Source organism: Streptomyces sp. NPDC002838 (assembly GCF_040295365.1).
Classification (GTDB): Bacteria; Actinomycetota; Actinomycetes; order Streptomycetales; family Streptomycetaceae; genus Streptomyces.
The window spans coordinates 42,226-98,798 of the sequence record NZ_JBEOVF010000001.1; the positions used below are offsets into that span (position 1 = coordinate 42,226).

Here is a 56,573-nt window from a genome sequence, read left to right on the forward strand (position 1 = left end):
CCATCAGCCACCACGCACCGCCACAGCGCCATCGACGCCCGCCAGCGCCAGACAAGCGCACCACCACACAACCCAACCCCCACCCACAACAGACAGCCTCACCACAACACAACCAGCCACCCCCCATCAGCCACCACGCACCGCCACAGCGCCATCGACGCCCGCCAGCGCCAGACAAGCGCACCACCACACAACCCAACCCCCACCCACAACAGACACGCCTCACCACACCACAACCAGCCACCCCCCATCAGCCACCACGCACCGCCACAGCGCCGTCGGCGCTCGCCCTCCGCGGCGGCCGGTTTCCGTCGTCGCTCGCGGCGCTCGGGAAAAGTGCTTGCTCGCCACTGCCCCTCCCTCGAACCATGGCCCCTCGTGACCGACGCCGCCGCCCCCTCCGGCCTTCGCGCCCTTCTGCCCGACCTCGCCCCTTGGCGGGCCTCCGTCGACTTCCGCAGGCTCTGGCTGTCGGGGCTGATCACGAACTTCGGGAGTTTTCTGACCTTCGTCGCGCTGCCGGTGCAGATCAAGGAGCTCACCGGGTCCGCGGCGGCGGTGGGGGCGATCGGGGCGGTGGAGCTGGTGCCGATGATCGTGTTCGGGCTGTACGGCGGTGCGCTCGCCGACGCCTGGGACAAGCGGAAGCTGATCGTGTGGACGGAGGCCGGGCAGGGGCTGCTGTGCGTGGTGCTGCTGGTCAACGCGGTGATGCCGAGCCCCGCCGTCTGGCCGCTGTACCTCGTCGCCGCCTTCTCCTCAGCGCTCGGCTCGGTGCAGCGCCCCGCGCTCGACTCGCTGATGCCGCGGATCGTGGCTCATGAGCACCTGCCGGCCGCGGCCTCGCTCAACTCGTTGCGCTGGCAGGTCGGCGGCGTCGCCGGCCCCGCGCTGGCGGGCGTGGTCGTCGCGTTCGCGGGGCTCGGCTGGGCGTACGCCGTGGACCTGGCCACCTTCGCCGTCTCGGTGGTGTTCTGCGTACGGCTGGCCCCCTCCCCCGCCTCCCACGAGGCCAGGAAGCCGTCCCTGAAGTCCATCCTCGAGGGCGCCCGGTACGCCTGGAGCCGCAGGGAACTCCTCGGCACGTACGTCATCGACATCGCGGCGATGCTCTTCGCGATGCCACTCGCCGTACTGCCCTTCCTCGCGGACGAGCTGGACGCCGAGTGGTCGCTCGGCCTGATGTACGCCGCCGTCCCGGCCGGGGCGCTGCTGGTGAGCCTGACCAGCGGCTGGACCTCGCGGGTGCACAAGCACGGGCGGATCGTGGTGCTCTCGGCGGCGCTGTGGGGCGTGGCGATCGCCGCTGCCGGTGTCTCCGGGAACGTCTGGCTGGTGCTGCTGTTCCTCACCGTCGGCGGCGCCTGCGACATGGTCAGCGGCGTCTTCCGGGCGGCCATGTGGAATCAGACGATCCCGGACGAGCTGCGCGGCCGGCTCGCCGGGATCGAGTTGCTGTCGTACTCGGTGGGGCCGCAGCTGGGCCAGGTCTGGGTGGGCGGCATGGCCGCCTGGCGGGGCGTGCGGACGTCCATCTGGTCGGGCGGTCTGCTGTGCGTGGGCGCGGTGGGGCTGCTGGCCCTGTGCCTGCCGAAGCTGATGACGTACGACGTGCGGACGAACGAGCACGCGGTGCGGCTGCGCGAGCAACGCGCGGCCGCCACGGCTGCCGTGGACGGCTGATCAGTCGTCGTCCGTGGCGCCACCCGCCGGCGCGTCGTGCCATTTCGGGTCGTTCTCCCACTCGAGGTTGCGCTCGCGGGCGGTCGCCATCGCGTGCTCGGCCTCCTTGCGGGTGGCGTACGGCCCGAAGCGGTCCTTGGCCGGGCACTCCGGCCCTTCCTCGACCTTCCTGTGCTGGAGGCAGTAGTACCACTCGCCCGGTTTTCCGACCGTGCGCTTCTTGAACAGGGCCATGACGGCTCCTTTCACCACGGACATGTTCCCCCACGCCGCCTCGTTAGACTCACTGACATGTCTGGCCAGTCGCTGCTCGTACCAGGGGAGCTGTCTCCCACCCGTTCCGTGCCCGGAAACATCCGCCGTCCCGAGTACGTCGGCAAGCCCGGGCCCACTCCGTACACCGGGCCGGAGGTGCAGACGCCCGAGACGATCGAGGCGATGCGCGTCGCCGGCCGGATCGCCGCGCGGGCGATGGCTCAGGCGGCGAAGCTGATCGCGCCGGGTGTCACGACCGACGAGCTGGACAAGGTCGCGCACGAGTACATGTGCGACCACGGCGCCTACCCCTCGACGCTGGGCTACCGCGGCTTCCCCAAGTCCCTGTGCAGCTCGATCAACGAGGTCATCTGCCACGGCATCCCGGACTCCACGGTTCTGCGCGACGGCGACATCGTCAACCTGGACGTGACGGCGTACATCGGCGGGGTGCACGGCGACAACAACGCGACGTACCTGGTGGGTGAGGTCGACGAGGAGTCGCGGCTGCTGGTGGAGCGGACCCGGGAGTCCCTCAACCGCGCGATCAAGGCGGTCAGGCCGGGCCGGCAGATCAATGTCATCGGCCGGGTCATCGAGTCGTACGCGAAGAGGTTCGGGTACGGGGTGGTCCGGGACTTCACCGGCCACGGGATCAACTCCTCGTTCCACTCGGGGCTGATCATCCCGCACTACGACAGCCCGCACGCGACGACCGTCATCCAGCCCGGGATGACGTTCACGATCGAGCCGATGCTGACGCTCGGGACACACGAGTACGACATGTGGGACGACGGCTGGACGGTCGTGACGAAGGACCGGAAGCGGACGGCGCAGTTCGAGCAGACGCTGGTGGTGACGGAGACGGGGGCGGAGATTCTGACCCTGCCGTAGCGCCGCGCTCGCTGTGGCCCGCTCTCTTCGGAGGGCGGGCCTTTCGCGTGTGGGATCAGTGGAGATTCCGGGTATCAGTTTACCGACAGTGAGTCGGCAAAAACGTTGACTTAGGTAAGCCTAACCATAGAAAATCTGGGCTCATGGACTCCTTCTCGACAGTCATCCGCACCGCTTCCCAGCAGCAGCATGTGGAGGCGAACACCTCGACGTTCATGAGCGACATGCTCGGCGGCAGGCTCGGCGTCGACGCGTACGCGCGCTACACCGAGCAGCTGTGGTTCGTGTACGAGGCACTGGAGGCCGGTGCGCAGCGGCTGGCGTCCGACCCGGTGGCGGGGCCCTTCATCCGGCCCGAGCTGTTCCGGCTGAGCGCGCTGGAGAGCGACCTTGCCCATCTGCGAGGGCCGGGCTGGTGTGCGGGGCTGTCCGCGCTGCCGGCGACGCGGGAGTACGCGGAGCGGGTGCGCGAGTGCGCGGAGCGGTGGCCGGCCGGTTACATCGCCCACCACTACACGCGTTACCTGGGCGACCTCTCCGGCGGCCAGATCGTCCGCGACAGGGCGGAGAAGACGTGGGGCTTCGCCAGGAAGGGCGACGGGGTCCGCTTCTACGTCTTCGAGGAGATCCCCAACCCCGCCGCGTTCAAGCGGGGTTATCGGGAGCTGCTGGACGCCGTCCGGGCGGACGACCTGGAGAAGCAGCGGATCGTCGCGGAGTGCAAGCGGGCGTTCGACTTGAACTTGGGGATGTTCCGGGCGCTGAGCGAGGAGTTTCCGGTGAGCGCCTGAGACTCGGCGCTCTCAGTGACCTCGGTGACCTCAGTACCCGCGCGCTCAGCGTTCCAGGAACACGCGTCCGCCGACCTCCACCCAGCCTCCGGGCTGCGGTGCGGTGAGGATCTGCGATCCCGCGCCCTGCGTGATGTTCAGGGCGCGGCCCAGGCGGTCCGTCAGGAGCAGTGCCGCCGCGCCCGTCGCCTCGTCCTCCTCGATGCCGTCGCCGCGGCCGGGGAAGGCGCGGGCGCGGATCCGGCCGGCGGACTCGTCCTCCCAGGCCCAGGCATAGATCCTCCCCCACTGCCCGAAAGGCGTGGGAGGTGCCCCCATCCCCGGCGGCGGAACGGGCAGGTCGTCGACCTCGGCGGCCGTGGGGTACTGGCGCAGGGTGCGCGGCGGGGCCCACTCCGCTCGCGCCTCGATCCAGCTGAACTCACCGTCCAGACGGGCGCCCACCACCCCGGCCGGCGTGACCAGTTCGGGCACGTCGAGGAGCCAGGCCGTGCCGACGCAGGGGTGGCCGGCGAAGGGCAGGCGCAGGGTGGGCGTGTAGATGTCGATGACGCCGCGCTCGGGGTCGTCCACGAACACCGTCTCGCTGAAACCGAGTTTGCCCGCGAACGTCTGTCGGTCCGCCGGGTCCGGCAGCACGGAGCCGTCCCGGACGACGCCGAGCTCCTTGCCGTATCCGCCGTTCGCTCCGCAGAAGACGCGGAGTACGTCGTAGTCAGTCACGCGGGCATTGTGCCTTGAGAGTTGCCCGGTGTTGGTGCCGACCTGGGACTACATCCGAGCAAGGCGAGGCAAGGCTAACCTAAGCTCACACCGCCGAGAGGGATGCCCGCATGACCGTACTGGAGAAGGCCGCGCAGGACGCGCCGGCCGAAGTACCGCCGCACAGACGGCACTCCGCCGCCTGGCTGCTGACCGCCGGGATGGCCGTCGGCCTTCTCGTGCTCGTGCCGGTCGCCGCCGGGACCGGCGCCTACGCGGTGCCGGTCGGGGACGTGCTCGACTCCGTGCAGCACAAACTGGGCCTGGGCGGTGCGGAGTTGGACCGGGTCGCCGAGTCCGTGCTGTGGAATGTGCGTTTCCCGCGTATCGTCCTCGCGCTGCTCATCGGGGCCTCGCTGGGCTGCGCGGGCGCGCTGATGCAGGGCGTGTTCGGCAACCCGCTGGCCGAGCCGAGCACCATCGGCGTCTCCCTGGGCGCGGCGGTCGGCGCGGTCGCCTCGATCTCGCTCGGCCTGACCTTCCTCGGCACCTGGACCCTCCCGGCGATGGCCTTCGTCGCCGGTCTCGGCACCGTGCTGCTGGTGTACGCGATGTCCCGCGCGGCCGGCCGTACGGAGGTCGTGACGCTGATCCTCATGGGCATCGCGGTGAACGCCTTCGCCGGCGCGCTCATCGGCCTGTTCATCTTCCTCGCGGACACCGCCGCGGTGAACCAGATCACCTTCTGGCAGCTCGGCTCCCTCGCCCAGTCCACCTGGCCCAAGGTGCTCGCGGTGCTGCCGTGCGCGGCCCTGGGCCTGGTGCTGGCGCCGCTGTACGCGCGCCGCCTCGACCTGCTCGCGCTCGGCGACCGGCCCGCCCGGCATCTGGGCGTGGACGTGGAGCGGCTGCGGATCCTGCTGATGTTCGTCGTCGCCCTGCTGACGGCCGCCGCGGTGAGCGTCTCCGGCGTCATCGGCTTCATCGGCCTCGTCGTCCCGCATCTGCTGCGCATGGCGGCCGGGCCCGGGCACCGTTTCCTCATCCCGGGCAGCGCGCTCGGCGGTGCGGTCGTGCTGCTCGCCGCCGACCTCGCGGCCCGGACGATCGCCGCTCCCGCCGAGTTGCCGCTCGGTGTGCTGACCGCCCTGCTGGGCAGTCCGTTCTTCTTCTGGCTGCTGCGCCGCACCCGGCGCAGGCAAGGGGGTTGGGCATGAAGCTCCTGCGGGACATGAAGCTCCTGCGGAACCGTCCGGCACCGCCGCCTCCGGCGGAGCCCGGCGACGTCCTCGCCACGACCGAGGACCTGTACGTCCGTCTCGGCACCCGCGAGGTGCTCCGCGGCGTGGACATCACCGTCCGCGCGGGCGAGGTGCTCGCCCTGGTCGGCCCCAACGGGGCGGGCAAGTCGACGCTGCTCGGCGCCCTGGCCGCCGATCTGCCGGCCGCCGCAGGTGTCGTACGGATTCACGGGCGCCCGGCGACGGAATGGTCCGCACCCGAACTCGCCCTGCGGCGCGCGGTGTTGCCCCAGTCCGCCACGCTCTCCTTTCCCTTCGCGGTCGAGGAGGTCGTCCGGATGGGCCGCGCGCCGTGGGCGGCCGTCGCCCCCGACGAGGACGACCCGGCCGTGGCCCGGGCGATGGCCGCCACCGAGGTCACCGCCTTCGCTTCCCGCTCCTTCTCCGCCCTCAGCGGCGGCGAGCGGGCCCGGGTCGCGCTCGCCCGGGTGCTCGCCCAGCGCGCTCCCCTGCTGCTGCTGGACGAGCCGACCGCGGCCCTCGACCTCAAGCACCAGGAACTGGTGCTGCGGGTGTGCCGGGAGCGGGCGCGGGCCGGGGACGCGGTGGTGGTCGTGCTGCACGACCTGGGACTCGCGGCGGCCCACGCGCACCGGGTCGCGATCCTGCGCGCCGGCCGGATCGCCGCCGCCGGGCCGCCGGCCGAGGTCTTCTCCGACCGGCTGCTGACGGAGGTCTACGACCAGCCCGTCGAGGTGCTCCCCCATCCGCGCACGGGCGAGGTCCTGGTGACTCCTCGACGCTGAAGCCGTCGCGGCTGACGCTGACAATCGGGTTCGGGCCCATCCGCGCGGACGACCCGCAGGCCGCCGGGCCGCCGGCCGCAACATCGCGGGGGCGGAGACGACCGGCTGAAGAAGTTCGTGTGGGTGGACCACAAGGCCGGGCCAGAGTGGCGACCCAGGGGGGTGTACCCGACAGTTCGGCAAGGTCAAGGAGTGTGACAAGCCGTTCGTCAACTACCCGGCGCTAAAGCATCGGGCTTGCGCAACGGGCATCACTGGCTGTGATGCTGCGTTCGCGTCCAGCCCCACCCCGCTGACGCGTGGTCTGCTTGATCAACGAATCCGCAGGACCGGCACGCGAACCAGGCCTGGGAGACCCGGTTCGCCCGGTACCACCGCCCGGCGGCCGGCAATCTCCGTCGCCCTGCGGTAGCGCTTCGATCCCGGCCTGCCCAGGCCGCCGGGCGTCTTCAGCTTCCAGCCCGATCCGACCGTCCTCCAGGTCACGGTGTGGCTGCTGTACTTGATCCCGGCGCTCGCGCTCTTCCTCGCCCCGGTAGGGTTCGCCTCCGGGAAGGGGAAGGTGAAGGAACCTGATGAGCAGGGATCGCGGCCCTCGAAGGCTCCGCAGGCTTGACCGGAGCGCACTGATAGCGGCTTCAGTGACCGCTTTGTCGTTGACGGCGAGCGGTTGCGTGGTGGTGCACGGGGAACGGGAAGTGCTCCCCGCGACCACCCGGGCGGAGGCCGCCGAGGCACTCGAGCAGTTCACATCCGCGTACAACAAGGCCGACAAGGCGTACGACAGTTCCCTGGACGCGGACCACGTCACCGGCGCCCTCGGCGCCATCGACGCGGCGCGGCTGAAGGCCGGCCGCGCCACGAATCCCGACGGCAATCCGGCGCACACGCCGCTGAAGCTGACGGACGCGACGTACACGATCCCGAAGAAGGCGGGCTGGCCGCGCTGGTTCGTCGCCGACGCGCGCGGCAACAAGGGCGGCGACGTGCGCTGGCTGCTGGTGTTCACCCGCAGCGCCCTGGACGATCCGTGGCAGGTGGCGTATCTGACGCTGGTCTCCCCCGAGGACGTACCGAAGTTCAAGAAGGACGCCGACGGCTGGGCCGAGGCGGTGCCCGTGAACTCCACGGACCTCGCCGCCGAGCCCGGGACGTTGAGCCAGAACTACGTGGCGTACCTAAAGAGCGGCGGGAAGGGCTTCGCACCCGGCACGCACACCAACGGGTGGCGCCAGCAGCGGCAGAAGGAGTCCCGCAAGCCGGGTCTGGCCACCCAGTACCTCGACGAGCCGCTGGCCGACGGCGACTACGCCCCGCTGGCGCTGCGCACCACGGACGGCGGGGCGCTGGTGTTCTTCGCCATCCGCCGCTTCCAGAAGCAGACCGCCGCGCCGGGCGCGTCGATCCCCACCCCGGCCGAGGGCGTGCTGGCCCTGACGGACGGCGAGATCAAGCAGTCGCTCACGACGGAGTACGTCTCCAACCAGGTGGCCCTGGACCCGAAGAAGAGCGCGGGCGACGGTCAGGTGTCGATCCTGGGCCGGATCGAGGGGCTGACGGCGGCTCAGGGCAGCTGAGACTTACCGGTGCAGGGGTCTGAGGCCCAGGATCCATCAGAAGGGCCCTAGCGGCGCAGGGGCCAGGCCGCGTGCGCGTGGTCCGGCTCCTCGCCGACGTAGCGGGCGCAGGCGTCGGTGAGGACTTCCAGCAGGGTCAGCGGGTCGGGCAGCGGGTGCTCGGGGCCGCGGACCCAGTGCACTGACTGGTCGTCACCGGGGAGCCGGGCGGGCGGGACGAGGACGTAGGAGCCGCGGCAGTGCCAGCGCAGGCCCGGGTGCTCGTCCATCGTCTCGGGGTGGCAGTCCAGTTCGCAGGGCCACCACTCGTCCTCCTCCTCGGGGGTGCCGCGGGTGAGGGTGAAGAAGAGCAGCCGGCCGTCGTCGCTCTCGGCGACCGGTCCGACGTCGATACCGGAGTCGAGCAGCCGCTCGAGCGCCTCGCGGCCGGCTTCCAGGGGAACGTCGAGGACGTCGTGCACCATGCCGGTCGCGGTGATGAAGTTGGCCTGCGGCTGGTGCCGGGCCCACCGCTCGATCTGCGCGCGGTCGGTGGTGGACTGGGTCTGCCAGGCGAACGACACCGGGTGCCGGGCGGGGGTGGGACAGCCGACGCGGTCGCAGGAACAGCGGTAGTCGGGGGTGGGATACGCGGCGGGCGCGAGGGGCAGTCCCGCTTCGGCGGCGGCGAGCAGCAGGGCCTCACGGCCGCCGCCGTCCGTGGCGGCCTCCTTCGGGCGACGTCCGCGCAGCCATTGGGAGATTTTGCCCTGCCGGCCGGTGCGGCCGCCGAACTCCGCGCTCATCTATCCCCTCGCCTCGCTGTCGTGCGGAACAGCATGCCCTATGGTCCCACCATCCCGCGCTCCGGGGGGCCGTAGCCGACATCCGGTGCAGGTCGGGCGAGGTGTCTGCCAGTTGGATGGAGTGTCATTGTCGACTTTGACGGGATTTGACTGCCTACCGTGGTCGGCATGGTCACATGGATCGCGCTGACGGGACTGGCCTCCGCGGCTTCCGTGGTCTCGCTGACCCTCGTGGGAGGGGCGACCCCCCTTGAGTGGGGCGCGGGGCCGCTGACGGTGGACTCGCTGCCCCACGTCACGTACGTCGCCCATCGCGGCGGCGCCCGAGAGGTCCCCGAGAACAGCATGTCGGGCCTGATGGCCGCTTACGAGCGCGGTACGGCGCAGGTGCTGGACTTCGACACACGGATGCTGCGCGACGGCACGCCCGTCGTGATGCACGACCCGACCCTGAACCGGACGACGTTCCTCGGCGGTGAGGTGCGCGGGCTCGACGGCCGCGAATGGCAGGGGGTACGGCTGCGGCCGAGGGACTCGCTGCCCGGGAGCTGGCGGTCGGAGCGGCCGCCGACGGTGGCCGAGGTGCTGGACCGTTTCGGCGGGCGGATCGTGCTGATGCTGGAGGCGAAGGACCCGCGCAGCCTGGGGCGGCTGGCCGCGCTGATCCGGGCCCGGGGGCTCACCCGCTCGGTCTTCGTCAACTCCAACGACCCCGAAGTGGCCCGCCGTACCCACCGGCTGGGCCTGCTCTCCCAGCTGTGGCGCTCGGCCGAGCAGCTGCGCCGGGACCGGCCCGAGCGCTGGCGGTCCTACGTCGACCTGCTGGACGTCGATCACCGGGCGCGGGACGCGGACCTCGTCCGGGCGGTGCGCTCGGGCATCCCGCGGGTGTGGGCACACACCGTGCTGACTCCGGCCCAGCGGGACCGGGCGCTGGCGCTGGGCTGCGACGGGATCATCACGGACGCGCCGGGGCGGCTGGCGCGGCATCCCGTCCGGGGGGCTCAGCGGGGGGCGAGGCCGTAGAGGGCGTAGTCGACGAGGGTGTCGGTGTACTCGTAGGAGATCGGGCCGGTGTACTGGAGCCAGCGCTGGGCCAGCGGGGAGATGAAGAACTCCAGGGCGATGCGCGGGTCGAGGTCGGGGCGCACCTCGCCGGCCTCCTGCGCGGCGCGCAGCCGGTCGACGTAGAGCTGGATGGACGGTTCCATGAGCGTGGCCGCGCACCTCCGGCCGAGTTCTTCGTCGACCAGCCCCTCGGCCGCCAGGGCCCGTGACGGCGCCGCGTACCGGGGGTCCTTCAGCTGGTCGACGGTGGCCCGCAGTACGGCCTTGATGTCGGCGGCGAGGTCACCGGTGTCCGGGATGACGTACGGTTCCGCACCCGCCTCCCGCGACGCCTGCACGAAGAGGTCGAGGTACGCCTCCAGCAGTACGTCCGCCTTCGACGACCACCACCGGTAGATCGTCTGCTTGCCGACGCCGGCACGGGCGGCGATGCCCTCGATCGTGGTCTTGCGGTAGCCGAGCTCGACGACGAGCTCGATGGCGGCGTCGTAGATCGCGCGACGGGACTTCTCGCTGCGGCGGGTGGTGTCAGGTGCGGGCTTCTGCAGGGTCATGGAACGAATTTAACAGGTTGACAAGACGGAGCGTCTCGCTGGACAGTAGGTCAGACCGAGCGAGACGATACGTCTCGTCGATTTGACGAACATCAGGAGGAGACCGTTATGGCCCGAGGCGGAGAAAACACGTTGGGCGTCGGTGGCACGCGGAAGAACCTCGGCCGCAGGGCCCTGCGGGGCGGCGCCCAGGACGGCCGGTTCGGCGGCGGAGTCGACCGCCAGGCCCAGAAGCGGGAGCTGCTGCGCAAGCTCCAGGAGGAGCGCACGAGTAAGGCGAGTAAGGCGAGTACGGGGAACAAGGAGGGTCGTACGAGCGACGAGTCGTCGTGACTAGGGCCGGTCCGCCGGTGGCCAGGGGTCGCCCCAGGTCGCGTCGCGGGCCGCCTTGTACAGGTCGCCGTGGCGTTTGGTGACCGTGCGGCGGTCGAGGTGCTCGTCGGTCTCGCACAGGTCGAGGAGCACCTGGCCCTTGCGGATCTGCGGGCGCCGGACCACCCGGGAGGGGGCCGGCGCCACGGGGATGCGGGCGGCGGCGACGTAGGCGAACTTCTCGTCCTCGTAGGCGAGAGAGCCGCCCTTGACCTGGCGGTGCAGGGAGGAGCGGCTGACCCGGGCCGAGAAGTGGCACCAGTCCTCGCCGGGGACGATGGGGCAGGCGGCGCTGTGCGGGCAGGGGGCGGCGATGTGGAAGCCGGCGGCGATCAGGCGGTCGCGGGCCTCGATGACACGGGCGTAGCCGTCGGGGGTGCCGGCCTCGACGATCACCACGGCCTGCGCGGCGGCCGCGGCGGCGGCCACGAGGGCGGCTCGGTCGGGGGCGGTCAGTTCGTTGAGGACGTAGGAGACCGTGACGAGATCGGTGCTCTCCAGTGTGAGTGCCGCTCCGATGCGGGAGCGCTGCCAACGGGTGTCCCGCAGGGCCGGGTTGGCGGTGGCGATCTCCTGGCCGAGGGTGAGCGCGGGCTCGGACCAGTCGAGGACGGTGACGGGGCGGGTGCCGTTCCAGGTCGCGGTCACGGCCCAGGTCGCGGCGCCGGTGCCGCCGCCGAGGTCGACGTGGCTGCGGGGGGTCCAGTCGGGTACGGCCTCTGCGAACGCCTCCAGCGCCGAGCGCACCGCCTCGTAGGTCGCGGGCATCCGGTAGGCGGCGTACGCGGCGACGTCGGCGCGGTGCCGGAGGATCGGGGCGTCGGTCGGGGTGGTGCCCCGGTAGTTGGCGATCAGCCGGTCCACGGCTTGCGCGGCCTCACGGGGCGGGAGGCCGTCGAGGAGGGTGGCGAGGCGGTGGCGCAGGGCGTCTGCCGGGGATACGGGGTCGTTCACCCGCCGATTCTATGTGCCCCGGCATTCGTGTCGGCCTCGCTGGGGGCTCCGCCCACACCTCGCCCCTACGTTCCCCGAACCGCCCGCGCCACCCGCGTCCCCGCCGCCGCCCGCGGTCTGCTGTCCGGCTCCCGTCTTCGTGGGTGCACCGTGTTCGCCAGCAGCACCAGGAACGTGTCCGTCGCCGGGTCCAGGACCAGCGACGTGCCCGTGAACCCCGTGTGCCCGGCCGCTCCCCGCCCCGCCAGCTCGCCCATGAACCACGGCTGGTCCAGGGCGAAACCCAGTCCCGGCTCGGTCAGCATCAGCTCCACGAAGTCCGGGCCCAGGATGCGCGCCGGGCCGTACGCGCCGCCCGCCAGCAGCGCGCGGCAGAGGATCGCCAGGTCCCGGCCCGTCGAGAACAGGCCCGCGTGACCGGCCACCCCGCCGAGCGCCCAGGCGTTCTCGTCGTGGACCACGCCCCGCAGCATCCCCCGGTCCGCCTTGGCCCACGGCCGCCGCTGGTCCTCCGTCGCCGCCGCGCCGGGGCAGGGGCCGAAGCGGGTCGCCGTCATGCCCAGCGGGCGGGTGATGCCGTCGTGGACGAGGACGTCGAGGGTGCGGCCGGTGCTGCGTTCCAGGGCGTGCTGGAGGAGGAGCGGGTTGAGGTCGGAGTAGCAGTACGTGCCGGGTACGCCGAGCGGGGATTCCGCGCGCAGCATCGCCAGGCGTTCGCTGTCGTCGGCACAGTCGTGGAGGGGGAGTTCGGGCCGCAGGCCGGAGGTGTGGGTGAGCAGCTCCCGTACGGTGACGCCGTGCTCGGCGGCCCCGCGGAAGTCCGGCAGATACGCGCCCACCCGCGCGTCGATGCCGAGCGTGCCCCGCTCGATCTGCTGCACGGCGGCGATCGACGTGAACAGTTTGGTGAGAGAGGCCAGATCGAAGGGAGTGTCGACGGTCATCGGGACGCGGGCGTCGGGCGGCAGTTCCACGCCGGCGTCCGTCCGGGGGTCGTAGGACGCGTACCGGACGGCCCAGCCGGCCGCCTCCTCGACGGCGATCACGGGACCGCGCCCGACGACCACGACGGTGCCCGCCGCCCAGGGGCGCTCGCCGCGGGTCAGGTTCTGGACCTCCTGGACGAGATGCCGGATTTGCCCGGGGTCGAGTCCGGCCCTTTCCGGTGTGTCGCTGCGCAGTCTCGGCGCGCTCAGCTCTCTGCCCCCTCTGTACTCGCACGTTTGTTCCAGGGACGGCACATTCCCACGAAGCAGGCCAGCGCCACCAGTGCGGCGGCCAGTTGGACGACGGCCATCGGGACGGCGGTGTGCTCGCCGGCGACACCGACGAGCGGGGTGGCGATCGCTCCGACGAGGAAGGACGACGTACCGAGCAGGGCGGACGCGGAGCCGGCGGCCTGCTTGGTGCGCATCAGGGCGAGCGCCTGGGTGTTGGGGAGGGTGATGCCCATGGCCGACATCAGGACGAAGAGGGCGGCGGCCACGGCCGGCAGGCCGACCTCGCCGAAGGCGCCCAGCGACATCAGCAGCAGCGCGGTCGCCGCCAGGATCACGATCGTGAGGCCCACCGCCAGCACCCGGTCCAGGCTCACCCGCCCGACCAGGACCTTGCCGTTGATCTGGCCGACGAGCACCAGGCCCACCGAGTTGAGCCCGAACAGCAGGCTGAACGTCTGCGGCGAGGCGCCGTAGATCTCCTGGATCACGAACGGCGAGGCGGAGATGTAGGCGAACAGCGCGGCGAAGGCGAAGCCGCCCGTGAGCATGTAGCCGGAGAAGGCGCTGTCGGCGAGCAGGCCGCGCATCGCGCGCAGGGCCTCGCCGACGCCCCCGGAGTGGCGTTCGGCGGGCGCGAGGGTCTCGGGGAGCTTCGCCCACACCACCCCGGCCAGCAGCACCCCGACGACCGTGAGGACGACGAAGACGCCCCGCCAGTCCGTGATCCGCAGGATCTGTCCGCCGATGAGCGGCGCGACGATCGGGGCGACCCCGGAGATCAGCATGAGGGTGGAGAAGAAGCGGGCCATGGCCATGCCGTCGTAGAGGTCGCGTACGACGGCTCGCGCGATCACTATTCCGGCCGCGCCCGCGAGGCCCTGCGCCAGCCGGAAGGCGACCAGCAGCTGGACGGTGGGGGCCACGGCGCACAGGGCGGTGGCGACGACGTAGACCGCGAGGCCGATGAGCAGCGGGCGTCTGCGGCCCCACCGGTCGCTCATCGGGCCGACCACCAGCTGCCCGAACGCCATGCCGGCCAGGCAGGCCGTCAGGGTGAGCTGGACGGTGGCCGCGGGGGCGCTGAGGGACTGGGTGACCTCCGGGAGGGCGGGGAGGTACATGTCCATCGCCAGCGGGGGCGTGGCGGTGAGGCCGCCGAGGATCAGGGTGACGAGCAGGCCGGTGCGGCGCAAGGAACGGGCGGCCGGTTCCGGTTTCGGTACGGCCGCCTGCGAGGGGCGCGATATGTCAGATGTATCCGAGATGGACGGCGCCTCCTGTGACGCCTCGGCCGGCGCGTCGCGCTCGGGCATGTGCCCCTCCCTTTCCGAGTGATCCGCCACCTATGCTCTCAGCTCGTACGAAGTACCGAGGGCGCCGAGGGTGCCGAAGGTGCCGCGAGGGTCACGTGAGTGAGGGTGGGGCCGGGATGACGGAGCAGAGCGTGCGCTGGGGGATTCTGGCGACGGGTGGGATCGCGGCGGCGTTCACCGCGGAGCTGGTTGATCTGCCGGACGCGGAGGTCGTGGCGGTGGCCTCGCGGACACAGGCGTCGGCGAAGGCGTTCGCGGAGCGGTTCGGGATACCGCGGGCGTACGGCGACTGGGACGCGCTGGCGCGGGACGAGGACATCGATGTCGTGTACGTCGCCACCCCGCACTCGGCGCACCGGGCGGCCGCCGGTCTGTGTCTGGAGGCCGGGCGGAACGTGCTGTGCGAGAAGGCGTTCACGCTGAACGCGCGGGAGGCCGAGGAGCTGGTCGCGCTGTCCCGGACCCGCGGGAGCTTCCTGATGGAGGCCATGTGGATGTACTGCAACCCGGTGATCCGGCGGCTCGCCCAGCTGGTGCGGGACGGGGCGATCGGCGAAGTGCGCAATGTGCAGGCCGATTTCGGGCTGGCCGGCCCCTTCCCGCCCTCGCACCGGCTGCGTGACCCGGAGCAGGGCGGGGGCGCGCTGCTGGATCTGGGCGTGTACCCGGTGTCGTTCGCGCAGCTGCTGCTCGGCGAGCCGGCGGACATCGCCGCGAGGTCCGTGCTCTCCGGCGAGGGTGTCGATCTCCAGACGGGCGCGCTGCTCTCCTGGGAGAGCGGCGCTCTGGCTTCGGTGCACTGCTCCATCATCGGCGGTACGGCCACCACCGCCTCCGTCACCGGCTCGCAGGGCCGCATCGACATCCCGTACGGCTTCTTCCACACCGACCGGTTCGTGCTGCACCGGGACGGCCGCGACCCGGAGGAGTTCGCGGCCGTCCCGGCGGACGGTCCCCGGGGCAGCCTCAAGCACGAGGCGCGCGAGGTGATGCGGGCGCTGCGGGCCGGCGAGACGGAGTCCCCGCTGGTCCCGCTCGACGGCACGCTCGCCGTGATGCGGACGCTCGACGCGATACGGGACCGCATCGGCGTCCGCTATCCCGGCGAATCCCCCCGCGAAACGGGCGAGCCGGAACTCACGCCGGCTTGAGCCCCTGCTCCCCCACCTCCGTCACGAAGGACGCGGCCGTCGTGATCGGCGCCCCGGGGGTGAGCACGTACGGCACGGTCTTGAAGTCGGCCCGCGCCCGCTCCCGGCCCAGCGCGACGGTCACATAGCCGCGCCGCCCGTTGTAGAACTTCAGGTGCGGGTTGGCGGTCATGTAGGTGTCCCAGTTCGCGGGCTTGTCGGCGCCGTCCCGGCCGCTGGAGATGGAGGTCGCCACGATCTCCGTGCCGAGGGTCGGCGAGGCCTGGTCGTCGAAGTCGTCCTTGATGTCGAAGGCGTACGCCGAGTGGACGTCCCCGCTGAGCACCATCAGGTTCTCGACGCCGGCCGCCTCCGCTCCGTCGAGGACACGCCGGCGTGAGGCCCGGTAGCCGTCCCAGGCGTCCATCGACACCCGCGACGGCGTGGTCAGGTCGATGTGCCGCTGGGAGAACATGACCTGCTGCGGTACGACGTGCCACAGCGCCCGTGAGGCGCGCCATCCGTCGAGCAGCCACCGCTCCTGCGTCTCGCCGGTCATGGTGCGCGCCGGGTCGTCGGACTCGGGGCCGGGGGCGTGCGCGACATCGCCGTACGCCTGGTTGGAGCGGTACTGGCGGGTGTCGAGGACGTCGAACTGGGCGAGCCGGCCCCACTGGAGGCGCCGGTAGAGCCGCATGTCGGGGCCGGCGGGCCGCTGGGGGCGGCGCAGCGGCTGGTTCTCCCAGTAGGCGCGGTAGGCGGCGGCGCGGCGCAGCAGGAACTCCTCCGGCGGGACGGGGTTCGCTGGGTTGTCCTCAGGGATGTGGTCGGCGTAGTTGTTCTCGGTCTCGTGGTCGTCCCAGGTGACGACGAAGGGGTGCGCGGCGTGGGCGGCGCGCAGGTCGGGGTCGGACTTGAAGAGGGCGTACCGCAGGCGGTAGTCCTCCAGCGTGATCGTCTCCCGGTTGAAGAGGGCGGGGAGCGTGCGGTCGGTGTAGTTCCGCTGTCCGCCGACCGCGTTGACCGCGTACTCGTACAGGTAGTCGCCGAGGTGGAAGACGATGTCGACGTCGTCCTGGGCGAGATGGGCGTACGGGGTGTAGTAGCCGTCGTGGTACGCCTGGCAGGAGACGGCGGCGAGGGTGAGCGCGGAGGCCTGGTCACCGGACGCGGGCGCGGTGCGGGTGCGCCCGGTCTCGCTGACCCAGTTGCCCACCCGGAAGCGGTAGTGGAAGACCCGGCCGGGGTCGAGGTGGCTCACCTCGACGTGCACGGCGTGGTGGAACTCGGGGTGCGCGGTGACGGTGCCCCTTCTGACGATCCGGCGGAAACGGTCGTCGTGGGCCAACTCCCAGCGGACGGTGACCCGTTCGGCGGGCAAGCCGCTGTCGGGCTGGTACGGCGCGGGGGCCAGCCGGGTCCACAGGAGCACGGACGTCGGCAGCGGGTCGCCGGAGGCGACGCCGAGGGTGAACGGGTTCTCGGTGATCTTCGCGGCGTCGAGTTCGGCGGCGGCCGCGATGCCGGCCGACGGCAGACCCGTCGCGAAGGCGAGCGCGGCGGCCGCCGAGGTGACGGTCAGGAAGCGGCGGCGGTTCAGGTGGCGTGCGGCGGCGCGGAGTTCGGGGGCGTGCTGGGACGGGCGTGCTGCGGGTGTCATCCGGTCCTCCCCTGACGAATGGGTGCAGGGGGCATTGGAGTGGCCGGGGACGACCTGCGATGGGCAGGTACACAACAGCCGGATGGCGGATGGATGAGTTCCGCATGGCGGGCCCTCCCCTACGCTGCGGGCCCATGAATGCCATGCAAACTGCGAAGGTTTCGAGGATCGCGGTGGTGACCGGCGCGGGTTCCGGCATCGGTCGCGCGGTCGCCGTGGAACTGCTGCGCGCGGGCTGGTCGGTGGCGCTGGCGGGCCGCCGGGTCGAGACGCTGGAGGAGACGGCGGCGCTCGTGCCCGACGGGGCCTCCATCGCCGTACGGACGGACGTGTCGCGGCCTCAGGACGTGGCCGCGCTGTTCGCCGCCACCGTCGACCGCTTCGGGCGGGTCGACCTGCTGTTCAACAACGCGGGGACGTTCGGACCGGGCGGCGTGCCGGTCGAGGAGCTGCCCTACGACGCCTGGCGGCACGTGGTGGACACCAACCTCAACGGGGCGTTCCTGTGCGCGCAGGCGGCGTACCGGCAGATGAAGGAGCAGGACCCGCGGGGCGGCCGGATCATCAACAACGGGTCCATCTCCGCCCATGCGCCCCGGCCGCACTCGGTCGCCTACACCGCGACCAAGCACGCGTTGACGGGGTTGACCAAGTCACTGTCCCTCGACGGGCGGCCGTACGGCATCGCGGTCGGGCAGATCGACATCGGCAACGCGGCCACCGACATGACCGCGCGGATGCAGACCGGGGCCCTTCAGGCCAATGGCGAGATCGCGCCCGAGCCCGTGATGGATGTGGCCGATGTGGCGCGCACGGTGCGGCACATGGCGGAGCTGCCGTTGGAGGCGAACGTGCAGTTCGCGACGGTGCTGGCGACGACGATGCCGTACGTGGGCCGGGGCTGAATCACAACCTGCACAAGCGGAATATAACCGTCCGGCGCATTGTGGCCGGTGGCAGGCTTATGCTCTACATCTCCTGCACCAGAGCTTCACACTTGGGGCACTGGACTTCCGCAGGCCAACCCGAGGGGGGTGGCGGCAGCCGTTCCACGGGACCGGGTGGGGGTGGACCCCGCGTGGGACCGCGGGGTACGCACCGGTGCGTGGAACGGCTGCCGCGTAAGACAGGGAATCAGGCCCTGAGGTTCATCGTCCGAGGATGCGGTCGACCTCGGTCAGCTGCTGGGCGGTGAGCGGTCCCTTCTCCAGGGCGCCCGCGTTCTGTTCGGCCTGGGCGACGGAGCGGAAGCCGGGGATCGGGATCGTGCGCGGGCTGCGGGCCCACAGCCAGGCGAGGGCGCCCTGGGCGAGCGTACGGCCGCCGCTGGTGAGGACGTCCTTCAAGGCATCGATCCGTGCGAGCCACTGCGGATCCGCCCCCGAACCGTCGCCGAACCCCTGCAGCCACGCCGGGGGCCGGCTGCGGATGTCCCCGGCCTGCAAGGGCTCTTGGCGCTTTCCGGCCAGCAGCCCCATGGCGAGCGGACTGCGGTTGACGCTCGCGAGGTTCGACTCCTCGCACAGGGCGATCATGTCGGGCGCGTCCCGCAACACATTGATCGCGTGCTGTACGGCCGTACAGTGCTCCCCCTCGGCGAACACGGCGGCGCGGGCCGGGTCGTCGGTGCTCCACGCGTACGCGCGTATCAGCCCCTCGCGCACGAACTCCTCGCAGACGTCGCGGAGTTCGGCGGCGCGCTCGGGATCGGCGTCGGAGAGGTGCAGCTGGTAGAGGTCGACGTGGTCGGTGCCGAGGCGGGTGAGAGAGGCCGTCAGCGCGCGGCGGGCGTAGGCGGGGGTGTCATCGCCGCCGGTGAGGGTGCGGGTGTCCTCGTCGAAGACGTTGCCCCACTTGGTGGCGACGACCACGTCGTCCCGGCGCTTGCCCAGGGCCCGGCCGAGGACGCGTTCGCTGTGTCCGGCGCCGTAGGTGTCGGCCGTGTCGAAGAAGGTGACGCCCAGGTCGAGGGCGCGCCGGACGGCCCGTACGGACTCCTCGTCGTCGACCTTGCCCCAGCCGAGCGGCTGCCCGTCGGGGTTCTGCCATTCACCGCCGATCGCCCAGCAGCCGAAGCCGAGTGCGCTGACCTCGATGCCGCTGCGGCCCAGTGTCCTTGTGGTCTCCATGCCGGAGCACCCTAGGAGTTGGAGTGCACGCGAAGGCAAGGCCTGACGTACGGGTTCTTCAGGCCTGCCCGGTCTCGAAGCGGGTGATCCTGCCGTCGTCGTCGACCGTGAAGTTCCAGCGGGTGCGCATCTCGCCCCAGGTGTCGTTGCTGTAGCGGGCGATGAGGGCGCGGCCGCCCCGGGACTCGTTGTCGACCTCCATGTGACCGTGGGAGGAGAAGATCTCCCGGTCGATCCAGTCGTCGAGGTCGCGCTCGGACCCGTCGTCCGTCATGGTCGCGCCGGGGGCGAGGAGCGAAAGGAACGCCTCGCGGTCATGGGCGTTGACGGCGGTGACGAAGGCGCGGACGGCCGGGTCGCTGAGTTTGGCGGTCTGAATCGTCATGCCAGTCAGACTCACACCGCTCCCCCGGGCCCGCCACCTGAGGCTCCCCGAGCCCGACCGGGTCCGCCCGGGTCCGCCACCCGAACGGCGTCGCGGCGGGGCCGCGAGGTGTCAGGAGTGCGAGGGTGGAAACGCGGAGGGGGTTGTTCCGGGTTGTTCCTGGTTGTTCCTGTTGGCTGCTTCGGGAGACATCGTGACCTCTTACGACCGACGCGATCTGGGCCTGCTGCTGCTCCGGCTGGGTACCGGCGGGGTGCTGGCGGCGCACGGCACGCAGAAGCTGTTCGGGTGGTTCGGCGGGCACGGGCTGGAGGGCACCGGCCAGTTCATGGAGTCCGTCGGGTACGCGCCCGGGAAGGCGAGCGCCACGGCGGCCGGATTGGCCGAGACCGGCGGCGGCACGCTGCTGGCGCTGGGTCTCGCGACCCCGGCCGCCGGTGCGGCGGCGGCCGGGGCGATGGCGGGCGCGTCCGCGGTGCACGTACCGAACGGCTTCTTCAACCAGAGCGGCGGCTACGAGTACGCGGCGACGCTGGGCCTGGCCGCGACCGGCCTCGCGGTCGCGGGTCCCGGGCGGCTCTCCCTCGACCACGCGCTCGGCCATGTCTTCGACCGCGGCTGGATGGTGCCGGCGGCGTTCGCCGCGACGGCGGCGGTCACCGCGGTGGTCGTGGGGGCACGGAACAGGAGGCTGCAGAAGGACGAGCAGGAGGAGGCGGCGGGCCAGTTCGAGAATCAGGAGGCCCTGTTCGGGGAGTAGGAGGCGCGCCTTCGGGGATTCCGGGCACGTGTCCTGGGCACGGGCCGGCGTGCCAAGCTGCCCGCATGACTGATCAGGCCACCCACGCCGAGACGACCGCCGACCTCTGGAACTCCATCGACGACCTCTGGGCCTGGCTGGAGGCGAACCGCCCGGCGGACGGTCAGGAAGGCATGCTGCTGCGCATGCTGAAGCTGTCCGAGGAGGTCGGCGAGGTCGCCCAGGCGGTGATCGGGGCGACCGGGCAGAACCCGCGCAAGGGCGTCACGCACACCTGGGAGGACGTCCAGGGCGAGCTGTGCGACGTCGTGATCACGGCCCTGGTGGCCCTGCGCACACTCACCCCGGACACCCGCGAGGTCTTTGCCCGGCATCTGGCCCGGGTGACGGAGCGTTCGCTGGGCCAGGGCCTGTCCTAGCGGGTTCCTGGTCGGTTGCCCGCGAGCGCCCCGGACTGAGTGTCCGGGGCGCCGGACCGCGGTGGCCGCTTTCCTTACACCGCGGCGATGCCCTCCACAGTGGTTGATGGGGCTGGTGAGGTGAAGGGGTTCGACTGCCGCGTCAGGGTCTCGTAAGGACTGCCATCGAACTTCCATCGCGATAAATATCTCGCAACGAGCTGCGCGACAAAGTCACCCAGGACATCGCCACCAAGGCCGGTCAGTACGACGTCGCCACCATCGGCGCCTACGAGGTGCCCGTCTGGGAGAAGAACGGCCGGCTGCACGAGCTGGGCGCGTACGTCGACAAGGACACGAGCTCAAGGCCGACCTGCTGGGGCCGATGGCCCAGTCGCTGTCCGGCTCGGACGGCAAGCTCTACGCCCTGCCGTTCTACGGCGAGTCCTCCTTCCAGATCGCCGACATCGCGGCCAAGGTCGACGGAGCCGAGCCCGGCATGCGGGGCATCTGCCTGCGCGGTCTGGCCGGCTGGGGGGGAGCTCGGGGGCCCCGCTGACGTCCGTGGTCAACACCTTCGGCGGCACCTGGTTCACCAAGGACTGGAAGGCGCAGGGCAACAGCCCGGCCTTCAAGAGGGCCACCAACTTCTACGTCGAACTGGTCAGGAAGCACGGTGAGGCGGGAGCGGCGCAGGCCGGGTTCACCGAGTGCCTGAACGCCATCAGAAGAAGGTCGCGATGTGGACGCGGCGCCGTAGGCATGCTGCTCGGGCCCGTTCGTGACGGGTGCGGCCGGGTCGCCGTGCGCGGAGGACGGCTCCCGGCTCCTCCCGGCCCGTGTGCGAGACTTCGAGGTCGAAGCCTCCGGCCGTCGGGCCTGTCACAGCACGGCCCGCCCGCAGCCGCGCGACCGACACAGCACACGAAGGACGAGGGAGAGCCGCAGTGCCCGCCAGGACACGGTCGTCGCAGGCCGCTGTGGAGGAACGACGTCAGGCCGTCCTGCGACACGTCGTCGAACACGGCGAGACCCGCATCGACGATCTCGCCGACCACTTCGGCGTCAGCCTGATGACGATGCACCGCGACCTCGACGACCTCGTCCAGCGCTCCCTGCTCCGCAAGGAACGCGGCCGGGCCGTCGCCTTCCCCGCGGTCACCATGGAAACGGCGACGCGCTTCCGTGAGAGCACCGCCCTCTCGGCGAAGGCCGCCGTGTGCCGCGCCGCGCTCAGCCGCATCGAGCCCGGCAGCACGGTGCTCATGGACGACTCCACCACCCTCTTCCCCCTGGCCCCCGCTCTCGCACGGCTCGACCAACTCACCGTCGTCACCAACTCGGTGGGCCTGGCGCGGCATCTGGGATCCGCCCGGAACGTGGACGTCACCCTGCTCGGCGGGCGCTACCACGGCGACTTCGACTCCTGCACCGGCCCCGAGGTCACCCGCACCCTCTCCCGGATACGCGCCGACCTCGCCCTGATGTCCGCCACCGCCGTCCTCTCGGGGCGGCTCTTCCACCCCCTGAGCGAGTACGTCGAGGTCAAGCTGGCCATGCTCGCCTCCGCCGAGCGGGCCCTGCTCCTCGTGGACCATTCGAAATTCGGCAAGACCGCCACCCACGCCTACGGCACGGTGGCCGACCACCAGGCGGTCATCACCGACACCAGCACCCCCGACGCGGAGATCGCGGCCATCCGCGACCTCGGTGTCCCCGTCGAGGCGGTCGACCCCGGAGACGCTTCCCCGTGATACACGCCCTGTTCGAAACCCCCAGCACCTACCGCCCCACCGCCGCGGAGACGGCCGCCCCCGTCCCGCCGGTCGAGGCCGTCCTCTTCGACTTCAGCAACACGATCTTCCAGATGATCGACCTGGAGACGTGGCTGCGCCGGGTCGGCGAGGCCGGCGGCCGTACCGCCGTACTGAACGACGACGACGCCGTGGCCGGGATCGCGCGGCAGCTGCGCGACGCCTTCCGGCTGCCCGCCGTCGTCGCTCTCCAGGAGGGCCGCGACCTGTCTCCCGAACGGCACCGCCGCGCCATGCGGGGCTGGTGGGCGCACGTGGACTTCCTGCGCGGCATCGAGGAGACCGCCTATCGGGAGCTCACCGCGCCGGACGCCTGGGTCCCGTATCCCGACACGGAACCCGCACTGCGCGCGCTGCGCGAGCGCGGCCTGCGCATCGGGATCGTGAGCGGCTTCGCCTGGGACCTGCGGACCCACCTCGCCCATCACGGGCTGGAGGACCTGGTCGACGTATGCGTGATCTCCTGTGAGGTGGGCCGGGAGAAGCCCGATCCCCAGCTGTTCCTCAAGGCCTGCGCGGACCTCGGAGCCGACCCCCGCGCCACGCTCATGGTCGGCGACAACCCGGTACGGGACGGCGGCGCCATCGCCTGCGGCCTGCGCGCCTACATCTTCCCGGCCGAACACCGCACTGGCGACCGCGGCCTGAACGAGGTCCTCCGCCTCGTGCCCTGACCCACCGCACCCTGCTCGGCCGGCCGCGGCGTAAGGTCCCCTCGGGGTACGCCGTGGAGGGAGATCGCGATGGGGAGTCCGCCGGAGCTCACCCTGGGACGGTTGCTCTCCTCATGGCAACTGGACGTGCCCGCGCTGCTGCTCGTCGCCCTCCTGGGTGTGCCGTACGGCTGGGGCGTACTGCGGCTGCGGCGCCGGGGCGAACACTGGCCCGTGCCCCGGCTCGCCGCCTTCGCGCTGCTCGGCCTCGGTGCGCTCGTCGTGGCCACGATGTCCGCCCTGGCCGTCTACGACCACGCCCTGTTCTGGCCGGCCGCGGTCCAGAACGTCCTCCTGGACCTGATCGCACCGCTCGGGCTGGCGCTGGGCGATCCCCTGCGGCTGGCCGTCCGTGCCCTGCCCGAGCGCGCCGGGGACCGCGTGCGGCGGGTGATGACCGGGCGGCTGGTGCGACTGCTCACCTTCCCGCTGGTCAGCACGGCGCTCGTGCTCACGACCGAGCTGACGGTGTACTTCACCCCGTACTTCGAAACCGCCCTGCGCCAGGGCTGGTTGCACGAACTGATGTATCTGCACCTGCTGCTCGCCGGCTGCCTGTTCGTGGTGCCGGTGCTCACCCGCGAGACCGCGCTGCCGAAGTGGTGCGGCCATCCGGTCCGGGCGGCGCTGGTGTTCGTCGACGGCGTCGTCGACGCCGTACCCGGCATCGTGGTGATGACGCACGGCACATTGATCGCCGGGGCCTGGTACTCGCACCATGCCCCGTCCTGGGCGCCGGACGTGCACCATGACCAGCAGCTCGGCGGCGGCGCGATGATCAGCATCGCCGAACTGGTGGCGCTGCCCTTCCTGCTGGCGATCCTGGTGCGGTGGGCCCGTACCGAACGCGCCGAGACCGTCGCCCTGGACCGCCGCCTGGAGGCGGAGCTGGTCCCGGCGACGCCCGCGACCGGACCGGCGCAGGGCCCGGACCTCGTACGTCCCTGGTGGGAGACCGAGAACAGCGAGATCGCCCGGCGCGTCAGGCAGCAGCGGCCGGGGCGCTGACGGGCGCGCACACTCACCCACCGACACCCACAGAATCTCCGGATCACTTCTCTACGATGTCGGCCGACGACTGGAGGGGACCATGGCTGTGGACTCGTACGCCGGGGACCATCGCGCGCAACAGTGGGCGGCCCGCGCGGCACTGGCCGCGGCGGCGCTCGCCGTACTGCTCCCCCTCGGCTACGGCGGTGTGGGCGGCGTCCTGCTGCTCGTGGCCGTGCTCGCGGGTGCGGCCCTCACCGCGGCCGCCCTGTGGTGGGCACTGACCCGCCGCGGCCCCGTCCGCTGGGCGGCGGCGCTGCTCGCGGTCGCCGCCCCCACCGCCGTGATCGTCCTGCTCGCGACCACCCTCCTGTGGGCCCTGCCGCTGTCGCTGGTGTCGTGGGCGGTGGCGGTCGGGGCGGGTCGCTACGCCCTGCGCAGCACCCGGAAGCCCTCCACCCGTATGAAGGAGCACAGGACGTCCCCGCCCCGGCGCCCGTTCATCGTCATGAACCCGCGTTCCGGCGGCGGCAAGGTGGCCGCGTTCGGGCTGAAGGAGAAGGCGGAGCGGCTCGGCGCGCGCGTCGTCCTGCTGGACCCGGAGCAGCACCAGGACGTCGTCGCCCTGGCCCGGTCGGCCGTCGCGGACGGCGCCGATCTGCTGGGCGTCGCGGGCGGCGACGGTACCCAGGCGCTGGTGGCGGCCGTCGCCGCCGAACACGACGTGCCGTTCCTCGTCATCAGCGCCGGCACCCGCAACCACTTCGCCATGGACCTCGGCCTGGACCGCGCCGACCCGGCCGCCTGCCTCGACGCCCTCACCGACGGCGTCGAACTCCGTGTGGATCTCGGCTTCGCCGGAGAGCACCCGTTCGTCAACAGCGCCTCCTTCGGCGCGTACGCGGCCGTCGTCCAGGACCCCGCCTACCGCGGCGACAAGATCGGCACCACCTGGGAGCTGCTGCCCGACCTGCTCACCCGCCAGCGCGGACCCGAACTCACCGCCCGCACCGCGGACGCGACCCTCACCGCCCCGCAAGCGGTACTGGTGAGCAACAATCCCTACCTCACCGCCGATCCGACCGGTCTCGGCCGCCGCGAGCGACTCGACTCCGGACTGCTCGGCGTCCTGGGCGTCAGGGTGGACAGCGCCGCCGAGGCCGCCGGACTCCTGCTGGACCCGGAGCCGGACGGCCTCGCGGTCCTCACCGCCCGCGAAGTGGTCGTGGACGCCGACAGCCCGGAGATCGAGGTCGGTCTCGACGGCGAGGCCGCGCTCCTCCCCGCCCCGGTCCACTGCCGCATCGCCCCCGCGGCGCTGCGCGTCCGCGTCCCCCGAAACCGCCCGGGGGTGCCGGAGACCCCGCCACGCCTGGACTGGCGACAGCTGCGCAAGCTCGCGGCGTCGGTGGGCCGTACGGCCGCGCCCGGGCGTTCGCGGGCGTCGTGAGTACTGGCGAGGGCCTTCAAGCGTGAACCCATCACCGCCGGTCGGCACGTGGGCCGGGTCACAGTGCGGGTAATTAGTAGGGCGTCCTACTATCTCGGTGACCGGCCAGCACCCGGCGGGAAGTTCGTGCCGAGCGCATTCTGCGGAAGGAATGTCCATGGGGTCCCAGGAGAAAATCCTCATCGTCGAGGGAGCGCGCACCCCGATCGGCAGTTTCGGCGGCGCGCTTCGAGACGTCCCGGCGCACGAGCTCGGCGGCACCGCCGCGCGAGCGGCCCTGTCGCGGGCGGGGGCGGCGCCCGAGGATGTCGACGAGGTCGTCATGGGCTGCATCGGCCAGGTCGGCGCGGACGCCTACAACGCGCGCCGCGTGGCGCTGGCGGCCGGGCTGCCGAAGAGCGCGCCGGCGTACACCGTGAACCGGCTGTGCGGCAGTGGACTGCAGGCGGTGTGGTCGGCGGCGATGCAGATGCGCTGGGGCGGGGTGGACATCTCGCTGGCGGGCGGGGACGAGAACATGTCCCGGATGCCGTTCTACGACTTCGGTGCCCGTTCCGGCTACCGGCTCGGCGACCGCACGCTCTTCGACGGCACGGTGATGATGCTCACCGACCCCTTCCACGACATCCACATGGGTGTCACGGCGGAGAACGTGGCCGCGAAGTACGGCGTCTCGCGCCGGGAGCAGGACGAGTTCGCGGCCGAGTCGCAGCGGCGCGCGGCCGGTGCGGCGGCCGGGGCCGCCTTCGCCGAGGAGATCACGCCCGTGGCGGTGGGCGGCCGCAAGCCGCACACCGTGGAGGTGGACGAGCATCCCAAGCCGGAGACGACGGTGGAGACGCTGGCCGGTCTGCGCCCGGCGTTCCAGCCGGGCGGCACGGTGACCGCCGGGAATGCCTCGGGCATCAACGACGGCGGGGCGGCACTGGTGCTGGCGCGGGAGTCGGTGGCCGCCGCCCGCGGGCTGACCGCCCTGGCCTCGCTGGAGGCCGTGGCGACCGCGGCGATGGAGCCGGAGCTGATGGGTTACGCCCCGGTCCTGGCGCTGCGGAAGCTGCTCGAGCGGACCGGCCTCACGCCCGGCGACCTGGACACCGTCGAGCTGAACGAGGCCTTCGCCTCGCAGGCGGTGGCGGTGATCCGCGACGCCGGTCTGGACGCGGAGAAGACCAACCCTTACGGCGGTGCGATCGCGCTGGGGCACCCGGTGGGGGCGACGGGGGCGATCCTGACCCTGCGGGTGGCCAAGGACCTCGTACGGCGCGACCTGGAGCTGGGCGTGGTCACCATGTGCATCGGCGGTGGCCAGGCCCTGGCCGCGCTCTTCCGCCGCGTGTGACCGCAGAGCGTCCGTAACTCCCTTGTGCTTCTAGTCACAGCACCATCACCTCCAGCAATTTACTAGGACGTCCTAGTATCACTTCTGCCAGCGTTCCCCCCGCCCTGTCCGGGAAGGCCCCCATGCGCGATCTGCACCGCCCCGTGCACCCCGTCCGTCTCGTCACCGCGTCGGCCCTGTTCGACGGGCACGACGCGTCGATCAACATCATGCGGCGGATCTTCCAGTCCCAGGGCGCCGAAGTGATCCACCTCGGCCACAACCGTTCGGTGCGGGAAGTCGTGGACGCGGCGCTCGAGGAGGACGCCCACGGCGTGGCGGTCTCGTCCTACCAGGGCGGGCATGTCGAGTACTTCGAGTACCTGGTCGAGTCGCTGCGCCGGCAGGGAGCTGAGCATGTCCGCGTGGTGGGCGGCGGAGGCGGCGTGATCGTGTCCGAGGAGATCGCCCGGCTGCGCGACAGCGGGGTGACCATCTTCTCCCCGGAGGACGGCCAGCGGTTGGGCCTCGCCGGGATGGTCAACTCGGTGGTGCGGGACTGCGACTTCGACCTCTGGGACGGCAAACCGTCCGACCCGGCCGCCGTACTCGCGGGCGACCGGTTCGCGATCGCCCGCGCCATCACCGGTGCGGAACTCGGCAAGCTGCCCGCGGACTTCCTGGAGCAGCTCCGTGCGGCCGCGGGGGCACGGGTCAGGCCCGTGCTCGGCATCACCGGGACCGGCGGTTCGGGGAAGTCGTCGCTGACCGACGAGCTGGTGCGCCGGTTCCGCATGGACCAGCAGGACAAGCTGCGCATCGCCGTGATCGCGGTCGACCCGACCCGCCGCCGCGGTGGCGGTGCGCTGCTGGGTGACCGGATCCGTATGAACTCCCTCGACGGGAACCGGGTGTTCTTCCGGAGCCTGGCCACCCGCGGCAGCCGTGAGCTGCCCGAGCACCTGTCCGACGTGATCGACGTGGTCAAGGCCGCCGGGTTCGACCTGGTAATAGTGGAGACGCCGGGCATCGGCCAGGGCGACGCGGCGATCGTGCCGTTCGTCGACACCTCCCTGTACGTGATGACGCCGGAGTTCGGCGCCGCCTCGCAGCTGGAGAAGATCGACATGCTCGACTTCGCCGACGTCGTGGCGATCAACAAGTTCGAGCGGCGCGGTGCCAAGGACGCGCTGCGCGACGTGGGCCGCCAACTGGTCCGCAACCGCGAGGCGTTCGGCATGAGGCCCGAGGACATGCCGGTGTACGGCACCTCGGCGGCGACTTTCAACGACGACGGTGTCACCGCGCTCCACCAGCACCTGAAGACCGCTCTGGCCGAGAACGGACTCCCGCTGTCCGAGGGCATATTGGCGCCGGTCGACGTACGCCACTCCTCCGGCATCCGCCAGGTGGTCCCGGCCGACCGGGTGCGCTACCTAGCCGAGATCACCGACACGATCCGCACATACCACGCACAGACGGAAGGGCTGGCCGAGGCGGCCCGGCGGGTACAGCGCCTGGAGCTGGTCAAGGACGAGCTCGTGCAGGCCGGCTCCGAATCCGGGAACGTGGAGTCGCTGCTCGAGGACGCGCGCAGGCAACTCCCGCACGACGTCACGGAGCAGATCGCGAACTGGCCCGCCGTCATCGCCTCCTACTCCGGCGACGAGCAGGTCGTGAAGGTGCGCGAGCGGGAGATCCGCACCAAGCTGACCCGCGAGTCCCTCTCGGGCAACAAGATCCCCCGCGTCGCCCTGCCCCGGTTCACCGACCACGGGGAGCTGGTGCGGTTCTGGCGTGGGGAGAACCTGCCCGGACACTTCCCCTTCACCGCCGGGGTGTTCCCCTTCAAACGCGACGGCGAGGACCCGGCGCGGATGTTCGCCGGCGAGGGCGATCCGTTCCGCACCAACCGGCGTTTCAAGCTGCTCTCCGAGGGCCAGCCGGCCACCCGGCTGTCCACCGCCTTCGACTCGGTCACCCTCTACGGCCGTGACCCGGACGAACGCCCCGACATCTACGGCAAGGTCGGCACCTCCGGCGTCTCGGTGGCCACGCTGGACGACATGAAGGCGCTCTACGACGGCTTCGACCTGGTCGCGCCGACAACCTCGGTCTCCATGACGATCAACGGACCCGCGCCGACCATCCTGGCGTTCTTCCTCAACACCGCGATCGAGCAGCAACTCACAAGGTTCCGCGCCTCCGAGGGCCGCGACCCCTCACCCGAAGAGGCCGCCGAGCTGCGCGCGCACGCGCTGGCGAACGTACGCGGCACGGTGCAGGCCGACATCCTGAAGGAGGACCAGGGCCAGAACACCTGCCTGTTCTCCACCGAGTTCTCCCTGCGGATGATGGCGGACATCCAGGAGTGGTTCATCGAGAACAAGGTCCGCAACTTCTACTCCGTGTCCATCTCCGGCTACCACATCGCCGAAGCCGGGGCCAACCCCATCAGCCAGCTCGCCTTCACCCTGGCCAACGGCTTCACCTACGTCGAGGCCTACCTGGCCCGGGGCATGCACATCGACGACTTCGCGCCGAACCTGTCGTTCTTCTTCTCCAACGGCATGGACCCCGAGTACTCCGTCCTCGGCCGCGTGGCCCGCCGTATCTGGGCCGTGGCGATGAAGGAGAAGTACGGCGCGGGCGAGCGTTCGCAGAAGCTGAAGTACCACGTCCAGACCTCGGGCCGGTCCCTGCACGCCCAGGAGATGGACTTCAACGACATCCGCACCACCCTGCAGGCACTCATCGCCATCTACGACAACTGCAACAGCCTGCACACCAACGCCTACGACGAAGCCGTCACCACCCCCACCGAGGACTCCGTCCGCCGGGCCCTGGCCATCCAGCTGATCATCAACCGGGAGTGGGGCCTGGCCATGAACGAGAACCCCCTCCAGGGCTCGTTCGTCATCGACGAGCTCACCGACCTCGTCGAAGAAGCGGTCCTGAAGGAATTCGAGCGGATCAGCGAGCGAGGCGGCGTGCTCGGTGCCATGGAGACCGGCTACCAGCGCGGCCGTATCCAGGACGAGTCGATGCTCTACGAGCAGCGCAAGCACGACGGCACCCTGCCGATCATCGGCGTCAACACCTTCCGCAACCCGCACGCGGACACCGCCGAGCCCGGCGCGATCGAGCTGGCCCGCGCCACGGAAGAGGAGAAGCAGTCCCAGCTGAAGCGCGTACGGGACTTCCAGTCCCGCCACCGCGACCCGGCCCACACCGCCCTGACCGCCCTCAAGGACGCCGCGGTGAACGGCGACAACGTCTTCGCCGTCCTGATGGACGCCGCCCGCGCCTGCTCGCTCCAGCAGATCACCGACGCCTTCTTCGAGGTCGGCGGCCAATACCGCCGCAACGTCTGACCCGCCCCGGGAAAACCACACCGCACCGCACCACACCGCGCCCCACTGATCAGACAGGACTGCAGATGGATCCCGTTACCCGTCTCGGCGTCGTCGGCTGCGGCCTCATGGGCTCCGGCATCGCCGAAGTCGCCGCCCGCAACGGCATCGACGTCCGCGTCGCCGAAGCCACCCACGACGCCGTCGAGACCGGCCGCCGCCGTCTCGTCGACTCCCTCGACCGGGGCGTACGGCGGGGCAAGCTCAGCGAACAGCAGCGGGACCAGGCCCTGGCCAAGCTGTCCTTCACGCACGACCTCAGCGACCTGGCCGACCGCCAGTTCGTCGTCGAAGCCGTCGCCGAGAACCGCGACATCAAGACCGACGTGCTCCGCGCCCTGGACAAGGCGGTCGAAGACCCGGCGGCGATCCTGGCCACCAACACCTCGTCGATCCCCATCGTCGATCTCGCCGTCGTCACCGAGCGGCCCGCGCAGGTCATCGGCATGCACTTCTTCAACCCCGTGCCCGTGCAGCAGCTGGTCGAGCTGATCCCCGCCCTCACCACCAGCCCGGAGACCGTCCAGCGCACCCGCGACTTCGCCCAGCAGCTGGGCAAGCAGGCCATCCAGGCTCCCGACCGCTCCGGCTTCGTGGTCAACGCCCTGCTCGTGCCCTTCCTGCTCAGCGCCATACGCATGGCCGAGTCCGGCGCCGCACAGCCCGACGACATCGACCGGGGCATGGAACTCGGCTGCGCCCACCCCATGGGTCCGCTGCGGCTGCTCGACCTCATCGGCCTCGACACCGCCCAGGCGGTGGCCGAGTCGATGTACGAGGAGTTCAAGGAGCCGCTGTACGCGCCCCCCGCCCTGCTGCGCCGCATGGTCGCCGCGGGCCACCTCGGCCGCAAGAGCGGCCGAGGCTTCTACACGTACGACGGTTAACACGTACGACGGTTAAAGAGCGAGAGGCAGGGGGCCTGTCGCCGCTGCTGTGCGCGGCTACATGTTGATCATGTGGCCGGCGAGGCCGTGGACGGCTTCCTTGACCGCTTCGCTCAGGGTGGGGTGGGCGTGGACGTTGCGGGCGACCTCGTGGACCGTGAGGTCCCACTGCTGGGCCAGGGTCAGCTCGGGGAGCAGTTCGGTGACGTCCGGGCCGATGAGATGCCCTCCGATGAGCTCGCCGTACTTGGCGTCGCTGATCAGCTTCACGAAGCCGGTGGTGTCTCCCAGACCGTGTGCCTTGCCGTTGGCGGTGAAGGGGAACTTGGCGACCTGGACGTCGTAGCCCTTTTCCCGCGCCTGTGCCTCGGTGTAGCCGAAGCTGGCGATCTGCGGCTGGCAGAAGGTGGCGCGCGGGATCATCGCGTAGTCCAGTTCCATGGTCTCGGCGTCCGCGAGCGTCTCGGCGGCGACCACGCCCATCGCCTCGGCGGCGTGCGCGAGCATCAGCTTCGCGGTGACGTCGCCGATGGCGTAGATGTGCGGGACCGAGGTACGGCAGCGGCCGTCGATGTCGATCGCGCCGCGCTCGGTGACGCGCACGCCGGCGTTCTCCAGGCCGTATCCGGTGACGTTCGGCGCGAAGCCGATCGCCTGCAGGACCTTGTCGGCCTCCAGGACCTGCTGCGCGCCGTCCTTGCCGGTGACCGTGACGCGGACCTGCGGACCGGACTCGTCGATCGACTCGACGCGGGTCGAGGTGAGGACGTCGATGCCCAACCTCCGGTACTGCTTGGCCAGTTCGGCGGAGATCTCGGCGTCCTCCAGCGGGGCGACGCGGTCCAGGAACTCGACGACGGTGACCTTCACGCCGTAGTTGTGCAGGACGTAGGCGAACTCCACACCGATGGCCCCGGCGCCGGCGATCACGATGGACTGCGGCAGGTCCTCGGCGAGGATCTGCTCCTCGTACGTCACCACGCGGGAGGTGCGGCGCGTGCCGGGCAACAGCTTGGGAGTCGCTCCGGTGGCGATGACGCAGTGGTCGAAGCCGATGGTGCGGGTGTTGCCGTCGTAGTCGGCCACCTGGAGCGTGTGCGGGTCGAGGAACGTGCCGCGACCGCTGATCTCCGTGATCTTGTTCTTCTTCATCAGGTAGTGGACGCCCTTGACCCGGCCGTCCGCGACCTTCCGACTGCGGCGGAAGGCCTCCCCGTAGTCGAAGGAGACCTGCCCGTCGACCTTGATGCCGAAGGTCTTCGCCTCGCGCGTGAAGATGTGCGCGAGCTCGGCGTTGCGCAGCAGGGCCTTGGTGGGGATGCAGCCCACGTTCAGGCAGACGCCGCCCCAGTACCTCTCCTCGACCACCGCGACACGCTTGCCGAGTTGGGCGGCCCGGATGGCGGCAACGTATCCGCCGGGCCCGGCGCCGAGTACGACGACGTCGAAGCGCTCACCCTGCTCGTCCATGGACGGTTCCTTTCCGCATGGCGGCCGGTCCCGCGAGGGGCCGACTCGCTCTCGATCGAACAAACGGGAGGTGGCCACATGGTCCACCACCTCGTCGACAGTCTTCCGGATGTCCGCTTCAGCGCCCCGATGCCGTGATCTATGCCCGCGCGGCGATCATCGACGGCGGGCCGGGGCCTCGTCGCACAATGATCCGCACGGGCATGGAGGGCATGATTGCGGGAGGCTCGTCGGCCGGTCCGGCGTGGCCCGGCATGGTTCGGCGTGGTCCGGCCCCAAAGCGGCGGAAACTCGAAGCGACAAAGGAGTGCGCGATGGGAACGTACGAAGATGTCTTCCACGCCAGTACCGAAGACCCGGAGCGCTTCTAGCTGAAGGCGGCGGAGGGCATCGACTGGGACGTCGCTCCGCAACGCGCGCTGGACTCCTCGGGCGCGCCCCTCTACCGCTGGTTTCCCGACGGGCGGCTCAACGTCTGTTTCAACGCGCTCGACCGGCACGTCGAAGCCGGCCGGGGAGACCAGCCCGCGCTCATCTACGACTCCCCCGTGACCGACACCCGCCGCACCTCCACCTACGCGCAGCTCAGGGACGAGGTGGCGGCCTTCGCCGGAGCACTCGCGCGGCTCGGCGTGGGGCAAGGCGATCGTGTGGTCATCTACATGCCGATGGTCCCCGAGGCGGCGGTCGCGATGCTGGCCTGCGCACGTATCGGCGCGGTCCACTCGGTCGTCTTCGGCGGGTTCGCCCCGCACGAACTCGCCCTCCGCATCGACGACGCCGCCCCCAAGGTGGTCGTCTCCGCCTCCTGCGGCATCGAGGGCAAGCGTGTCATCGCGTACAAGCCCCTGCTCGACCGGGCGATCGACCTCGCGGTCCACAAGCCGGAAAAGAGTGTGATCCTGCAACGCCCGCAGGAACCGGCCGAGTTGGGGCCCGACGATCTCGACTGGGCCGACGTGGTCGCCGCCGCACCGCCGGCCGACTGCGTTTCCGTCCCCGCGACCGATCCCCTCTACATCCTCTACACGTCCGGAACGACCGGAAAGCCCAAGGGAGTCGTGCGTGACTGCGGCGGCTACGCGGTGGCCCTGCACTGGTCGATGGGCGCCGTGTACGACGTGGGCCCGGGCGAGACGATGTTCACCGGCTCCGATGTCGGCTGGGTCGTCGGGCACTCGTACATCGTCTACGCGCCCCTGCTGGTCGGCGCCACGACGGTCCTGTACGAGGGGAAGCCGGTCGGCACCCCGGACGCGGGCCAGTTCTGGCGCGTCGCCGCCGAGTACCGGGTCAAGACCATGTTCACGGCACCCACCGCCTTCCGGGCGATCAGGAAGGAGGACCCGAAGGGGGCGCTCACCGCCGGCTACGACCTCTCCCACCTGCGCTACCTCTTCCTCGCCGGCGAGCGCCTCGACCCCGAGACGTACCACTGGGCGAGCGCCCTCCTGGGCGTCCCGGTGATCGACCACTGGTGGCAGACCGAGACCGGCTGGCCCATCGTCGCCAACCCGGTCGGCATCGAGGCCGCTCCCGTCAAACCCGGGTCCCCCACCCGCCCGCTGCCCGGCTGGGACGTCCGCGTCCTCGACCCCTCGGGCGATCCGGCACCCGCGGGCGTCGACGGTGCGATCGTCGTGAGGCTCCCCCTGCCGCCCGGCGCACTCCCCACGCTCTGGAAGGACGACGACCGCTACGTCGCCTCCTACCTCTCCGCCCACGCCGGCTACTACCTCACCGGCGACAGCGGCCACATCGACGACGACGGCTACGTCTTCGTCATGGGCCGCACCGACGACGTCATCAACGTCGCCGGACACCGGCTGTCCACCGGCAGCATGGAAGAGGCCCTGGCCGCCCATCCCGACGTCGCCGAGTGCGCCGTCATCGGCGTCGCCGACGACCTGAAGGGACAGATCCCGCGCGGCTTCGTCGTCCTGAAAGCAGGCGGCAACCGCGAACCGAGCGAGGTCGAGGCCGAACTCGTCCAGCTCGTACGCGAACGCATCGGCGCCGTCGCCTCCCTCAAGGACGTCACGGTCGTGGCCGCCCTGCCCAAGACCCGCTCGGGCAAGATCCTGCGCAAGACGATGCGCGGCATCGCCGACGGCCACGACGAACCCATCCCCTCCACGGTGGACGACCCCGGCGTCATCGAGACACTGCGCCCTGTTCTCCGCCGCGCCGGTCACACCCCGTGAACGGCTGACTCACGGCCTTGCGGGAGGTGTTCGTTCGTGGTGGCCGCCGCCCTCGCGCGTGACGTGGTCGCGGCGGCCGATCACACGGCGTCCGGCCGGATCACCAGGCGAAGGCCTCCGGCGACGGGCCCGGGCCCGGGAAGATCTCGTCGAGGCCGGTCAGTACCTCCGGCGGCAGTTCGAGGTCGACGGCCCGCAGCGCGGAGGCGAGTTGCTCCAGCGTGCGCGGACCGACGATCGGTCCGGTGATCCCGGGCCGGGTCAGCAGCCACGCGAGCGCCGCCTCGCCCGGCTCGATCCCGTGCTTCTCGACAAGGTCCTCGTACGCCTGCACCTGCGCCCGTACGGCCGGGCTGTACACGGCTCAACTCACACGCCCCGCCGAGTCGGTCATGGCCTCGCGTACCAGCGCGGTGTCGACGAACTGCTCGAAGCGGACGATCAGTCCCCCGCGGACGACGAAGTGGTGGGCCACGCGGACGTCGATCGGCTTGCCGGTGGCCTTGTTGACGGAGGTGTAGCGGGCAAGGACGACGACGTTCTCGCCGTCGACGACGTAGGTGTCGTCGTGAGCCGTCCAGTCGTCCCAGTCCTGGCCGAGCTTCTCCATCACGTTGGCGGTGACTCCGTCGGGGGTGCGGTACGTGCCGGCGAGCGGGAAGCCGGCCATCTCCGTCCACTCCACGTCGGGGGCGAGAGTGGCCCGCAGGGCCGTCAGGTCACCGGCGGCGGAGGCCAGGTACTGGCGGCGGACCACGTCGGCGGGCGCCGTGGAGGTCGCGAAATCGGTGGTGGTGTCGGTCATCGCGGTCAGCCCCACTTCATTTCGCCCTTGGCGACCTTCGCGCCGATCTGGGCGGCGATCAGCATGCCGTTGCCGGGGTAGCGCTTGACGAGGGCGTCGGTCAGTGCGGCGCCGTCGGCCGCCTTGCCGAGCTCCTCCTCGAAGGCAACCAGGTAGTCGCGGGTGGCGGTGATGGCGGAGGCGTCCGCCGGGGCGCCGGGCAGGCGGTGCCCGGGGACGACCAACTCCGGCTGCAGCGCGGCCATTTCGTCCAGCAGGTCGACCCAGGCGGATCGGTCGCCGGGGGTGGGCGTGTCGGCGACCCAGACGTGCTCCTGCTGGAAGAGCAGGACGCCGCCGAGGAGGGCGCGGTGCTCGGCCTGCCACAGGTAGTGGCGGTCGGGCAGGCCGGCCGGGCCGCCCCTGAGCTCGAAGCGGTGGCCCTCCAGGGTGAGGTCGCCGGTCAGCGGCTGGAGGTCGACCAGGCGGGTGGGCAGGTTCGGGCCGAGGGCGGCCCACGCCTTGAGCTTGCCCTCGTAGGAGTGCTGGATGTGTTCGATGACGATCGGGGTGGCGACGAAGACGGCGTCGGGGAAGGCGTCGGCGATCACTTCGGCGCCGAAGTAGAAGTCGGGGTCGCCGTGGCTGACGAAGACGGTGGTGAGCTTCTTGCCCGAGTCGAGGATCTCGGCGGCCAGGCGGTGGCCGTCGGCCCGGGTGAAGCCGGCGTCCACGAGCATGGCCTCGTTCTCACCGGTGACGAGGGTGGCGGTCTTGTTCTTGCTGCCGACCGGGAAGTCCAGGTCGAGGACATTGAAGGAGAGGGTGCTCATCGTTGACTCCTTGCGGAGAGAGGGTGTTTGGGGACGGGGGTAGCTCAGTGGGTACGCACGGCCGCGAGCCGCCGGTCGACCTCGTCGGCGGTGGCATGGCCATGGGCCAGCGCGGTGACACGGTCGCCGTCGACGGCGAGGAGGGTGGGGAAGCCGGTGACGCCCAGCGAGGCGGCCCGGTGGAAGTCGGCTCCCGCCGCCACCCGCACCTCGGCCCCTTCGAAGGCGGCGACCACGGCCGCGGCGTCCAGTCCGGCCTCCTGCGCGACCTTCCGGTAGGTCGCGGGGTCGGAGAGGCTGAGGCCGTCGACGTAGAAGACCCGCTGAAGGGCGACGGCCAGTTCCGCCGCACGGACGGGAGCGGCCTGGCGCAGGGCGGCGACCCCGCGCGCGGCGGCCTCCGAGTCCATCACGAACGAGCCGTCGGCGATCAACTGCTCGTACGCCTCGCCGAAGTCCGCGCCGGTCAGCTCGGCGATCTTGGCGTTCGCGCCCTGGACGTAACCGAACTCGCGTATCGGCACCCGGCGCGGCCCGGTGAACAGACCACCGGAGACGACCTCCACGGGCAGGTCGGGGTGACGGGAGACGACTTCGCTCAGCGTTCCGGAGAACCCGTGCGACCAGCCGCAGTAGGCGTCGAAGACGTAGACGAGCTTCATCGAGGACCTCGGCAGGGGTGGGGCGCCCGCCGGTTGCGAGCGATTCGCCTGACCAAACAGTAACTGACGCGTCAGATATTTCCCCACCTGGGTGACGGTCGCCACACCATGCCTCCAGTGTCCTTACAGTCAGCGACGCCGCACGACCGCAGCCCGAAGACCGCCCTCAGGGCAGGCGGGGCAGCACATCCCGAGCGGCGTGGCTCAGAATGCGCAGGTCCTCGGCGAACCGCTCGTGATCCTCGGGTGGCAGCGGCGCCAGGAAGTAACGGCGGATGTTCTCCACGTGCAGCCGGGACGCCCGTACGGTGGTCTCCTCCCCCAGCCGGGTCAGGCGTACGAGGCGCCCGCGCCGGTCGTCGGGGTCCTCGGCGCGCTCGACCAGCCCGGCCGCCTCCATCCGGTCCACCAGGCGTGTCGCGCCGCCCGTGGTCAGCACCTGCTCCTGAGCGATCGCCCGCATCGACAGGCCGGGCCCTTCCGCCCGCCCCAGGATGAGCAGCACCTCGAACATGAGGTGGCTGATCCCGCACTCCTGCTCCAGCGCCCGCCCCAGGATGTACTCCAGCCGGTTCGCGGCGCCCTGCAACCGTCCGAACGCCAGCACCAGCGCGTTGTTGGCGGCCTCCCTCGGCGACGAGATCTCCGTCGGCTCACCCACGTCCCCACCGCCGCTGCCGTCCTCCATACCGTGCATCCACTGATCATGCCGTGTATTCGGCCGGAGCACTCAGGGCCCCCGGAACGACGTCCCGGCCAAGGCCCGCGATACGGCGTCAACACCGCGTCCTTGGCCTGTCGGCTGGGCCGTGTGCGACACCCAGCTCGGCGGACGGCAGATCCGCGCGGGCGACTGCCTCGTACTCGGCCTCGCCGCGGCCAGCACCGACCCGCAGATCTGGCCGGACGGGCACATCGGGGCGGAGAACGCCGCGCACCTGTCGTTCAGCAACGGAGAACACCGCTGCCCCTACCCGGCCCCGCTGCTGGCCGACGTCATCGCCCGTACGGCGGTCGAGACGCTGCTCGACCGGTTGCCCGACCTGGTCCTGACGGTGGAGCCGGAGGAGCCGACCTGGCGCCCGTCCATCTGGATGCGCGGGCTGACGTCGCTGCCGGTGCGGTTCACGCCGGTGGTGCAGTAGCGCGCCGACGCCGGAGGGCCGGGGGTGGGCCCTGTACGGAGCCCACCTGCCCGCTGCTTGCGCCGTACTGAGAGCCGTACGAAGACCAGTCCCCCCGGGGATCATCCGGCCACGGGCGTGAAGCGCACCGGCAGGGACTGCGGCCCCCGAGTGAAGACACCCTGCTCCACAGGGTCGAAGCCGTCGGCGAACCGCACGTCCGGCATGGCGTCGAGGAGCCGGCCGACCCCGATCTCGACCTCGGCCTTGGCAAGCAGGGCCCCGACACAGAAGTGCCGGCCGAGCGCGAAGGCAAGGTGATCGGCGGCGGCCGAGAAGGCGGTCGTCGTCAGGTCGTCGCGGAAGATGTCGAAGCGATCCTCTCGCGATGAGCAGTCCCGAGGCGGCCAGCATGACCACACTGCCGCCGGCGAACGACCGCCGGGCGAAAATCACGAGCCGTACGAGCAGCTCACGCACTCGGCGCTTCACCGCCACGAAAGCGACCGCCGACAGCACGGCACCGATCAACGGCAGCCAGGCGCCCGGCGCGTCGAAGCCGTGGTCGCGGGCCTGCACCAGCCCGTGGACGAGCAAGCCAGGCCCAGCGGTGAGGGTGAGCGCGCCCACGAGGTCGAGGGAGCCGCCCGCGCCCGAAGGAGCCACCAAGGCACGGGATCTGCCGAGCAGGGCCGGGACGCCGAAGAACGCGACCAGCCCCACCGGCACGTTGATGAAGAACACCCGCTACCAGCCGGGCCCGGAGACGAACACTCCGCCGAGCAGCACGCCAACGGCGGAGCCTGCACCACCGATCGCGGCCCACACCCCCAGCGCCTTGTTTCGGTCGGACCCATGGAAGATGGCCGTGACAAGTGCCATCGCGGCCGGTGACATCAGCGCCGCGCCGACGCCTTGGACTGAGCGGGCGGCGATCAGCATTCCGCCACCGGCCGCAAGCCGGAGGCTATGGAAGCGGCAGTGAACACCATCAGTCCCGCGAGATGATGGCCGCGAACAGCGTCTCATCAGCCGTGTTCGCTGTTCCGCCGCCCTGCGGCCACGCCTGTTGCTCCGGAATCAGCGGCTTGGCGATCTCCCATAGCCCTCCGGCACGATCCATCCCCACCGCCCACTCCCCATGCCAAGCACAACCGGCAACTGACCATGCGGGACACGGTCTTAGGGGATAAGGGCTCCCGCGGGGACCTCGCTATAGCTCACCCGAAGGAGTCCATCGCCCCTTCCAGTTCCTTCAGGCCGGGCATGTCGGCGCCGTGGGTGACTGCGGAGCCGAAGAGTCGCCCTCGGCGAACCGGGTTGCCTCCCGGCGCGGTTGACCGCGCGCCGTCGATGTTGGCCTGGTCGCCCAGGCTCTTGGCGGCCGCCTGCTCGATGTCGAACGGCATGGCCTCGGCCGCCGCAATACGGCACCGCACCGCTCTTCCTTCGGTCACCTCCTGTTGTACCCGCCATCAGGAGGAAGAGACGGCGCTCCGTTCCGGCGCTCCGCACGAGCCCGTCCCCTGCGACGGACGGCGAGGACAAGGGCGGTGAGCCCTGCGATGACCCACATCAGAGGACGTCCTTGGCGAGGCAGTCGTGGAGCCAGACTCGGGCCGCTTTCGGGCCGTCGACGGCTGTGGTCGGACAGCCCCACACCGTTGTGCCGGACTGGATCACCTTGGAGTGCCGAGCCTGCTCCTCGGCGGACAGTACGAACGCCAGACCACGACAGTGTTCAGCGAGTCCGGGGCGCAGTTCCCGCACCGCACGGACCTGCTGGGCCGCATCCGGAGCGCCCCCACCGCGCGGAGCATCAGGCGGCATCTGCACCAGGGCGGCAAAGGGTTCGCCTCGGTGGAGCGCCGCACTCAGGGTGCGTACCACGAGCGAACGGGCCTCGCCGTGCGGTAATTCGGCGGCACTGATCTCCAACAACGGCCAGCCCGACCATTCGACGGACATGGATCTCTCCTCTGACTCGATATCAGGTTAGGCAAACCTAAATCTTGCGGACATGCGTCCGCAAGATGTTCAAGTACGGTTCTCCGCATGGGTTCTGCCGGTGCCGAAGACCCCGAAGCCCCGGGCACATCGCCGGGCCGCCGCGCCTGGGGCAGTCTGAGCCGTGCGCAGATCGTGGCCGCCGCTCTGGAGATCGCGCGCAAGGAAGGCATGCATGCGCTGACGATCCGGCGGCTCGCGTCCGACCTCGGCGCCTCGCGTATGGCGCTGTACCGGCACGTGCCGGACAAGAACGGGCTGGTCGATCTCGTGATGAACGCCGTCGCCGAACAAGATGTCGTGCCGCCGGACATCGACGAGGGTCCTTGGCAGGAGCGGCTGCGGCGGCTCGCCGACGGCATGCGCCGTGAACTGGCCGCCTATCCCGGTCTCGTCGACATCCTCATGACTCGTGCCAACCACGGACCCGGCGCACTACGGCTGGTCGAGACCGTGCTGGGCATCCTCGCCGACGCCGGACTCGACGAGCGCCGGGCGGTCCGCCACTACGTGCTCTTCATTGACCTGGTCCTCGGACGGCTCCACCGTGAACTGCTCGGCGATCCCATAGATCACCACCGCACCGCCAGCCTGCTGGCTCTGGCCAAGGAGGTCGGCGAGTATCCGCGTCTTCGCGCCGCCGATCCCTACCTGCGCGAGGTCACGTCCCGGCAGGTCTTCGACGACGAGATCGCCATGCTCATCCTAGCCATCGAGTCCTCTGCCCGCGAGGCGTAACGCGGGCCTTCCCGCCCTACAGCCGAGGTTCCGTCCCGCAGGACAGCCGGCATCAACACCCGCCCACCCACGCCCAAGTGGCGATCAGGGCCGACGAAGCAACCGTGGACAGAAAGCCACCCATGGCCGCCACAGCCTGTCGTCCCCCACTCGCGGGAGCCCTGCGCAGTCGGCGGATACGTTCACTGGCGCCTTCGGCGCCCGCCTGCAACGCCCCCACGCCGAGCGGCATCGCGACCAGGACGGACAATGCCGTGGCCACCGTCTCCGAGCGGCACCGACGGGACGCATGGTCGTCCGCGGCCAGTTCGATGAGCCGGGCCATGGCAGGGCGGGCCAGGCGGAACAACGGCACGTGCGGGAACGCCCGGGCGAGCGAAGCCGCCAGAGCTGCCATCAGGTGATGCCGACCGCGCAGGTGAGCCTGCTCGTGGGCTATGACGGCGGTCACCGTGCCGGGCGGCAGCCGTCGCAGCGCACCCGAGGTGAGCACCACACGACCTCCCTTGGTCGGTACGCAGTAGGCGGCCGGCGCCGTGTGCTCCAGGATCACGGCGGGCAGGTCCCCGAGTGGACGGGCCAACAGGTCGAGTGCGTCCACGTGGTCGCGCCACCCCCTGCGCAGCCGCCAGAGCGTACCCGTGCCGACGATGACGCCGCGCAGGACGACCACCGCGGCGCTCAGGGCACCCGCTACGCACAGGATCACCACGAGGTGTCCCGCCAAGGCGTCCAGGAGCCGTGTGCAGCACCAGACGAAGTCGGCGGCATGCCACCGCACGTGTCGCGCAGTCAACACTCCGAATGCCACCGCTCCGGCCGAGACCGCCACCACGAGCCCCGCCCACAGCGCCATGGCGGCACGAGGGAGACGCGAGACCCATGTGGCCCGAGACAGCACCAAGGGAACCCAGGTCGCGCACAACACCAGATAGCCGGCCAGCAGCGCGAGGCGGATCATGTGTCGGAGTCGTCCGCGGCAGGGAGATGGTGCAGCAGGGCGGAGCGCAGCGCCGTCGATCCCTCCGAGCCGAGCCCTTCGATGAAGTGAAGGAGAGCGACCTCCGGGTCTGCGCTCTTCCCGAGTACCTGCGTCATGAGACGGGCGACGCAGGCGTCCCGAGCCTCGACGGGTGCGTAGACGTACTGTTTCCCGGACTTGCTGCGGTCCAGCCAGCCCTTGCGGAACAACTTGTACATGGTGGTCATGACCGTGGTGTACGCGAGCGGCTGCGCCCTGGCGGAGTTGATCTCCTCTGCCACGTCGCGAACCGTGACCGGTTCGTCGCTGGACCAGATCCGGTCCATCACCTCAGCCTCGAGACTTCCCAGGTTCCACATCGCCCGTCCTCCCCAGCGCGCGCTGCGATCATAGCGACGGGTGCGAGCCCGGTTCGCTCCCAGATGCCGGTTCTCCCTAGGGCTCGGGCTTCCTGAGCGTGGCGAGCAGAGTGCGCTCAAGTACGGACGCCGCCTCTCCAGCCTTCAGACGCCGTGCCCTGGTCTCCCCGGCCGCAGTATGGAGCAGGCTGTAGAAGACGGTGACCAACCAGGTGCGGGGCAGGTCGGTACGGAAGAAGCCCTCTTCCTGGCCGCGGGCGATGAGACGGTCGACGCGGTCGAGCACCTTGCGGTGTTGTCGGCGTCGGCGTGGCTCTCCAACGAGCCCTTCGGAGGCGGTCACCAGGAAGGAGTGCTGGTCAAGGATCCGCCAGCAGGAACGGACCATGCGGACCATGCTCTCGTCGGCGGGACCGTTGTCCAGCTCTTGAGCCTCGAGGGCCTTGTCCGCCTCGCTCACCGAGTAGGCCAGGACCGCCTCGAACAACTCCTCGCGCGAGGGGAAGTGCGCGTACAGCGTCACCCGGCTGACTCCTGCGGCGCGGGCGACGGCTGTCATGCTGGCGTTCGGGTCCTCGCGGAAGCACTCGAGCCCGGCGGCGACGATCGAGTCGATGCTTCGCTCCGCGTCGGCGCGCCGCCGAGGCGCCCCGCCGGAGGCCGTCCGCGCCGCACCGCCGTACTGCGCGTTGCGACTGGGAGTCATAGGCATGGGGGGAGGGTACGCCACGGCCCCTTCCTCATCCAGAACTGCTGCCCTTGGCCTGAAACGCTGCGGTCACCGCGCCGTCCGCCGGGACGAGATGCCGGGAGACGCTGCGCAATTTCTCACAGGTCTCCTCGAACTCACGCTCGGGGCGGGACTCGCCGACGATGCCGGCTCCGGCACGAAGCCACGTACGCCCCCGACTCCGGTACACGGTGCGCAGCACCAGGGCGGCGTCCAGATCGCCCTCGCTGCTCACCATCAGGACCGCGCCGCTGTACAGACCTCGGGGTTCCGGCTCGTGACGGCGGATCAGGTCGTACGCGGCCGGCTTGGGCACGCCGGACGCGGTGACAGCCGGGAAGACCGCGGCCAGGGCCGGCCAGGGTCCCTCGGTGCGCTCGGCGAGACGGCCGGTGACACGTGAGGCGATGTGCTGGACGCTGCCCCGCTGCTTTACGTCCATCAGCTCCTCGACCCGTACCGACCCAGGGGCGCAGACCGCGGTCATCTCGTTCCACGCCACCTGCACCGATATGGCGTGCTCGTACACCTCCTTGGCGTCTCCGAGCAGTTCGACCCGCAGCTGTGCGTCTTGGGGCGCGTCCCCGGTCAGCGCACGGGTACCGGCGAGCGGCTGAGTGGAGACGGCGCCGTCGGCGGCGACCTCCACGACCGTTTCCGGACTGAACCCGGCGGCTTCGACCCCGCCGAGACGCAACAGGAAGGAGCGGGCCGGGTTGTTGGCCCGCCGTCCTGTCACATACGTGCCGACCAGGTCGATTTCCTGCTCCACCTCGACGGTCCGGGAGAGGATGACCTTGTGCAGTTCACCGCTGCGGATGGCCGACACCGCGGCGGACACAGCCGCCTGGTACGGCTCCCGTCCGCCGCCGGAGATGTCCACGGAGAACGCGGGGGCGGGCGCCGGGTCGGAGGCTGCGTCGGCCAGGAGGCTGCGGACCTTGTCTGCCATGGCCGGGTCGGTACATCGGATCAGTGCTTCACCCGAGCCGAAGCGCACCTCCACCGCGGGGACGACGAGATGCAGTAATGCGTCGCCGCCCGACGGGACCTCTTCATTTGCCCGGTCGGCGAGCGCGTATGACAGCTCGAACGACGCCCAGCCGTATGCACGCCAGCCGTTGAGCGGCAGGCAGCCGAGCAACTGGTGTACCTGGCGAAGCGGTTCGTCTGCACATGGCACTGAGGCGCGTTCCGTACCCGCTCGGAAGTCAATGAAGTCGCGGAAGACCGTGACTTCCGCTTCGGCTCCCCCCGCGTAGCACCACTCGCCCTGTCGTTCGTACACCACGTACTGCTCGTGCGGTCCGCGGCGGGCGAGGCGGGCTGCGTGGAGCATCGGGTCGCCCGGAACCGGCACGGTGAATTCGAAGTAGCGCTGCCGTTCGGCCATGGGTGTCCTCGAGGTTGAAGGTGATCTGGTCGGGTCGGAGCACGCCGACGGGCGGGAACCCCCAGGGGCCCCGCTCCGGGATCGCCGGAGCGGGATCCGCCCCGGGGTTACCTAGGGCGGAGGTCCGCTGCCGTCGCACCGGAGTCGGGCGCGACGGACCGGGCAAGTTCGCGTTTGTCGACCTTGCCCACGCTGGTCAGCGGGAAGGAGTCGCAGATCCTCACCACGTCTGGGATCTTGTATGCGGCCAGCCCTCGGCTGTGCAGGAAGGCGGCCATGTCGGGCACGTCGTCGCACCCTTCACGCAGGAGAAGGCAGGCGCAGGTTCGCTCGCCGAGATACGGGTCGGGAACAGGCACCACGGCGGCGTCGAGGACCGCGGGGTGAGCCCGCAGATGGTTCTGCAATTCATCCGCGGAGACCTTGTCTCCGCCTCGGTTCACGAGGTCCTTCTCCCGGCCCTCGACGACGAGTCGGCCTTCCGGGGTGAGCCTCACCAGGTCGCCGGTGCGGTAGTAGCCGTCCGCGGTGAAGGCCCGGAGGTTGTGCGTGGGCGCGCGGTAATAACCGCGCAACGTGTACGGGCCTCGGGTGAGCAGGCTGCCGACGGCGCCGGGCGGGACGTCTCGGTCCGCCTCGTCCACGATCCGTATCTCGTCGTCGGGGCAGAGTGGGAGGCCTTGTGTTGTCGCGACGGTCTCCGCGTCGTCGCCCCGGCGGGTGTAGCTGAGCAGGCCTTCCGCCATGCCGAAAACCTGCTGGAGTTGGCAGCCGAGGGCGGGGCCGATGAGCCGGGCCGTGTCCGGGGAGAGCCGGGCACCGCCCACCTGAAGGAGCTCCAGGCTGCTGATGTCTGCGGTATTCCACTGGACGGCCTGGGACCACAGAGCGGCCAGGGGTGGCACGACTGCGGTGACGGTCGCCTTGAACCGTTCGATGGCTGCGAACGCGGTCTCGGGACTGGGTGAAGGGCACAGCGCGACCGCCCCGCCGGCGTGGAGCACGCCGAGGACGCCGGGGCAGGCGAGCGGGAAGTTGTGGCCGATGGGCAATACCGCGAGGTAGACGCTGTGCTCGTTCAGCGCACAGACTTCGGCACTGGCACGGAGGTTGTAGAAGTAGTCGTCGTGGGTGCGCGGGATCAGCTTGGGCAGCCCGGTCGTGCCGCCGGAGACCAGCAGCAACGCCGGGTCGCTCGCCCGGGGCGCGGGCAACGACCGCGGGGCAGCGTCGATTTCGCGCAAGGGAGTGTGCGCCCCCGGCTCTCCGGCGACCAGCACATGGCGCAGTGAAGGAGCCTTCGCGCGCACTTCGTCGGCGAGCCCGCGGTAGTCGAAGCCGGTGTCCGGATCCGTGTCGGGAATGACGTAGGCGACGGCGTCGGTGCTCCGGCAGAGGTGAACGGCTTCGCTGCTGCGATAGGCGGGCAGCCCAAGCACGGGCAAGGCACCCAGGCGGAACAGAGCGAACAGCAGCGACAACATTTCGGGGACATTGGGAAGTTGGACGACCACCCGGTCCCCGGCGCGGATGCCCAGTCCGGCCAGTCCGGCGGCGAGCCGGTCACTGCGCTCGTCGAGCTCGGCGTAGCTCCACACCAGGTCACCGTAGAGCAGCGCGGCGGCATCGGGGTGCTCACGCGCACCATCGCGCAACAAGTCGCCCAGCGGCCGCCCCTGCCAGTAGCCGGCATGGCGATACCGTTCGGCGAATTCAGCAGGCCACGAAACCACGTCCACAGGATTCACGCCCCTAAAATCGAGATTTTCAGGGATCCAACAACTCTTACTGAGCCGTAAAGAATCTGTCTTCCACAAAGACCCAAGTCAATAAATAATTGACCATGAAAGAGTAAAGTAAAGGTCAAGTTTGGTTTTATTTTGGGCCAGTTTGGGGGGATTCGTCGGTCAATTACGACATACCCCTACCGGGTACTACTCCTTTGAGTACCTCCCTTCCGCCGAACGCACATGGTGATTTACGTTGAGTCGGCAGAAGTAGCTTCGAAGGCAACGACCTGAATCCTGTTAATTTCTCACACCCGCCATCCAAAAAATCGCCGGTAAATCAGTCGGCGAGGCCCGGAGAGAGGACAGCGATGACGCACCCCGCACCCGCTGTGGAGCGCCAGATCCGCGAGGCCGTGTCCGAAGTGCTCGGCCTGCCGCCCGACGCCGCGGCGGAGACGGACAACCTGATCTCGCACGGGCTCGACTCGATCCGCACCATGGCCCTCGTCGGGCGCTGGCGCTCGGCCGGAGCCGAGGTCGACTATGCGGAACTGGCAAAGGAGCCGACCATCGGCGCCTGGACGCGGCTGTTGACGCAACGGCTCTCCGATACCGGGACCGCGGAAGCGGACCGATGTACCGGCGGCCCGGCCGATACCGTGACGGACGAGGCGGCTGCCTTCCCCCTGACACCGGTGCAGCAGGCGTACTGGATCGGGCGGACGGACGGCCAGTCGCTGGGCGGCAACGGCTGCCACGCGTATATGGAGTTCGACGGCCTGGACGTACGGGCCGATCGCCTCGAGTCCGCCGTGCGGGCCCTCGTCGCTCGACACGGAATGCTCAGGGCTCGCTTCCTGGAGGACGGAACCCAACGAGTCGCGGCTACCTCACCGTGGCCGGGGCTCACCGTGCACGACGTGCGGACATTGCCCCGGGCAGCGGCGGACGAAGCCCTCGACCGCGTCCGGGAGCAGCTCTCGCATCGGCGGTTCGACGTGGCCGCCGGTCATGTCTTCGACGTCCACCTGTCCCTGCGTCCCGGCGGTGCCACACGTATCCACTTCGGGATCGATCTGCTCGTTGCCGATGTCCTCAGCATCCAACACCTGCTCGCCGAGATGGCGCTGTACTACACCGAACAGCCCGATGTGTCCGCTTCTTCGCCGACCGAGCTGACGTATTCCTTTTCCCGCTATCTCACCGACCTCGCCGCGCAGCGGAGTTCGGCCAGGGAAAAGGCCCGCGCCTACTGGCGGGACCGGCTCCCCGAGCTACCAGGCGGCCCCGCGCTGCCGCTGGCCGTGGACCCGGACCAAGTGGAGCGGCCCAGGTTCACTCGCCGCCTGGCGCGGCTGGCGCCCGACGCCTGGCAGGGATTCACCGAACGGGCCCGGGCACACGGAGTCACGCCCGCCATGGCCCTGGCCGCCGCCTACACCGAGGTACTCGGTGCCTGGAGCGCCCAGCAGCGCTTCGTATTGAATCTCCCTCTCTTCGACCGGCAGCCCGTGCACCCCGAAGTGGGCAGCCTGGTCGCCGACTTCACCAATCTCGTCCTGGTGACCGCCGACACCTCGGACGGAGGGCCGTTCATCGATCACGCCCGGCGGCTCCAGGCACAGTTCCAGAGCGATGTGGCACACGCCGAGTACTCCGCGGTCGAGGTGCTGCGCGACCTGGCGCGTGCCCGGCCCGGAGAACGGGCATCCGCTCCCGTCGTGTTCGCCAGCAATCTCGGCTCCGCGTTCGTCGACGAGCGGTTTCGGAACACGCTGGGTGAGTTCGGCTGGATGATCTCTCAGACCCCGCAGGTGTGGCTCGACCACCAGTTGTACGAGGACGCCGAGGGATTGCTGCTCGCCTGGGACGCAGCCGAAGAACTGTTCCCGGACGGCCTGCTGGACTCCATGTTCAGCGCGTACGAGCAACTCGTCGGGGCCCTTGCCACCACGGACGGTGCCTGGTCCTCCCCCGTCCCCGCGCTCCTGCCCGCGCAGCAGCGCGCCACCCGCGAGCGCGTCAACGACACCGGTGCCCCGGAGACAGGACAACTGTTGCACGACGCCGTGGTCCGGGCGGCGCAGTGTTGCGGCCAGCACATCGCGCTGCGCTGGGGTGTCGACGGGCGGATGAGCTACGACGAACTCCTGCGCCGCGCCCTCGCCGTGGCCCGCGAGCTCCGCACCCGGGAACTGCGGGCCGGTGAGCCGGTCGCCGTCATCCTGGACAAGGGCTGGGAGCAGATCGTCGCCGTTCTCGGCATCCTGCTCGCCGGCGGCGCCTATCTCCCCGTGGACACGAATCAGCCGCCGGCCCGTCGGGATGTCATGCTCGCGGACGCCGGAGTACGTGAGGTGCTCACCCACTCCCGGTCGGCGGCCCTCGAGGAATTCCCCGCCACAGTGCACACCATCAAGGTCGACGCCCTCACACCCGCTACCCCCGGGACGGCACTGCCCGAGCCGACGGCGAGCGGCGACGATCTCGCGTACGTCATCTACACCTCGGGCTCGACCGGTCGCCCGAAGGGCGTGATGATCAGTCATCGGAGCGCGGTCAACACCGTCGCGGACATCAACCACCGGTTCAAGGTCACTGCCGAGGACCGTGGACTCGCCCTCGCCGCCCTGGGGTTCGACCTTTCCGTGTACGACGTCTTCGGCCTGTTGGGTGCCGGAGGCTGCCTCGTCCTGCCGGCCCCGGAACGCCGCGGCGATCCCTCGCACTGGGCAGAGCTCATCGGCCGACACCGCGTCACCGTGTGGAACTCCGTACCGGCCCAGCTCCAGATGCTCCAGCACTACGCGGAGAGTGAGCCGACGATCGACCTGGCCTCACTCCGGCTCGCCCTGATGTCCGGGGACTGGATACCGGTGACTCTCCCCGATGCCGTACGCCGTCGTTGCCCCGGGCTCGAACTCATCAGCCTCGGTGGTGCCACGGAAGCGGCGATCTGGTCGATCTACCACCCCATCGGTGAGGTACCCGCCAACTGGCGCAGCATCCCGTACGGCACACCGCTGGCCAACCAGACCTTCCACGTGCTGGACGCGGCCCTGCGGCCCCGCCCCGAACTCGTACCGGGCGAGCTGTGGATCGGAGGCGTCGGCGTCGCCATGGGCTACCTGGGCGACGAACAGCGCACCGCCGAGCGGTTCGTCACCCACCCCGCCACCGGGGAACGCCTCTACCGCACCGGCGATCTGGGCCGCTATCTCCCGGACGGCAGCATCGAGTTCCTCGGCCGTGAGGACACCCAGGTGAAGGTGCGCGGGCACCGGATCGAACTGGCCGAGATCGAGGCGGCGTTGCTCGCACACCCGGACGTCGGGGCCACCGCTGTCGTCGTCGATGGCACGAGCTCCGCGAACCGACGCATCGCCGCCGTGGTGACCGGCAGTCGCCGCAAGGAACCCCTTACCGCAGCCCAAGAGGCCCGTGTGCTGGCTGGGGTCGCCCATTCCACGGGTGCGCGAGCAGCCGGACGAACGGAGCTCACGCACCTTGAAGCGGAGCAGCGCCGGCTGAACCGGACAGCGTTCACCGCCATGGCGGCGGCCCTGCGCACCTTGGGGGCTTTCCCGCCCGGTGCCGAGCCGCCGACGGCGGAGCAGGTTCTGCGACGCGCGGGTGTGCCGCCCCGCTTCCACCGTGTCGTGCGCCGTTGGCTCGCGGCGCTGGAAGGCGAGGGCCTGGTACACCGCGACCCGGACACCGGACGCTACCGAGATCTGCTGCCGGCCGATGCCGAGATCCTCGCCGACGAGCTGCACCGACTGGAGACCCAGGGTTGTGAACCTCTGTGGACCGCGCCCGTCCTTCATCTGCTCACTGTGAGCATGCGACGGCTTCCTGAACTGTTGCGCGGCGAGCTGGATCAGGTCCGACTGCTGTTCCCTGACGGCGAGTTGGAATCCGCGCGGACGCTGTACGCGGACAACGCGATCATGCGGTACCTCAACCGTGCCACCGCAGGCCTCGCTGCGCACCTCGCCGCCGAGGCCGCTCCCGGACGCCCCTTGCGCATTCTTGAAGCCGGGGCCGGGGTCGGTGCGACGACGGACCAGATGATCTCAGTGCTGCCCGCGGCCGCAGGGGCTCCGGGGATGGAGCCCGACTACCTCTTCACCGACGTGTCGCACTTCTTCCTCAACGAGGCACGCAGCCGGTTCGCCGCACATCAGTGGCTGCGCTACGGCCTGTTCGACTTCAATGCCGACTACCGCGGCCAGGGTTTCCGGCCGCAGAGCTTCGACATGATCGTGATCGCCAACGCGCTCCACAACGCCCGTGACATCGACGCGGTGCTCGGAAGGCTGCGGGAACTGCTCGCTCCTGGCGGCTGGCTGGTCTTCACCGAACTCACCGTGGACCGCCCAGACTTGATGACCTGGATGGAGTTCCTCATTCAGCTCGACGGTACGGCACCGGACACGGAGGGAGACTTCGAAGACCGGCGGCGGGGTCGCGACCAGACCTTCTTCGGCGTGGACGAGTGGCGCACTCTGCTTGCCGAGGCCGGGGCGCAGGCCGTGGTGATACTCCCGGAGGACGGCGCCGAACTCGCCTTGTTCGGCCAGCATCTGATCGCGGCCACCTTCAAGCGGGACAGGGCCGGCATCGATCTGGAGGACCTGCGCGAGCATCTGTCCGAACAGCTCCCCGAGTACATGATCCCTGCCCACATCGAGATGGTCGAGGAGTTGCCCCTCAGCTCGAACGGCAAGGTCGACCGCAAGACCGTGCTCTCCTGGGTCGCCGACGGCCGCCAAGAGGACGCGGTGCGCTCGGCACCCCCGTTGGACGAGCTGGAACGGCGGCTGGCCGGCATATGGGCGGAACTGCTCTCCGTAGACGCGGTCGCCCGCGACGACAGCTTCTACGAGCTCGGCGGGGACTCCCTGCTCGTCGCCCAGTTCATTGGACGGCTCCGCCGGGAGCTGCCGGCGGCCGCGGCGTTCTCCTTCGACGAACTGCTGCGGACCATGGTGCGTCGTCCCACTCTGGCCGCGGTCGCGGAGCGGCTGCGGCAGACGGACGGAGAGGTGGCGGACCGATGAACCGGACGACACCCGGGGCCACCGGCCTCGCCCAGGAGTGGCTGCGCAGCCCCCGTCCGCGACGCCGGCCGCGCCTCCGGCTTGTCTGCTTCCCGCACGCGGGGGGATCGGCCCGCTTCTTCTACCCCTGGCTGCGTGAACTCCCTGTGACAGTCGAGCTGCTGGCAGTTCAGTACCCGGGACGCGACGATCGTCTCGACGAGCCCGTGCTGGACCGGATGGACTTGCTGGCCGACCCACTCGCCGAGGCCGTCGCCGAGGTCGCCGACGTACCGCTGGTGCTGTTCGGACACAGCATGGGTGCGTCCGTGGCCTTCGAAGTGGCACGCCGCCTCGGCAGCCGGTCCTCCGATCTCGTACGCCACTTGTTCGTCTCGGCACGGCCGGCCCCCTTCTCCACCGACCCCGCTCTCGGACAGCCGCGTGACGACGACACCTTGGTCGGGGAATTGGCCCGGCTCGGCGGGACGGATTCAACGCTGTTCGACGATCCCGAAATCCGCGCCACGCTCCTGCCCGCCATCCGCGGGGACTACCGGCTGATCGAGACCTACCGCTACCGGGCGGGCCCTCCGCTCACCTGCGCCACGACAGCCGTGGTGGGGAGCCACGACCCTGAGGTCCCCAACCGTCTCGCCGAGGGGTGGCAAGCGGCCACCACCGGCACGTTCACGCTGCGCGTCATGCCGGGCGGCCACTTCTACCTGACCGAGCGCAGGTCCGAGCTGATCGCCTACGTGCTCACCACGCTCGGCATGCGAGGCGGTCACAAAGGTGGCCACGCCTCGACCCCTTGACCCGGACCACGCTCACCGCACTCAGCTCATGCCTGAGAACCGGACCACTTCATGGAGGACGCATGAGCGGGCTCGACAGCGACGGATACAAGAGCGGGCCCACGCCCGAGGGCGGTTCCCGGTGAACGATCCGCTCGCCAAACCCCGCGAGGCGTGCGGTGTCGTCGGCGCCTGGGGCCCGGCCACGCCGGTCGTGCGCACCATGCTCATCGCCCTCCAGCACCGCGGGCAGCAGAACGCCGGCATCGCCATCTGCCGAAGCTCCGGCATCGAGTGCCGGACCGGGTCCGGCCGGGTGACGGACGTCTTCCCGGACCCCGACCCACGTGCACTGCGGGGCGGGGCGGGGGCCATCGGACATGTGCGGTACGCGACTTCGGGCGGCGAGGGACCCGACGACGAGCTGGCTCAGCCCATCGTGATGGACGCCGGCGCGAGCGGCACTCTCGCTCTGGCGCACAACGGCACGCTCATGAACACCGACGAGGCCCGTGCGGAGCTGGGCGTCTCCGCCGGTGCCACCGACACCGCCGTCCTCGGTCGGCTGCTCTCGGCGGTCATGGAGAACGGCGACATGACCTTGTCCCAGGCACTCCACGAGGTACTGCCACAGGTCACCGGCGCGTACTCGCTCGTGCTCACTGACGGCCGTCGGATGTACGGGGTCCGCGATCCTCAGGCGTTTCGGCCCCTGTGCCTGGGCCAGCTCGATGACACCTGGCTGCTGGCCTCGGAGTCCGCCGCCATCGCCGCGGTCGGCGGCACATTCGTCCGCGAACTGGAGCCCGGCGAGGTCCTGGAGGCCGATGCCGACGGTATTCACAGCAGCCGTCTCGATGTGCCGGGGGCTCGACGCGCCTCGTGTGTGTTCGAGCATGTGTACTTCGCCCGAGCCGACTCCCGTATCGGCGGCCGGAGCGTGTACGAGGCGAGGTACGCGACCGGGCGAGCGCTGGCAGCGTACGCACCCCCGCCACCGTCCTCGGACGTGGTGGTGGCCGTGCCCGACACTGCCCGGGTCGCGGCCGACGGATACGCCTGGCAGGCCGGACTTCCCGCCGTACAGGGGCTGTTGCGGCACGAAGGCGTGGGCCGCTCCTTCATTGCCGGCGACCAGGCGGGCCGCGAGGCCGCCGTCCGCCAGAAGCTGTCCGCCGTGCCTGCCGCCGTCGCGGGACGCGAGGTCGTCCTCGTCGACGACTCGCTGGTCCGGGGCACCACCATGACCGCGGTGGTGGCCATGCTCCGAGCGGCCGGGGCGCGCGCCGTCCATCTGCGGATCGCGTCCCCGCCGCACCGCTGGCCGTGCTTCTACGGCATCGACACCGGACGCGGGGACGCGCTGCTCGGCGCGCAGGTTCGCCTGGACCGGGTAGCCGGGCATCTCGGCTGCGACAGCGCGGAGTTCCTGCCGTTGGAGTCCCTGCTGGACGCGGTCGGCGGAGATCCGGACACCTACTGCACCGCCTGCCTCGACGGCCGGTTCCCCACCACGGTGGACCTTCGAGACGGGGCCTTCCTACAGCAGCAGCGATGACACGACTCGCGCCCACACCGACCAACCGGAGGGAACCGATGGGTACTTCACTGCAGATCCAAGTCCTCAATCTCCTCTCGGCGGCCGGACGTCCGATGCAAGGACGCGAAGTGCAGGAGCAGCTCAACAAGGAACGGGAGGACCGGCTCGCCTACACCACTGTCCTGACCGTGCTGACCAGGCTGGTGAACAACGGTGCCGCCGCCCGACACCGCAATGGGCGGCATTACGTCTACCACGCCACCTGCCGTGACGAGGTGGGCCTGGCCGTACGAAAAGTGCTCACCAGTTTCGGGACCGACGCGGTCGCCCACTTCGTCGACCAGGCGTATGCCGATCCCGCACTGCGGGCGGAACTACGCCTGGCCGTCGACGGATCGGCGCTACTCCGCGAATCCTCCTAGCGTCGCGAGAGCACGGTCACGCAGGCGCTGCACGGTCCCCTCCGCGCAGCGCGCACCGTCCCACCACCAGTCAATGTGGATCCTGCCGGACTGCCGGTAGGTGCGCACATCGAGCGCGTGACCGCGAGCCAGGGCGGGCTCGCCGAGTGGGAGGTCACCCAGTGGCACGGCTTGTAGGGGAGTCCGGCGGGTGGTGGCCGTCCCCTCCTTTCGCACCCCGCCGTCGGCGAACGTCACGTCCGCCGCAGACAGCCGTCGCAGGGCCTCGGCTGTCTGAGGGTGGAGATGACGCAGTACGCCGTAGTGCACGCCGTGGAACGGAATGCTCTCCAACGCCTCGCGCGTATCGCTCAGCAGGCGCGTCCTGTCGTTGCGGTTCGCGCCAACGACGAGCGGATGCGCGGAGGTGCAGCGGCCCACGGTCCGGGTGAGATCGATGCCGGGGAACTCGCCGTTCCGCGCGGTGTCCATGACGTCGATCAGCACGCCCTCGCCGTCCGCCTCCTCGGCGAGCGCCGCGGACACGGCTGCGAGCACCAGCGTGGCCGACCCCATGCGCTCCCGCCTCTGGACAGCCCGAAGCGAACCCGTCAGTGATACGTCGACCGTGCTGCGCAGTAGGCGGACGGGCCCTCGGGCTCCCGGCGCGCCCGGGACGTTGCCGTCTCCGGATGCAAGTGCCGGCCGTGCGCCCGCCCGGCGCATCAGGTCCAGCCAGAACGGGCGCTCGAGCAGCACGGCGTCGTCGAGCGCCCAGGTCGTCAGACAGTCGGACCAGGTTTGCCAAGTGGTGCTGACGGCAGGCAGGTTCACCGGTCGTCCGGCAAGCAGCTGGCGGCAGGCGGTAGTCACGTCCTCGGCGAGCAGGCGCTGTGAGGTGAGGTCGATCGCCGTGGCGTGAACCAGGAGCACGATGTGGCGACTGCCCTCCGTCCCCCCGTCGATGAGTACGGCCTCCACGGCGGCACGCCTTCCGGGAGCGCGAAGGCGCCGAGCCTCGGCAGCGGCGGCGTCAATCATCGCGGCAAGGTCCGTGGGGCCGTCCTCTTCCCACGGCATGACGATCAGCACGGGGCCGTCCAAGTTCGCCCTGTGGTGCTCCCACATCCCGGACCGCTCGACCAACTCCATCCGAAGCGCCTCGTGATGGTTCACCGCCCGGAGCAGCGCTTCGTCGAGGACGTCCTGGGCAACCTCGTCACCGACCCGGAACACCAGGGGAACGTCCAGGTCCGGCAGGACGCCGGGGTCAGCGGTCAGCTCCAACTGGGCGGGAGTCAAGGAGAGTGCCTCGGCGGCGGCCACCGGTGGGCGAGGAGAAGCTGCCGTCGCCCGGGGCGTCGAACCGGTCGCGTCGGGGTCTACCGCATCGGTCAACGACCGCAGCGTGGGGTGCTGGAACATTGCCCGGGGGCTGAACCGCAGTCCTGCCGAGCGCGCGCGGCCGGCGATCTGCGCGGCCATCACCGAGTCCCCTCCGAGCAGGAAGAAGTCGTCGTCGGGCTTGATCGAGTCGATTCCGAGGACGTCGGACCAGAGGGCGGACAGGACCTGCTCCGTCGTACCTGCCGCGACGTCGGGTTCCGCAGCTGCCGGGGCGCTGCCGTTCGTCGTGTCCCCTTGGATCGCCGCTGGTGTTCGTGCGTACGTCGAGTCCAGCCAGTGCCGCTCCCGCTGGAACGGATATCCGGGCAGAGCGATTCGGCGGCGTCCGGAACGCATCGGTGTCCAGTCCACCGGCGCTCCGTGCGCCCACAGTTGCCCCAGGGCGCCCAGGAAGACCTCCACGTCGTCAACATCCTCATCGCGGCCGCGTAGGAGGTGGAGCTCTGCACGCCCTTGGTGCCTCGGTCCCGCATCGACGAGCAGGTAGTTCCTGTCGGCCAAGGCGGTGTCCAGTGCCACGTCCCAGCGCACAGGCGCGCTGGGACGCTTGGACCACCGGCCGGCGTCTGTCGCCTCGTCCGGGGGCAGCCACTTGCCGGTCTCCACCGAGAGAAGAGGCAGCGTCGGCGCCGTCAGTGTCAGGTCCGCAGGCTCTCGCCCGGCGACGATCCGCACGGCATCCGCGAGGTTCATCACTCCTGCCAGTGCGGCAGCGACGTACTCACCGACGCCTCCGCCGGCGACCGCGGTCGGGCGCACCCCCCATCCCTCCAGGGCGCGGGCCATCGCGTATTCCACGCAGAATGTCCGCGCTTCGGTCGCCTGTGGGTGCTGCGACGATCCCGCGGAGTCCGAACGGAGAGCGTCCGAGAACTCGGTGCCGAGCTCTTTGGTGAACAACTCCGCGCAGTGGTCGAAGGGTTCCGCGAACAGTGGTTCATCCTCGTACAATCCCGAGGCCGTTGGTGCCTGGCTCTCGTCCGCTCCCGAGAACAGCAGCAGCACGGCGGGCGCTTCGCCGGTCGCCCCGCTGTCGGTGACCGGACCTGCGGCTTGCAGCGCCGTCGCGGCTTCCTGTCCGTCACGTGCGACGACGGCGCGGCGGTAG

49 protein-coding genes and 6 pseudogenes (1 of these 55 running past the window's edge) are annotated in these 56,573 nt (G+C 70.5%); 28 read left to right on the plus strand and 27 right to left on the minus strand.

The genetic code is table 11. The annotated features are described in order from the left end of the window. Positions 1-378: 378 nt before the first annotated feature. Complete coding sequence (locus ABT063_RS00170; protein WP_351054786.1) at positions 379-1,683, plus strand: MFS transporter; 1,305 nt, start codon at positions 379-381, stop codon at positions 1,681-1,683. Here the strand turns inward: ABT063_RS00170 and ABT063_RS00175 are convergent, their stop codons facing one another. Next, the gene (locus tag ABT063_RS00175; RefSeq protein ID WP_351054787.1) at positions 1,684-1,917 is read right to left on the minus strand and encodes a hypothetical protein; all 234 of its coding nucleotides are present in this window, start codon (positions 1,915-1,917) and stop codon (positions 1,684-1,686) included. Positions 1,918-1,974: 57 nt separating this feature from the next. On the opposite strand from ABT063_RS00175, the gene map reads away from it, so the two are divergent. Both map and ABT063_RS00185 read left to right on the plus strand, forming a co-directional pair. Next, positions 1,975-2,832 (plus strand): type I methionyl aminopeptidase, encoded by an 858-nt coding sequence (gene map, locus ABT063_RS00180; protein ID WP_351054788.1) that lies wholly within the window; start codon positions 1,975-1,977, stop codon positions 2,830-2,832. A 143-nt stretch (positions 2,833-2,975) separates the two neighbouring features. Further along, entirely contained in the window at positions 2,976-3,623 is a 648-nt protein-coding gene (locus tag ABT063_RS00185; protein ID WP_351054789.1) for a biliverdin-producing heme oxygenase, read from the plus strand. A 45-nt stretch (positions 3,624-3,668) separates the two neighbouring features. Here the strand turns inward: ABT063_RS00185 and ABT063_RS00190 are convergent, their stop codons facing one another. Beyond that, positions 3,669-4,346, minus strand: coding sequence for a PhzF family phenazine biosynthesis protein (locus ABT063_RS00190; protein ID WP_351054790.1), 678 nt, complete (start codon positions 4,344-4,346; stop codon positions 3,669-3,671). A 110-nt stretch (positions 4,347-4,456) separates the two neighbouring features. Here ABT063_RS00190 and ABT063_RS00195 point away from each other — a divergent pair, with 110 nt between their 5' ends. The 4 genes and pseudogenes from ABT063_RS00195 (at position 4,457) to ABT063_RS00210 (ending at position 7,949) form a co-directional block, all read left to right on the plus strand. Then, positions 4,457-5,542 (plus strand): FecCD family ABC transporter permease, encoded by a 1,086-nt coding sequence (locus ABT063_RS00195; RefSeq protein WP_351054791.1) that lies wholly within the window; start codon positions 4,457-4,459, stop codon positions 5,540-5,542. Beyond that, a complete protein-coding gene (locus ABT063_RS00200) occupies positions 5,539-6,372 on the plus strand; it encodes a heme ABC transporter ATP-binding protein (protein ID WP_351054792.1) in 834 nt (277 codons plus the stop codon). Before ABT063_RS00195 ends, ABT063_RS00200 begins: the two co-directional genes overlap by 4 nt. 442 nt (positions 6,373-6,814) lie before the next feature. Next, positions 6,815-6,988 (plus strand): annotated as a pseudogene (locus ABT063_RS00205) (iron transporter); the annotation flags it as partial. After that, positions 6,948-7,949 (plus strand): SCO2278 family lipoprotein, encoded by a 1,002-nt coding sequence (locus ABT063_RS00210; RefSeq protein WP_351054793.1) that lies wholly within the window; start codon positions 6,948-6,950, stop codon positions 7,947-7,949. The pseudogene ABT063_RS00205 and the gene ABT063_RS00210, both read left to right, overlap by 41 nt. A gap of 47 nt (positions 7,950-7,996) precedes the next feature. On the opposite strand, the gene ABT063_RS00215 is transcribed toward ABT063_RS00210, so the two are convergent. Then, positions 7,997-8,734 (minus strand): bifunctional DNA primase/polymerase, encoded by a 738-nt coding sequence (locus tag ABT063_RS00215; RefSeq protein ID WP_351054794.1) that lies wholly within the window; start codon positions 8,732-8,734, stop codon positions 7,997-7,999. A 168-nt stretch (positions 8,735-8,902) separates the two neighbouring features. Between ABT063_RS00215 and ABT063_RS00220 the strand changes: the two genes are divergently transcribed. After that, positions 8,903-9,760: a glycerophosphodiester phosphodiesterase gene (locus ABT063_RS00220; protein ID WP_351054795.1), complete on the plus strand. Its 858-nt coding sequence runs from the start codon at positions 8,903-8,905 to the stop codon at positions 9,758-9,760. Here ABT063_RS00220 and ABT063_RS00225 read toward each other — a convergent pair. Further along, positions 9,739-10,356, minus strand: a complete 618-nt coding sequence (locus tag ABT063_RS00225; protein WP_351054796.1) for a TetR/AcrR family transcriptional regulator — start codon at positions 10,354-10,356, stop codon at positions 9,739-9,741. The two genes, ABT063_RS00220 and ABT063_RS00225, sit on opposite strands and share 22 nt — an antisense overlap. A gap of 108 nt (positions 10,357-10,464) precedes the next feature. Between ABT063_RS00225 and ABT063_RS00230 the strand changes: the two genes are divergently transcribed. Continuing rightward, positions 10,465-10,689, plus strand: coding sequence for a DUF6243 family protein (locus tag ABT063_RS00230; protein WP_351054797.1), 225 nt, complete (start codon positions 10,465-10,467; stop codon positions 10,687-10,689). On the opposite strand, the gene ABT063_RS00235 is transcribed toward ABT063_RS00230, so the two are convergent. The 3 genes from ABT063_RS00235 to ABT063_RS00245 all read right to left on the minus strand — a co-directional run bounded on the left by ABT063_RS00235 (position 10,690) and on the right by ABT063_RS00245 (position 14,215). Beyond that, positions 10,690-11,682: a small ribosomal subunit Rsm22 family protein gene (locus ABT063_RS00235; RefSeq protein ID WP_351054798.1), complete on the minus strand. Its 993-nt coding sequence runs from the start codon at positions 11,680-11,682 to the stop codon at positions 10,690-10,692. It lies immediately after the preceding gene. Positions 11,683-11,747: 65 nt separating this feature from the next. Continuing rightward, entirely contained in the window at positions 11,748-12,923 is a 1,176-nt protein-coding gene (locus ABT063_RS00240; protein ID WP_351054799.1) for a serine hydrolase domain-containing protein, read from the minus strand. Then, positions 12,875-14,215: a multidrug effflux MFS transporter gene (locus ABT063_RS00245; RefSeq protein ID WP_351054800.1), complete on the minus strand. Its 1,341-nt coding sequence runs from the start codon at positions 14,213-14,215 to the stop codon at positions 12,875-12,877. The genes ABT063_RS00240 and ABT063_RS00245 overlap by 49 nt, the downstream gene beginning before the upstream one ends. A gap of 116 nt (positions 14,216-14,331) precedes the next feature. On the opposite strand from ABT063_RS00245, the gene ABT063_RS00250 reads away from it, so the two are divergent. Further along, the gene (locus ABT063_RS00250; protein ID WP_351054801.1) at positions 14,332-15,366 is read left to right on the plus strand and encodes a Gfo/Idh/MocA family protein; all 1,035 of its coding nucleotides are present in this window, start codon (positions 14,332-14,334) and stop codon (positions 15,364-15,366) included. Here the strand turns inward: ABT063_RS00250 and ABT063_RS00255 are convergent. Next, positions 15,353-17,005: an alkaline phosphatase D family protein gene (locus tag ABT063_RS00255; RefSeq protein ID WP_351054802.1), complete on the minus strand. Its 1,653-nt coding sequence runs from the start codon at positions 17,003-17,005 to the stop codon at positions 15,353-15,355. The two genes, ABT063_RS00250 and ABT063_RS00255, sit on opposite strands and share 14 nt — an antisense overlap. A gap of 134 nt (positions 17,006-17,139) precedes the next feature. Between ABT063_RS00255 and ABT063_RS00260 the strand changes: the two genes are divergently transcribed. Continuing rightward, a complete protein-coding gene (locus ABT063_RS00260; protein WP_351054803.1) occupies positions 17,140-17,910 on the plus strand; it encodes an SDR family oxidoreductase in 771 nt (256 codons plus the stop codon). A gap of 243 nt (positions 17,911-18,153) precedes the next feature. Here ABT063_RS00260 and ABT063_RS00265 read toward each other — a convergent pair whose 3' ends face one another. Beyond that, on the minus strand, positions 18,154-19,134 hold the full coding sequence (locus tag ABT063_RS00265; RefSeq protein ID WP_351054804.1) for an aldo/keto reductase: 981 nt from the start codon (positions 19,132-19,134) through the stop codon (positions 18,154-18,156). A gap of 58 nt (positions 19,135-19,192) precedes the next feature. Then, positions 19,193-19,519 carry a nuclear transport factor 2 family protein gene (locus ABT063_RS00270; protein WP_351054805.1) on the minus strand — a complete coding sequence of 109 codons (327 nt, stop codon included), beginning with the start codon at positions 19,517-19,519 and terminating at the stop codon, positions 19,193-19,195. Positions 19,520-19,712: 193 nt separating this feature from the next. Between ABT063_RS00270 and ABT063_RS00275 the strand changes: the two genes are divergently transcribed. The 10 genes and pseudogenes from ABT063_RS00275 (at position 19,713) to ABT063_RS00320 (ending at position 31,262) form a co-directional block, all read left to right on the plus strand. After that, a complete protein-coding gene (locus ABT063_RS00275) occupies positions 19,713-20,279 on the plus strand; it encodes a DoxX family protein (RefSeq protein ID WP_351054806.1) in 567 nt (188 codons plus the stop codon). 65 nt (positions 20,280-20,344) lie between these two features. After that, positions 20,345-20,698: a MazG-like family protein gene (locus ABT063_RS00280; protein WP_351054807.1), complete on the plus strand. Its 354-nt coding sequence runs from the start codon at positions 20,345-20,347 to the stop codon at positions 20,696-20,698. Positions 20,699-20,883: 185 nt separating this feature from the next. Then, positions 20,884-21,397 (plus strand): annotated as a pseudogene (locus ABT063_RS00285) (extracellular solute-binding protein); the annotation flags it as partial. A gap of 227 nt (positions 21,398-21,624) precedes the next feature. Beyond that, complete coding sequence (locus tag ABT063_RS00290; protein WP_351054808.1) at positions 21,625-22,431, plus strand: DeoR/GlpR family DNA-binding transcription regulator; 807 nt, start codon at positions 21,625-21,627, stop codon at positions 22,429-22,431. Then, a complete protein-coding gene (locus ABT063_RS00295) occupies positions 22,428-23,165 on the plus strand; it encodes an HAD family hydrolase (RefSeq protein ID WP_351054809.1) in 738 nt (245 codons plus the stop codon). The genes ABT063_RS00290 and ABT063_RS00295 overlap by 4 nt, the downstream gene beginning before the upstream one ends. A 69-nt stretch (positions 23,166-23,234) precedes the next feature. Continuing rightward, positions 23,235-24,212: a cytochrome c oxidase assembly protein gene (locus ABT063_RS00300; protein ID WP_351054810.1), complete on the plus strand. Its 978-nt coding sequence runs from the start codon at positions 23,235-23,237 to the stop codon at positions 24,210-24,212. 82 nt (positions 24,213-24,294) lie between these two features. Then, positions 24,295-25,644 (plus strand): diacylglycerol/lipid kinase family protein, encoded by a 1,350-nt coding sequence (locus ABT063_RS00305; protein WP_351054811.1) that lies wholly within the window; start codon positions 24,295-24,297, stop codon positions 25,642-25,644. Positions 25,645-25,801: 157 nt separating this feature from the next. Next, entirely contained in the window at positions 25,802-26,983 is a 1,182-nt protein-coding gene (locus ABT063_RS00310) for a thiolase family protein (protein WP_351054812.1), read from the plus strand. Between the two features lie 122 nt (positions 26,984-27,105). Continuing rightward, positions 27,106-30,336 (plus strand): fused isobutyryl-CoA mutase/GTPase IcmF, encoded by a 3,231-nt coding sequence (gene icmF / locus ABT063_RS00315; RefSeq protein WP_351054813.1) that lies wholly within the window; start codon positions 27,106-27,108, stop codon positions 30,334-30,336. 65 nt (positions 30,337-30,401) lie between these two features. Next, positions 30,402-31,262 (plus strand): 3-hydroxybutyryl-CoA dehydrogenase, encoded by an 861-nt coding sequence (locus ABT063_RS00320; protein ID WP_351054814.1) that lies wholly within the window; start codon positions 30,402-30,404, stop codon positions 31,260-31,262. Positions 31,263-31,319: 57 nt separating this feature from the next. On the opposite strand, the gene lpdA is transcribed toward ABT063_RS00320, so the two are convergent. Further along, a complete protein-coding gene (lpdA, locus tag ABT063_RS00325) occupies positions 31,320-32,732 on the minus strand; it encodes a dihydrolipoyl dehydrogenase (protein ID WP_351054815.1) in 1,413 nt (470 codons plus the stop codon). A 371-nt stretch (positions 32,733-33,103) separates the two neighbouring features. On the opposite strand from lpdA, the gene ABT063_RS00330 reads away from it, so the two are divergent. Then, on the plus strand, positions 33,104-34,936 hold the full coding sequence (locus ABT063_RS00330) for an AMP-binding protein (RefSeq protein WP_351055218.1): 1,833 nt from the start codon (positions 33,104-33,106) through the stop codon (positions 34,934-34,936). Positions 34,937-35,036: 100 nt separating this feature from the next. Here ABT063_RS00330 and ABT063_RS00335 read toward each other — a convergent pair. The 5 genes and pseudogenes from ABT063_RS00335 to ABT063_RS00355 form a co-directional block, all read right to left on the minus strand. Beyond that, positions 35,037-35,300 (minus strand): annotated as a pseudogene (locus ABT063_RS00335) (aldo/keto reductase); the annotation flags it as partial. Then, positions 35,301-35,741: a nuclear transport factor 2 family protein gene (locus ABT063_RS00340; protein ID WP_351054817.1), complete on the minus strand. Its 441-nt coding sequence runs from the start codon at positions 35,739-35,741 to the stop codon at positions 35,301-35,303. It lies immediately after the preceding pseudogene. Between the two features lie 5 nt (positions 35,742-35,746). Further along, positions 35,747-36,553 (minus strand): MBL fold metallo-hydrolase, encoded by an 807-nt coding sequence (locus ABT063_RS00345; RefSeq protein WP_351054818.1) that lies wholly within the window; start codon positions 36,551-36,553, stop codon positions 35,747-35,749. 44 nt (positions 36,554-36,597) lie between these two features. Beyond that, a complete protein-coding gene (locus tag ABT063_RS00350; protein WP_351054819.1) occupies positions 36,598-37,215 on the minus strand; it encodes a DsbA family protein in 618 nt (205 codons plus the stop codon). Between the two features lie 166 nt (positions 37,216-37,381). Then, positions 37,382-37,912 carry a MarR family winged helix-turn-helix transcriptional regulator gene (locus ABT063_RS00355; protein ID WP_351054820.1) on the minus strand — a complete coding sequence of 177 codons (531 nt, stop codon included), beginning with the start codon at positions 37,910-37,912 and terminating at the stop codon, positions 37,382-37,384. 106 nt (positions 37,913-38,018) lie between these two features. Between ABT063_RS00355 and ABT063_RS00360 the strand changes: the two are divergent. After that, positions 38,019-38,360, plus strand: a pseudogene (locus ABT063_RS00360) (cytochrome P450); the annotation flags it as partial. Positions 38,361-38,461: 101 nt separating this feature from the next. Here ABT063_RS00360 and ABT063_RS00365 read toward each other — a convergent pair. From ABT063_RS00365 to ABT063_RS00385, 5 genes and pseudogenes are all read right to left on the minus strand, one after another. Further along, positions 38,462-38,719, minus strand: a pseudogene (locus ABT063_RS00365) (cytochrome P450); the annotation flags it as partial. 367 nt (positions 38,720-39,086) lie between these two features. Then, entirely contained in the window at positions 39,087-39,281 is a 195-nt protein-coding gene (locus ABT063_RS00370) for an MFS transporter (RefSeq protein WP_351054821.1), read from the minus strand. A 61-nt stretch (positions 39,282-39,342) separates the two neighbouring features. Continuing rightward, a pseudogene (locus ABT063_RS00375) lies at positions 39,343-39,482 on the minus strand (IS5/IS1182 family transposase); the annotation flags it as partial. Positions 39,483-39,559: 77 nt separating this feature from the next. Continuing rightward, positions 39,560-39,796 carry a hypothetical protein gene (locus ABT063_RS00380; protein WP_351054822.1) on the minus strand — a complete coding sequence of 79 codons (237 nt, stop codon included), beginning with the start codon at positions 39,794-39,796 and terminating at the stop codon, positions 39,560-39,562. A gap of 118 nt (positions 39,797-39,914) precedes the next feature. After that, positions 39,915-40,307 (minus strand): hypothetical protein, encoded by a 393-nt coding sequence (locus tag ABT063_RS00385; protein WP_351054823.1) that lies wholly within the window; start codon positions 40,305-40,307, stop codon positions 39,915-39,917. An 87-nt stretch (positions 40,308-40,394) separates the two neighbouring features. Here ABT063_RS00385 and ABT063_RS00390 point away from each other — a divergent pair, with 87 nt between their 5' ends. After that, entirely contained in the window at positions 40,395-41,084 is a 690-nt protein-coding gene (locus ABT063_RS00390; protein ID WP_351054824.1) for a TetR/AcrR family transcriptional regulator, read from the plus strand. A 52-nt stretch (positions 41,085-41,136) separates the two neighbouring features. On the opposite strand, the gene ABT063_RS00395 is transcribed toward ABT063_RS00390, so the two are convergent. The 5 genes from ABT063_RS00395 to ABT063_RS00415 form a co-directional block, all read right to left on the minus strand. After that, on the minus strand, positions 41,137-42,045 hold the full coding sequence (locus ABT063_RS00395) for a M56 family metallopeptidase (protein ID WP_351054825.1): 909 nt from the start codon (positions 42,043-42,045) through the stop codon (positions 41,137-41,139). Then, entirely contained in the window at positions 42,042-42,425 is a 384-nt protein-coding gene (locus ABT063_RS00400) for a BlaI/MecI/CopY family transcriptional regulator (RefSeq protein ID WP_351054826.1), read from the minus strand. Before ABT063_RS00400 ends, ABT063_RS00395 begins: the two co-directional genes overlap by 4 nt. A gap of 76 nt (positions 42,426-42,501) precedes the next feature. Continuing rightward, complete coding sequence (locus tag ABT063_RS00405; RefSeq protein ID WP_351054827.1) at positions 42,502-43,137, minus strand: TetR/AcrR family transcriptional regulator; 636 nt, start codon at positions 43,135-43,137, stop codon at positions 42,502-42,504. Positions 43,138-43,165: 28 nt separating this feature from the next. Then, positions 43,166-44,548: a salicylate synthase gene (locus ABT063_RS00410; protein WP_351054828.1), complete on the minus strand. Its 1,383-nt coding sequence runs from the start codon at positions 44,546-44,548 to the stop codon at positions 43,166-43,168. Between the two features lie 107 nt (positions 44,549-44,655). Continuing rightward, a complete protein-coding gene (locus ABT063_RS00415; protein WP_351054829.1) occupies positions 44,656-46,281 on the minus strand; it encodes a (2,3-dihydroxybenzoyl)adenylate synthase in 1,626 nt (541 codons plus the stop codon). A gap of 365 nt (positions 46,282-46,646) precedes the next feature. Here ABT063_RS00415 and ABT063_RS00420 point away from each other — a divergent pair, with 365 nt between their 5' ends. The 4 genes from ABT063_RS00420 (at position 46,647) to ABT063_RS00435 (ending at position 54,079) form a co-directional block, all read left to right on the plus strand. After that, positions 46,647-51,341 (plus strand): non-ribosomal peptide synthetase, encoded by a 4,695-nt coding sequence (locus ABT063_RS00420; protein ID WP_351054830.1) that lies wholly within the window; start codon positions 46,647-46,649, stop codon positions 51,339-51,341. Next, positions 51,338-52,138 carry a thioesterase II family protein gene (locus ABT063_RS00425; protein WP_351054831.1) on the plus strand — a complete coding sequence of 267 codons (801 nt, stop codon included), beginning with the start codon at positions 51,338-51,340 and terminating at the stop codon, positions 52,136-52,138. The genes ABT063_RS00420 and ABT063_RS00425 overlap by 4 nt, the downstream gene beginning before the upstream one ends. Before the next feature lie 121 nt (positions 52,139-52,259). Further along, positions 52,260-53,675 (plus strand): amidophosphoribosyltransferase, encoded by a 1,416-nt coding sequence (gene purF, locus ABT063_RS00430; RefSeq protein WP_351054832.1) that lies wholly within the window; start codon positions 52,260-52,262, stop codon positions 53,673-53,675. A gap of 38 nt (positions 53,676-53,713) precedes the next feature. Then, positions 53,714-54,079: a BlaI/MecI/CopY family transcriptional regulator gene (locus ABT063_RS00435; protein ID WP_351054833.1), complete on the plus strand. Its 366-nt coding sequence runs from the start codon at positions 53,714-53,716 to the stop codon at positions 54,077-54,079. Here the strand turns inward: ABT063_RS00435 and ABT063_RS00440 are convergent. After that, positions 54,059-56,573, minus strand: the 3' portion of a protein-coding gene (locus tag ABT063_RS00440) for a type I polyketide synthase (RefSeq protein ID WP_351054834.1). It continues 1,520 nt past the right edge of the window; the window shows 2,515 of its 4,035 coding nt (coding positions 1,521-4,035); its start codon lies beyond the right edge, outside the window; the stop codon is at positions 54,059-54,061. The two genes, ABT063_RS00435 and ABT063_RS00440, sit on opposite strands and share 21 nt — an antisense overlap.

Excerpts from the sequence above, each read along its gene's own strand:
- ABT063_RS00175 (WP_351054787.1), bottom strand. The coding sequence starts at position 1,917 with ATGGCCCTGTTCAAGAAGCGCACGGTCGGAAAACCGGGCGAGTGGTAC.
- map (WP_351054788.1), top strand. The coding sequence starts at position 1,975 with ATGTCTGGCCAGTCGCTGCTCGTACCAGGGGAGCTGTCTCCCACCCGT.
- ABT063_RS00185 (WP_351054789.1), top strand. The coding sequence starts at position 2,976 with ATGGACTCCTTCTCGACAGTCATCCGCACCGCTTCCCAGCAGCAGCAT.
- ABT063_RS00195 (WP_351054791.1), top strand. The coding sequence starts at position 4,457 with ATGACCGTACTGGAGAAGGCCGCGCAGGACGCGCCGGCCGAAGTACCG.
- ABT063_RS00200 (WP_351054792.1), top strand. The coding sequence starts at position 5,539 with ATGAAGCTCCTGCGGGACATGAAGCTCCTGCGGAACCGTCCGGCACCG.
- ABT063_RS00210 (WP_351054793.1), top strand. The coding sequence starts at position 6,948 with ATGAGCAGGGATCGCGGCCCTCGAAGGCTCCGCAGGCTTGACCGGAGC.
- ABT063_RS00215 (WP_351054794.1), bottom strand. The coding sequence starts at position 8,734 with ATGAGCGCGGAGTTCGGCGGCCGCACCGGCCGGCAGGGCAAAATCTCC.
- ABT063_RS00220 (WP_351054795.1), top strand. The coding sequence starts at position 8,903 with ATGGTCACATGGATCGCGCTGACGGGACTGGCCTCCGCGGCTTCCGTG.
- ABT063_RS00225 (WP_351054796.1), bottom strand. The coding sequence starts at position 10,356 with ATGACCCTGCAGAAGCCCGCACCTGACACCACCCGCCGCAGCGAGAAG.
- ABT063_RS00230 (WP_351054797.1), top strand. The coding sequence starts at position 10,465 with ATGGCCCGAGGCGGAGAAAACACGTTGGGCGTCGGTGGCACGCGGAAG.
- ABT063_RS00245 (WP_351054800.1), bottom strand. The coding sequence starts at position 14,215 with ATGCCCGAGCGCGACGCGCCGGCCGAGGCGTCACAGGAGGCGCCGTCC.
- ABT063_RS00250 (WP_351054801.1), top strand. The coding sequence starts at position 14,332 with ATGACGGAGCAGAGCGTGCGCTGGGGGATTCTGGCGACGGGTGGGATC.
- ABT063_RS00255 (WP_351054802.1), bottom strand. The coding sequence starts at position 17,005 with ATGACACCCGCAGCACGCCCGTCCCAGCACGCCCCCGAACTCCGCGCC.
- ABT063_RS00260 (WP_351054803.1), top strand. The coding sequence starts at position 17,140 with ATGAATGCCATGCAAACTGCGAAGGTTTCGAGGATCGCGGTGGTGACC.
- ABT063_RS00265 (WP_351054804.1), bottom strand. The coding sequence starts at position 19,134 with ATGGAGACCACAAGGACACTGGGCCGCAGCGGCATCGAGGTCAGCGCA.
- ABT063_RS00270 (WP_351054805.1), bottom strand. The coding sequence starts at position 19,519 with ATGACGATTCAGACCGCCAAACTCAGCGACCCGGCCGTCCGCGCCTTC.
- ABT063_RS00280 (WP_351054807.1), top strand. The coding sequence starts at position 20,345 with ATGACTGATCAGGCCACCCACGCCGAGACGACCGCCGACCTCTGGAAC.
- ABT063_RS00300 (WP_351054810.1), top strand. The coding sequence starts at position 23,235 with ATGGGGAGTCCGCCGGAGCTCACCCTGGGACGGTTGCTCTCCTCATGG.
- ABT063_RS00305 (WP_351054811.1), top strand. The coding sequence starts at position 24,295 with ATGGCTGTGGACTCGTACGCCGGGGACCATCGCGCGCAACAGTGGGCG.
- ABT063_RS00310 (WP_351054812.1), top strand. The coding sequence starts at position 25,802 with ATGGGGTCCCAGGAGAAAATCCTCATCGTCGAGGGAGCGCGCACCCCG.
- icmF (WP_351054813.1), top strand. The coding sequence starts at position 27,106 with ATGCGCGATCTGCACCGCCCCGTGCACCCCGTCCGTCTCGTCACCGCG.
- ABT063_RS00320 (WP_351054814.1), top strand. The coding sequence starts at position 30,402 with ATGGATCCCGTTACCCGTCTCGGCGTCGTCGGCTGCGGCCTCATGGGC.
- lpdA (WP_351054815.1), bottom strand. The coding sequence starts at position 32,732 with ATGGACGAGCAGGGTGAGCGCTTCGACGTCGTCGTACTCGGCGCCGGG.
- ABT063_RS00340 (WP_351054817.1), bottom strand. The coding sequence starts at position 35,741 with ATGACCGACACCACCACCGATTTCGCGACCTCCACGGCGCCCGCCGAC.
- ABT063_RS00345 (WP_351054818.1), bottom strand. The coding sequence starts at position 36,553 with ATGAGCACCCTCTCCTTCAATGTCCTCGACCTGGACTTCCCGGTCGGC.
- ABT063_RS00350 (WP_351054819.1), bottom strand. The coding sequence starts at position 37,215 with ATGAAGCTCGTCTACGTCTTCGACGCCTACTGCGGCTGGTCGCACGGG.
- ABT063_RS00355 (WP_351054820.1), bottom strand. The coding sequence starts at position 37,912 with ATGCACGGTATGGAGGACGGCAGCGGCGGTGGGGACGTGGGTGAGCCG.
- ABT063_RS00370 (WP_351054821.1), bottom strand. The coding sequence starts at position 39,281 with ATGCTGATCGCCGCCCGCTCAGTCCAAGGCGTCGGCGCGGCGCTGATG.
- ABT063_RS00385 (WP_351054823.1), bottom strand. The coding sequence starts at position 40,307 with ATGTCCGTCGAATGGTCGGGCTGGCCGTTGTTGGAGATCAGTGCCGCC.
- ABT063_RS00390 (WP_351054824.1), top strand. The coding sequence starts at position 40,395 with ATGGGTTCTGCCGGTGCCGAAGACCCCGAAGCCCCGGGCACATCGCCG.
- ABT063_RS00395 (WP_351054825.1), bottom strand. The coding sequence starts at position 42,045 with ATGATCCGCCTCGCGCTGCTGGCCGGCTATCTGGTGTTGTGCGCGACC.
- ABT063_RS00400 (WP_351054826.1), bottom strand. The coding sequence starts at position 42,425 with ATGTGGAACCTGGGAAGTCTCGAGGCTGAGGTGATGGACCGGATCTGG.
- ABT063_RS00405 (WP_351054827.1), bottom strand. The coding sequence starts at position 43,137 with ATGCCTATGACTCCCAGTCGCAACGCGCAGTACGGCGGTGCGGCGCGG.
- ABT063_RS00410 (WP_351054828.1), bottom strand. The coding sequence starts at position 44,548 with ATGGCCGAACGGCAGCGCTACTTCGAATTCACCGTGCCGGTTCCGGGC.
- ABT063_RS00420 (WP_351054830.1), top strand. The coding sequence starts at position 46,647 with ATGACGCACCCCGCACCCGCTGTGGAGCGCCAGATCCGCGAGGCCGTG.
- ABT063_RS00425 (WP_351054831.1), top strand. The coding sequence starts at position 51,338 with ATGAACCGGACGACACCCGGGGCCACCGGCCTCGCCCAGGAGTGGCTG.
- ABT063_RS00435 (WP_351054833.1), top strand. The coding sequence starts at position 53,714 with ATGGGTACTTCACTGCAGATCCAAGTCCTCAATCTCCTCTCGGCGGCC.